Raw genomic sequence first — 57,671 nt, 5'->3', positions numbered from 1 at the left:
CTATAACATACAATGCTAATGTAGCAAATTTCAATTGCGGATCGTTATTAAACGTATCCATAGCGGCTGACAACCTGGAGCTTTTCTGAGCAATACCTGCAAATGAAATGCCCCAGAAACATAAAAACAACGCGACTGTTCTGATCATAATAGATCCTTGATTTTTTTATTAGGTAAAACACGTACTTTATACAGCTTTACGCCTGGTATTTCAATAATTTGATCCGGGTTCTTTTGATAAATATGATGTGCCCACCAGCTTTCTTCGGCCTGGGTGTATACCAGTCTATGAGTTTTGCTATTGTAAGTAACCGATTTAATATCCTTCTTTCCTGCAAGCATATCGAATACACGGAATGTGCCTGTTCTGGTATTGAAGACAAAAACATTATGATGGGTGCTTACCAGCAACTCGCCGTTATCAATAGCCGACAGATCATGACCACCCTCGTCCGGGAGTTTCCAGGACTGCACCAATTTCAATCCGGGCGATGCGGTATTCCAATCTTTCAGCTCGTACGCTCTCAATTGATCAAAGCCCAGTGCAAAAAGTTGATCAGCTGCTGTATCCCATACTACCCCATGTCCCGAATATAAAGAATCTTTAAACAGTAGCTGATCCGGCCTTGCAATATCATATAATTGGATACTATTGCCTGCCTTATGTGTAGATAATGCTACAACAATTCGCCCATGGGGCAATATTTCCGCAGAATGTGCCATAGGAACCTTTGCATAAAAAAGTACTTTTTTTGTTGGTACATCCAATAAAACAGCGCCTCCGCCTGAAGAGGTCAGTAATATTTTTTTGCCGTTATCCACAGGCTTGCATTCATCCAGCGGCACCATCAGTTTACGATATGGAAAAGGAAGATCAGCAGCTTCTGCCACGGTCCATGTCCAGGCAACAGCAGCCTGTTTTTTCACTGACTTCCTGCTATTGATAAGCATCACCTTGTCATCTCCGCAGGCCACAAGGTCCCACTGTGCTGCTGCATTAAAACAAAAACCCGCGAACAGGAAAAATATTAATAAGAAGACACCTCTCACTCTTAGTATTGTATTTGAATTTACTTTTTCTTTAGAACTATTTCAAAGATATTTGTTATTTAAATACCCCGGAAATGAATGAAACAAATGCTTCTATTATCACGATTGGCGATGAATTATTGATAGGACAAACCATTGATACCAACAGCGCGTTTATAGGCCAGGAACTGAATAAGATCGGTATATGGGTAAAACGGCGTGTGGCCGTGGGCGATGTGTATGATGATATATGGAAGGCGCTGGATGAAGAAAGAAAATATTCGAGGCTCATCATTATTACAGGCGGACTCGGTCCTACTGCCGACGATATTACCAAACCATTGCTGTGCGATTATTTTAAAACAAAACTGGTACGGAACGAAGCAGTGCTGGCGCATTTACATAACCTTTATGTAAATGTTTATAAAAGAAAGGCCTACTTAACCGAACAAAATATCAAACAGGCTGATTTACCCGAAAGCTGTACCTTATTGCATAATGCTCATGGCTCCGCCTCGGGCATGTGGTTCGAAGGTCAGAATAGGGACGGAGAAAAAATAATTTTTATATCTATGCCGGGCGTTCCCTATGAAATGAAAAAAATATTTACCGAAGAAGCTCTGCCAAAAATTATTGAAACATTTGGAGGATATACCGTAGCACATAAAGTATTATCCACGTTTGGTATGGGAGAATCGCTGGTTGCAGAAAAAATAGCAGAGATAGAACAGCACCTGCCGCCACATATCAGGCTGGCTTATTTGCCTGGTTACGGACAGGTAAAACTAAGGCTTACCGGCAGGGGTACCAATAAGGAATTACTGGAAAAGGAAATGGCAATGCCGTATGAACAAATATGTACCGCTTTAAAAGAAATTGCCATTGCAGACAATGATGATACACTGGAAACAATTATTGGCAAGCTGCTGCAGAAACAGAAAAAGACCCTGGCCACTGCAGAAAGCTGCACAGGAGGTTATATAGCACACTTGCTCACCAGCGTACCCAAATCCTCATCTCATTTTAACGGAGCTGCAGTTACTTACAATAACAATATCAAAGAAAAGATTTTAGGCATACGCCATGAGACGCTGGAAACCGAAGGCGCGGTTAGCGAGTCTACCGCAAAACAAATGGTTGCAGGCGCACTTGAACAATTTGATGCCGATTATGCAGTAGCTACCACCGGCATTATGGGGCCTCCTTCAGATAATGACGAAAAACCCGTAGGGACTGTTTGGATCGCGGCAGGAAATAAAAATAAAACGGTTACCAAACTTTTAAACCTTGGTTACGACAGGGATAGAAATATACAATCCACGGCACAACAGGCGTTGAATTTGCTAAGGAAGTTTATTATTGAAAATTCGCAATAAACTGCCATTAACGCAAGAATGAGTTGTTGGTTTACTGCTTCGTTCGCAATTTGTGCCAGCATAAAATGGCGTATTGACTGTCGCCCTGTTCCAATGGTTATCAGAAGAAGAAAGGTTACCGGAAGCGGCGCCGGCAAGCTCAGCCTGGCATAACTGGTATAAAAATATGGTTGGCATGAGATTAGGTTAATATTCGTGCATCTGTGGCATATTTCATAACCGGTCTGAAAGGTTAATTTCATTTCCCTACTTTTGTGAAGCTGCATTTTACTCGTATCAGCTATGCTGCCACTTATACAGCAGTTAAAGTGTGCGACGCAACATGGATGATAGTAGCAATGCAGCCGGGTAAAAAATTAAAAAACAATTATTACAATGGCAATAGTTGATCTGGTAATGCCTAAGCTGGGCGAAAGCGTAATGGAAGCAACCGTTCTGAAATGGTTAAAAAACGTAGGTGATACTGTGAAGATGGATGAAACCGTGCTGGAAATTGCCACCGATAAAGTGGATAGTGAAGTACCCAGCACTGCCGAAGGCATTATTACGGAGATACTGTACAAAGAAAATGATGTAGTGCCGGTAGACACCGTTATTGCTAAGATCCAGACCGAAGGAAGCTCCGAAAATATCATACCGGAAGCTGAGGCACAACCACCTGTTGCAGAAGAAAAAGCGGGTCATGCCGAAGATATAAAAGACACACCCGCCGAAGTAGTATCCTCTCAAATAAATAAGGAAACAGGTTTAAGAAACAGCAGCAGTGCGAAATTCTATTCGCCGCTGGTGCTCAATATTGCTGCAAGAGAAAGTATCCCGCTGAGTGAGCTGGAGCAGATAAATGGCAGCGGTAACGAAGGGCGTGTAACAAAAAATGATATCCTGGATTATATTGCCAGGCGTAGCCAAAGCGATGTGCCTGCAAAAGCAGTAAACCGGGAGCCTGCCACCGTAACTGCACTTGAAAGGCCGGCTACACAAGCCAGCGGTAACGTGGAAATCATTGAAATGGACCGTATGCGCAAGCTGATTGCAGAGCACATGGTACGCAGCGTACATACCAGCCCGCATGTAACCAGCTTTAGTGAGGCTGATGTTACGAATATAGTGCAGTGGCGGGATGCCATAAAAAATGAATTTGAGAAACGTGAAGGCACTAAGATCACGTTCACCCCCTTATTTATTGAAGCTATTGTAAAGTGCATTAAAAAATTCCCGTTAATAAACAGCTCGGTGGATGGAGACCGGATCATTATAAAGAAAGATATTAATATAGGCATGGCCGCGGCTTTGTCTAATGGCAACCTGATCGTGCCTGTGATTAAAAATGCAGATCAGCTGAACCTTGTGGGCCTGGCCAAACAGGTCAACCACCTGGCCAATGCAGCGCGTAGCTCCAAGCTAAAGCCAGATGATACACAAGGCGCTACTTTTACACTTTCCAATATAGGAACTTTCGGCAGCCTGATGGGTACACCCATTATCAACCAGCCGCAGGTAGCTATTATGGCTGTGGGCGCTATCAAAAAACGTCCGGTTGTTATAGAAACCCCGCATGGAGACAGTATTGCCATCCGCCACATGATGTATATCAGCATGAGCTACGATCATCGTATTATTGATGGTAGCCTGGGCGCTACTTTTGTAACAGCGGTAGCTAAGGAGCTGGAAAATTTTCAGCCCAGGGAATTCTAACTTTTCATGAGCTTTTTGGCTTTTGTTGGGGAATTCCTATTATACCCCCAGCCTTAAATTTATATTTGTCCATAACTACAAAAAAAATACACTTATGGACAATTATAAAAATTTATATTTGTCCACAACTATATAAAAAGTATGTTTATGGACAACTATATCAATACGCATACCGAGGCACAGGAAGTAATAGGAAGAACGGATGAAAAAACAATCCTCAAAGAGGCACTAAACTCTGGTGAGGCTGAACTTATTGCCCTGTACGGAAGGCGACGGGTAGGAAAAACCTTCCTGGTACGTAATTACTTTGCGTCGCAGATAGCCTTCGAATTTACCGGTATGCACGAAGCCGGCCTTCAGGATCAGTTGTTTAATTTTAGCCAGGCCTTACAAGCAGCCGCAACCATCGCGATTCCTCCTGCAATCCCTCAAAACTGGATCCAGGCGTTTACCATGCTTACCGACTTTTTAAAAACAAAGTTGGGAAAGAAACCAACAGTGGTACTCTTCGACGAATTTCCATGGATACATACACCTAAATCGAAGTTCCTGGAAGCCTTTGGTCATTGGTGGAATACCTGGGCTTCCCTGCAGCCACAGTTAAAAGTGATTATCTGCGGTTCGGCAGCTTCCTGGATGATAAAAAACATCATCAACAACCGGGGCGGCCTGCATAACCGGGTTAGCCGCACCATTCGTTTACTGCCCTTTTCCCTGGCTGAATGCGCGCGTTATCTCAAAAGCAGGCAAATCCGGCTGGATCAGTACCAGATCTTACAGCTTTATATGGCAATGGGCGGCATTCCGCTATACCTGAAACAGGTAAACAAAGGAGAAAGCGCCAGCCAGGCGATTGATAAGCTTTTTTTTGAAAAAAATGGTTTTTTAAAAAACGAATTTAATAACCTCTACCGCTCACTGTTTAATAACGCCGGTAACCACGAGGCCATTGTACGGGCATTGGCAAAAAAGCCTTCCGGCATGAGCCGATATGAACTGATAGAGGCCTGCGGATTTACCACAGGAGGAGGAACCACCCGGATATTCGATGAGCTGGAGCAATCGGGCTTCATTGCTCAATACATTCCGTTTGAAAAAACGTCCCGCGACAGTATCTATAAACTATCGGATGAATACAGTTTGTTCTTTATGAAGTTTGTAGCGCACGCCCGGGCTACCGGAACAGGTACCTGGCAAAAAACAGCAACAGGACAATCCTATAAAAGCTGGTGTGGCCTTGCTTTTGAAGCCATTTGTCAAAAACATCCCCTTCAAATAAAACGGGCTCTGGGGATTGCAGGGGTGCTTACAGAAAATTCGGCCTGGCGCTACCATCCTAAAGTACAAACCGCTGCCGGAGCACAAATAGACCTGTTGCTGGACCGGCAGGACCACTGCATGAATGTATGTGAAATAAAATTTGCTGCCGGGGAGTTTGTAATCGATAAGAAATACGCAGGTGAACTGGATCATAAAATTACCGTATTCCGGGAGCAAACACAAACGAGAAAAACTATTTTTCCTACATTTATTACTACATATGGAGTAAAAAAGAACGATTATTACATTGGCAGGGTACAGGCAGAAGTGACAATGAAAGACCTGTTTGCATAGCATACCGATCCAGGATAAGCGGTCATTAATATGGACCTTCCTACATTTTGCAATATTTTTTTAAATTACAGGAATTTACAATAAGAATCTCATGAGGCAACTGATCTTATATGCTTTTATAGCAGCCTTACACACCGCGGCTTTTGCACAGAAAAAGCCCTTGAACCACACGGTGTATGACGCATGGCAGTCTGTGGAAAAAATAAAGATCAGTAACAATGGGAACTGGATCGTGTATACTATCAAAGTGCAGGAAGGTGATGATGATTTGGTCATACAATCAAGAGTGAACACTTACAAAAAAATAATTCCCCGCGGGTATGATGCGAACATTACAGGAGATAACAGGCATGTGGTTTTTAAGATAAAGCCATTGTATAAGGATATAAGAGCGGCAAAGATCAGGAAGAAAAAAGCCGACGAAATGCCTAAGGACAGCTTCGCAATAATGGAATTAGGCAGCAACGACATTCAAAAGTACCCGAACCTGATTTCGTTTCAAATGCCAAAAGAAGAAAATGAATGGGTAGCATGCTTATTCCGAAACCAGCCTCAACCCAAACCAGGCTACAGATCAGATAAAAGTAAGGACAGCCTCAGACAGGTGATTGATTCTTTACAATATATTATCAGTACCATAACGCCTGCCGGGGAGGAAAAAGACAGTATTGCTGATCCGGGGAAGAACAATCGCCTGTTACTGATCAATACGGCGAACGGAGACAAACAATCATTCATTAATGTAAATGACTATGTCTTTAATACCAAGGGAACACATTTGTTGCTGGAACAAACGTTAAACCTGAAAGATACAGCTAAAACGGCCCGCATTGTGCTGTATCATTTAAACACGAAAAAAGCTGATACTTTAATACGGGGCGGCAACGACTTTAAGAATCTCACTATATCAGACAACGGAGATCAGGTTGCCTTTGTAGCAGAGCGGGATGCAAAACACAAAGCATTCAGCAGGTTTTATAAACTCTGGTATTATAAGCAGGCTATGGACAGCGCCATTATTTTAGTAGACACATTAACAAACCATTTTCCTAAAGGCAGCACTGTAAGTGAGTTTGCAAAAATCAGCTTCAGTAAATCAGGAGAAAGGCTCTTATTTGGCACATCGCCTGTACGGCCGCCAAAAGATACAAGTCTTGATATTGATAAAGTGAACGTGGATGTATGGAATTACAAGGATGATTATCTGCAACCTTACCAGTTAGAAAATCAAAAAAAAGACAGGGAAAAAAGTTACCTGGCGGTCTATGATTTTAACAACCGCAAAATGCTTCAGGTGGGAAGCAAATATTTACCCAATGTGTATGAAGGTACTAATGCTGATGCCCGTTATTTTGTAGCAGTAACAGATACCGGCCGGCGCGTGGCATCTCAGTGGACGGGAAGTACCCTTAAAGATGTATATCTTTTTGATGCGGCTAATGAAAGCTTCATCCCTGCTATAAAAAACCTGGATGGAGATATACGGCCAACCTGGATATCGCCGTCGGGCAAATATGTTTTATGGTATAATAACCAGACAAGGCATTATTACTCTTTCGATGGCATCAACGTAAAAAATATAACCGCAGCGATAAAAGCGCCATTGTATGATGAAGAGAACGATGTACCGGACAACCCTTCTCCGTACGGCATAATGGGATGGCAGGATGGAGATCAGCATATTTTAATTTATGACAGGTATGACATCTGGCTGGCAGACCCAGCAGGTAAAGCAGCGCCTGTAAATCTTACAGGTAATAGTAGAAAAGGCAAGACCACCTACCGCTATGTACAAACTGATGCAGACGAAAAATATATAAGGTCTGCCGATAAAAGCATTTTAAAAACATTTAATCATGTAACCAAAAAAAGCGGATTGAAGGTTCTGGAAAATAATAAGGTAAACAGCCTGCTATTTGATCGGGAAATCTTCAACGAACAACCTTTTTCCTATGACCAGGTAACGAAGGCCAGGGACACAGCCATATATGTGTATACCAAAGAAAGCTATACGCAATCTCCTGACATATATGTTTACCAGAACGGGAAAGAAAAAAAACTTTCAGCCATTAATCCTCAGCAACAAAAATATAACTGGGGTACGGCCTCTTTATATTATTGGAAAACATACTCGGGTAAAGCAGCCACAGGCATTTTATATAAACCGGAAAATTTTGACAGCACCCAAAAGTATCCTGTTATTTTATACTTTTATGAAAAGCTGTCGGACAACCTTTACAAATATATTCCGCCAGCGCCTACAGCCAGCCGCCTGAATATTTCTTTTTTTGTAAGCCGCGGGTATGTGGTGATGACTCCTGATATTTCCTATACCATCGGGCATCCTGCAAAAAGTGCATACGATTACATAGTAAGCGGCGCGAAGGCATTAACCCGGCATAGCTGGGTAGATGCCAATCGCATGGGGATCCAGGGACAAAGCTGGGGCGGCATACAGGTAGCGCAGCTAATAACCATGACGCCTATATTTGCAGCCGCATGGTCGGGCGCCCCTGTGGCCAATATGACCAGCGCCTATGGCGGCATCAGGTGGAGCAGCGGTATGAACCGCCAGTTTCAATACGAAAAAACACAAAGTCGTATCGGTGCCACGCTATGGGAAAAACCTGAATTATATATTGAGAACTCACCCCTGTTCCATCTGCCCAAAGTAACAACGCCCTTAGTTATTATGGCCAATGATAATGATGGCGCCGTTCCCTGGTATCAGGGAATTGAATTATTTACCGGGATGCGCCGATTAGGCAAACAGGTATGGATGCTAAACTATAACGGCGAAGAGCATAATCTTGTACAACGCAAAAACAGGAAGGATATACAGGTACGGGAACAACAATTTTTTGACTGGCTCTTAAAAGGCGACAAGCCTGCCAAATGGCTATTGGAAGGCGTTCCGGCAATTGATAAGGGTAATAATCGGGGCCTGGAATTAGCGCAATAAAATCACCATCACTTATTTTCCCAGGATCTCCTCAAGTTTGGCGTCAAGATCGTCTCCCCTCAGATCTTTTGCGATGATCTTCCCATCGGGGTCAACAAGCAGGTTTCTCGGAATAGATGTGATACGGTATTTCATAGCCACTTCGTTTTCCCAACCCTTAAGATCGCTTACCTGTGTCCATTTCAACTCGTCTTTGGCAATCGCCCTTAACCAGTCTTCCTTATCTTCATCCAGCGACACACCTAATACCGTAAAATTTTTGTCTTTATACCGGTTAAAAGTTTTTACAAGAAAATGATTCTCTTTACGACACGGGCCGCACCAGCTTGCCCAGAAATCTATCAGCACATATTTACCCCTGAACTGTGATAAAGAAACCTGCTGGCCCGAGGTATCTGCCTGCGAAAAATCGAGCGCGATGCTGCCTACTGCGTGGAACCGGGCATCCACAACCGCTTTTTTAAGCTGGCCGCCAAATACATTGCTCAAAGCAGCTGGTTTCAAACTGTTGGTGCGTTTTTCTAAAACATCTATATCATCTGTAATGCTGATGGTGGACAAAATAGCCAAAGCACTTACGGGGGAAGCAGGATTTTTAGCAATGAAATTGTCTACCGATTTTTGAATATCATCAATGGCATTTTGCAGCTTCTTATCGCCCGTTAAAGTACCATCGGCATATTGCATTTCCCGCACCATCTGGTTGAGCTGGGAGAACTTTGGTACAAATATATTCTGAAAATCTTTAAAGCTGTTTTGGATCACAGAACCGGTAAAGCTCCAATCGTCGGGTTTTTGATCAACAGCGCCGGATACATTGACTGTTTCGTTGCCCAAAAGCACTGCTGTTTTAATACTGTCTCCCACGCTCAAGCCCAGCAAAGAAGCCCCTTCCAGCTTTGCAGAAAGCCTGAAAGCGCCTGCTTTTGATGTAGTTTCGGCTAGCGGAGCGCCGGGGTTCTCAAGATCGGTAAGCGATACCGCAGTATTATCAGTCAATCCCGAAATAGTACCAGTTAATGTTAACTGCTGTGCAAATGAGCATAAAGGAAGAAAAAAAATAGTGAGGAACGATAAGAATTTCATTAAAGATATTTACAATTTAAAAAAGATTGCGTACAGCATAAAAGCCGGCAGCTTACTTGTTAATCGAAAAACAGATGGCCCATACACCGGGCTGGTTGCAAAATTATCCTGCTATAATTTAGCAATTTGTTAATTAAGGATACTTTGTATAAAGCATTTTGTCATTACCTCAGGTGATGGAGCCTGCTGGATGATCTTTATATATGCAGAACCAATAATTGCGCCATTTGTATACTTACAGGCATCATTAAAGGTTTTCTTATCCTTAATGCCAAAGCCTACCAGCACCGGATTCTTCAGCTGGTAGCTTTGTAACCGTTGCAGGTATTTTTCAACCTCATTAAAATCTTTTTCGCCGCCGGTTGTGGAAGAAGAAGATACGGCATACAAAAAACCGCTGCTCAGGCTATCAAGTTTTTTGACACGCTCTTCCGAAGTTTCGGGCGTTACCAGGAAAATAAGATGCAAATTATATTTTTCCAAAATAGCTCGGTACATTCTTTCAAATTCATGCTGGGGCAGATCGGGCAATATGAGCCCGTCAATACCCGCTTTGGCAGCATCTGCACAAAAATTCTCAAATCCATATTGTAGTACAGGATTCATATACCCCATTAATACTACCGGTATGGTGATCTGGTCACGCATATTTGCAAGCTGTTGAAACAACACCTGCATATTCATTCCATTGGCCAGTGCAACAGCGCTGCTTTTCTGGATGGTTTCTCCATCTGCCAGCGGATCACTGTAAGGCATTCCGAGCTCTATAATATCCGCTCCGCTTTCCTGTAATGCCTTCATTACCGGCAGCGTGCTGTCCAGCTTAGGAAACCCCGCTGTGCAATAAATATTTAAGATCTTTTTTCCTGATTTAAAAATTTCAGTTAATCTGCTCATTTTATTCTGATTTCAAGTTACTGGTTTCAGATCACCGGTCAACGTTGGCGAAAAAATATGTAAGGATGATACAGGGGCATTTGTTGAAGTAAGCAACGCTCTGAGGAGGTATTCGGAAGATTCCTCCGGACTTTTGGAGAACATTAACGCTATATCCTGTTGCAAGCAGGTATTCTGCTGCCGGGGGCAGCACTTTCAATTCATGTATTATAAGCACCTGCTCACTATTTATCATTGACTACTCAACTCACTTCTTATTCAACTCCTTCATATATGTTTCCATATCCTTATCACCGCGTCCGCTTAAACAAATCACGATATTATCATCTCTATCAAACCTGATTTGATCTAATGCAGCCAGCGCGTGCGCGCTTTCCAGTGCAGGAATAATGCCTTCCAGCCTGGCCAGCTCAAATGCAGCATCTAACGCCTCTTTATCCGTAGCGCTTAAAAATTTGCCGCGCCCGGTAGTAAACAAATTGGCGTGCATGGGCCCAATACCCGGGTAATCCAATCCCGCCGAAATACTGTGCGGTTCTACTACCTGGCCGTCTTCGGTTTGCATTACAAAACTTTTGCTGCCGTGCAAAATCCCCGGCTTGCCTAATTGTGTAGTAGCGGCGCTCATACCCGATGCTACACCGCAACCCGCTGCTTCCACAGCTATGATCTCAACAGAAGGCTCATCTAAAAAATGGTAAAAAGTACCTGCCGCATTGCTGCCACCACCCACACAGGCAATAACGGCTTTAGGTAATTCTGTACCTGTTTTTTCTTTTAGCTGTGCACGTATCTCCCGGCTGATCACACTTTGAAAACGGGCCACCATATCGGGGTAAGGATGCGGACCTACCACACTCCCGATAATGTAAAAGGTATTTTCAGGATGGTTGATCCAGTCACGGATCGCCTCGTTGGTAGCGTCTTTTAAAGTTCTGCTTCCGCTGGTGGCAGGAATAACTGTAGCGCCCAGCATTTTCATCCGTGCCACATTAGGTGCCTGGCGCTCAATATCTTTTTCTCCCATATATACGATACACTGCAACCCTTTGAGGGCACAGACAGTTGCAGTTGCCACCCCGTGTTGTCCCGCACCTGTTTCTGCAATGATGCGCTTTTTACCGAGACGCTCTGCAACCAATATTTGCCCGATCGTATTATTTACTTTGTGGGCGCCCGTATGGCAAAGATCTTCCCGCTTCAGGTAAATATTTGTATGATACTTTTGAGATAGTCTCCCTGCATAATATAAAGGAGTTTCGCGCCCTGCATAATCTTTTAATAAGAAACGGTATTCTTCCTGGAAAGGGGCGCTGTTGATAATATCTAAATAATTGGAACGAAGCTCGTCCACATTCCTGTACAACATTTCGGGGATATAAGCGCCACCAAATTCTCCATAGTAACCCTGCTTGTCGGGCTCTTTATAAGTCGCCTGCATGATAGTCAATAAATTTTAAGGGGATGTAAAGATAAGAAAACTGCACGCCATTAAAATGGCAAAGAATATTTAGCGGCGCCAACGCCAGCAAAAAGAAGAAGCAATAATATGTAATTTATCTATCGCCATTGTAACGCAAAGATAGTTATTAATAGTTCAATAAGTACAATGGTGCATAACATTTTTGCTGTCCGTCATAAGAGCGACAGCACCGAGCCGACATTGCTGACGTTTTTCACCAACAATTAGATATCGGATTTATTAAAAAACCTTGTACACCGTACAATTTGCCATTATGCGGTATAATACTTTCACCTGATTATCGCCGTTCCACAAGTAAAATTATTAGCCCGTATTGAAGACGCTACGTATACTTTTGAACAATCTGTTTTCAGCACATTAGAAGCGTTCCAACAATTATGATAAATGATACATGGCATAATAATCTATGAACTCCTTTCTAACAATGACGGCTTTTCTTCCAATAGCTACATTTCGTATAGATTTGAGCAGTTGAAATAAAACTACCTTAACTAAAAACAGTATATTCTTGGTTTTCATTTTATCTAGCTGTTAATATAAATATTAAAAAATGTTATTTCTAAACAGCGAATGTAAGATAACACTACCGCTAAATATCCGGGTATTTTTCCCATTTTTTTAAGGCAGATTTATATAAAATTCTTAACGCTTCACCCATCTGTTATTTATTTTTGAAGCTATGACGCAGCGTGTGACAATAAAACGGCTAAGCTGGGCAATATTACTGGTATTCGCTATTGGAATTAAAATCATATCGTTCCATTCTGCCTGGGTTGAGGAATATTATACGTATGGCATATACCCGTTTATTGCAATAGTGCTGAGGTATCTCTTTGGCTGGCTGCCTTTTAGTGCAGGAGACATACTTTATACAGCTCTTGTTATTTGGGCCATTCATCGCGTTTTGACAGTAATCAAACACGCTAAAATTCAAAGATATTCCCGGTCGTATATGCTACGCACACTCAGGAGAACAGTATTTGTATGGCTGCTTGTGTATGTGCTGTTTTACAGTTTGTGGGGATTGAATTATTCGCGGGCAGGCATAGCAAGCCAGCTGGGCCTTAAAGAGCAACAATACTCTGCCAAAGACCTGGATACACTGGTTCATTTATTAAGAGACCGTGTGAATGATTACGCCAAACAGCTTACACCCGCAACCAGAGATTCTTTTAAAACTAAAAAGAATTTATTTTCGAATGCTTCATTGTTGTATAACATAGCGGGAGAAAAGTATCCTTTTCTCGCTTACAAAGGTTATTCGGTAAAGCCATCCCTGTTTAGTTACCTGGGTAATTATATGGGTTTCCAGGGCTATTATAACCCTTTTACCGGGGAAGCACAGGTAAATACAACCATACCTCCATCTGTAGAACCTTTTGTAGCAGCTCATGAGATCGCCCACCAGTTGGGTTATGCCAAAGAAAGCGAAGCTAATTTTGTAGGATTCCTATCCTGCAGGTTACACCCTTCAGTTCATTTCAGGTATTCCGTTTATTTTGACATGTACCATTATGCCATCCGGGAACTGGCTTATATAGACTCTGCGAAGGCTAATGCTTACGACAGCACATTGCATATGCAGGTAAAAAAAGACAAGGCCGACTATATTGCTTTTTATAAGAAATACCAGAACCCGGCAGAGCCTTATATTGATAAATTTTATGGCTATTTTTTAAAAGCCAACAACCAGCCCAGGGGCAGGCAGTCCTATAACGACGTGGTCATTTGGCTGATCGCTTACTACAAAAAATTGGGTACGGAAGCTATTTAAGCTTATCAGGTTGCCTTATAATTCGCAAAAGTCTTTCCAATTTCCCAACCTTTGTCGAAAAATAATTTAAATTATTGATTATCAATTCGATAAATAACGTGCGCTTGATTAAACGAAACATGTTGATTCCAGAAATAATCCGTACCTTCGCCCTCCGAATTTTTAAACCCTTCGGATTTTTTTATGAATTTTTATTTTAAACAATTAAACGCTGATGCACAGGAGAACGCGGGCGCTGCCGAACAACCGGTGGAAGAAGCTTCTGCAGCGACAACAACAGCACCTGTGGAAGAAGCTCCTGTAGCAACTCCGGTGGCTGAAAAGGTGGAAACCCCGCCTGCCGAACAGGAGGGTGCGCACGACGATTTCGATTGGAGTGTAGACAAACGCAATGTTTCTTCTTACTCTAAAGAAGAAAAAGAAAAGTACGACAAAGTTTATGAAAACACTTTCATTCAGCTGAACGATGGTGAACTGGTAAACGGTACTGTTGTAGGCCTTACCAATACTGATGTGGTTTTGAACATTGGTTTCAAAAGTGATGGCCTTATTTCTTTAAACGAGTTTCGCGACATGGCCGGCCTTAAAATAGGCGATGAGGTAGAAGTGATGATCGTTGAAAAAGAAGACAGGGACGGACACCTGAACCTGAGCCGCAAACAAGCCCGCACCACACGTGCATGGGAAAAAATTGTTGAGGTTAACAAAACAGGCGAAGTGGTTACCGGCCTGGTTACTTCTAAAACCAAAGGCGGACTTATTGTTGATGTATTTGGCATGGAAACCTTCCTTCCCGGTTCTCAGATCGATGTTAAACCTGTTACAGATTACGATCAGTTCGTAGGTAAAACAATGGAGTTCAAAGTGGTTAAGATCAACGAAACCATTAAGAACGCTGTGGTGTCTCATAAAGCGCTTATCGAAAGCGATATGGAAGCACAACGTGCAGAAATTATTGGTAAGCTGGAAAAAGGCCAGGTATTGGAAGGTACCGTTAAGAATATCACCGATTTCGGTGCATTTATGGACCTGGGCGGCTTAGACGGCTTACTGTATATCACCGATATTTCATGGGGCCGTATTTCTCACCCGAACGAGGTGTTGAAAATGGATCAGAAACTGAACGTGGTGGTATTAGATTTCGACGACGAGAAAAAACGTATCAGCCTTGGCTTAAAACAATTAACACCGCACCCCTGGGATGTGCTGCCTGAAGATATTAAAGAAGGCAACACTGTAAAAGGTAAAGTAGTGAACATAGAAGATTACGGTGCGTTCTTAGAGATCTATCCTGGTGTTGAAGGTTTAGTTCACGTAAGTGAAATTACCTGGGCTAACACGCCGATCAATGCTAAAGACTTCTTCAAATTGGGCGATGAGCACGAAGCGAAGATCGTTACTTTAGATAAGGATACCCGCAAAATGAGCCTTTCTATCAAACAATTGACAGAAGATCCATGGAACGATATCGAAAGCAGGTTTGCTGAAGGTACCAAGCATGAAGGCGAAGTGAAAAACATTACCAACTATGGTGTGTTTGTTGAGCTGGCGCAAGGTATTGGTGGTATGATCCACATCAGCGACCTGAGCTGGCTAAAACGTTTCAACCACCCGGGTGAGTACACTAAAGTGGGTGAAAAAATCGATGTAATCATTTTAGGTATTGATAAAGAAAACCGCAAACTGCAGTTAGGACATAAACAACTGGAAGAAGATCCCTGGAATACCCTTCAGGATACCTTTGCTATCGGCAGCATCCACGAAGGAACCATCACCCGTAAAGACGACAAAGGTGCTACGATTCAGTTGCCTTACGGCCTCGAAGGATTTGCTCCCAACCGTCACCTGACTACCAAAGATGGTAAGTCTTTAGGTTTGGATGAAACTGCAGAATTTGTAGTAATCGAGTTTGACCGTAACGAGAAGCGTATCGTTGTTTCTCATGCCAGAGTTTGGGAACAGGAACAATACGCAGAACGTGAAGGCATCAAGAAAGCGGAACGCGCTGAAGCTGAGAAAACCAAGAAAGCGGTTAAATCTATTCAAAGCAAAGTAGAGAAAGCCACTTTAGGTGATTTGGGCGTACTGGCAGATCTGAAAAAGAAAATGGACCAGGAAGCATCAAACGCAGCCGCAGCTAAAAAAGATAGCGCAGCCGGCGAAGAAAAAGCCTAATTCATTTTTCCTGATATTTCAATGCCCCGGAATTGCCGGGGCATTTTTATTACCGTGCCAGACCGGAACGGTCAGACCTGTCAAGAAAAGCAGAATCATACGCCAGCGTATGAAGGAATTTGTCATCTTTTAAATAAGCGCTCATCCACACGCAGCATCCTCGAATAATGGATATTTACTTTTTCAAAATGAGGATGTTGGGGATTGAGCAATATATTGTACTCCTCGGGCATCACAGCCGATGGTACTTTCAATGCCAGGTGCTTTCTATTTTTAATGAACCGGTCGCCTGTTTGTTTTATATTGTCGGGTGGTGGATTTACAAACCAGTTATCTGGAAGTTGTTCTGCTGAAATCTCGGCAATGCTGTCATTAGGTATCTCCAGGCAAACCATGCAAAGGTTAAGCTGCACGATCGTGGTGATATGTACCACACTTTCCAGCATAGCCAGCGAAGGTGATTGCGCAGTATAAAGTATAAAAGTTCCTTTATGGTGCCATCGGCCTGAATACAGCGATGCACCCGTTCCGCTAAGATCATCAATGAATTTACATTTGCTGATTCGGTAAACTTTCATTTAGTTGCAGGTTACTGGTTCCATTAAGTTCCGTTTTTGGGTTTCCGGCTTCTTAAGCAAAAATTCCATGTTCGATACGGCCAAGCTCTTCAATAAGCAGGGCGATACCCATAGAGGTATCTAGAAAGCTCTTTGGTTTTTTATTACCCAGTGCACCTACCGGCGATTCCATCCATAGTTTAAACGACTCCATATTTTCAAAAACCTCAGCGCCTCTTGCATACAGGCGCGCCAGCTCCAATACCCGCTCAGATTGATCTGCATTTAATTTTTGAGAAGGGGTATAGCGACGTAATGTTCTTTCCGAAGTATGTATGATCGCAGCCACTTCTGCGGCAGAAAGATCTATTTCCCCGGCAAGGTGATCTAACGCCTTTTTGGGTACACCCGTCCGGATATAAGTAATAAAATCCGCTGTGTTATACAGCCCCTGGGAATTATTATGGATACCTAAAAGTGCCAAAGGCCCGGTTATATTTTTATTGGCAACATTGTAAGCTACAGCGGCCTCTTCCATAACAGGGAGTATTTCTTCTTCATTTGTATAATGATGTGTATTTTTTCGGCTTTTCATACTCTGCTTATATGTCCTAAAATTACGGACATTTGTCTGAAAATAAAAATTTTTCTTTAAACACTTCAGGTACAAAAAAACCGGGCTTGTGTCGGTTTTTAAAATTTGGGAAAAGCTATTTATCGGATTCGTACATACGTGCCCCTACCACCATCTTGCATGCAGGGTGGAGTGGAAATAGTCAGTGTATCTCCGTTTGTTTTTATTGCATCGAAGCTTCTATAAGTACCATTTTCATATTCGATAGCCCAGTATTCTTTTACATTGTTCCAATTACATTCAGTAATCTCCCTCCGGTAAATTCTATACTTTTGAGTAGATTCTACAATTCCGTCTGCATAATGTTTTAGTATTCCAGTTTTTGTTAGTTCAAGATAGTTTCCGTTTCCGGGTTGATACGTTGTATGAGACCAAGGATAAAAGGAGGTGGATGTACGCCGCTCCCACAATCCATAAAATTCATTTTTTTCTAATTTTTCTTTATTGCAGGAGGATACTGAAAGGACTACTGTGGCGATAAATAATAAATACAAGGATTTCATAATTTCTGTTTCTCTTCTTTAGAACGGATGTATTTATCGGAATGCAACAATTGTGAATAAAAAAAACCGGCACAAGGCCGGTTTTTTGTTAAATATATAATTGATTAAAAAATATAGCGAATACCTACCTGCATATTCCAGGTACTTGCTAAATTATAGTATTTACTGTACACGGTTTCTGCACCGGTTGGATTGAAAGTGTATTTACCACTACTAACACCAAGAATGCCCTGATCAGAGAAACCTCCGTAATTATAGGTATACCTGTTACCCCAGCCGCTGTTCAGCATATTTAATACGTTACGTATATCAACACTTAACTGTAATGTATGCTTTTTGTTACCAATTGTAGGAGCAATGTCCTGAAGTAACCTGAAATCTAATTGATTTACCCAGGGAAGCAGCGCATCATATCTATCCACATATTGCCCTTTCCGGTTTCTGAGATTTTTGTCCTTCTCAATAAATGCCCAAAAAGCATCCGCTTGCTGAACAGGTGTGTAAGTTGCTGTAACTGCCCCCGCAGCATTCTTTATTGTCAACGTTGTAAATTGATTTTCTAAGTCCGTTCTGCTTTCAGGTACAAAAAACAGGTCATTAGTGGCTCCGTCACCATTAATATTACCACCATACCGGTACAGGTATCTTTCCTGGGAAGAACCGGAATAGAACAGGCTAAGCGTTGTAGCTATGTTCTTGTTGGCATACTCAAACCTGTACGAAGCATAAGCATTTACTCTGTGTGGTATATTATACATAGAATAACCCAGCTCAGGATCATTAGGGTTATTTATAATAGCATTTTGGGTCCAGCTACTTTGAGACCGGTCACCATTATTAGGAGATATATCTTTTGCTTCTGCATAAGTGTATGCTACTGAAGCCTGCCAGTTTTTGGAAAACCTTTTAGCCAACTGAGCAGTAAGCGCATAGGAGTATCCTTTAGAAGTATTATCCATCACAAATACCTGTCCCACTTTCGAGCTATAGGAAGTTTTATAAATATTTCTGTTATCACCGCCAAATCCGGTACGGGGGCCGCTCACATCTCCCAAATTGGCATTATAGTGATACACCCCGTTAATTGTTTTAGAGTAAATACCTTCAACAGTCGCAACAAATCCATTCCCTAAATTTTTGTCAACAGCTAAGTTGCTTCTCCATACCTGGGGGATTTTAAAATCGGGAGCCGTAACGCTGTAATAAGACCCCGGTATGATTCCGATAGTAGAGGGCAGCGTAGCAGGTGCATGAGCGGTTCTGTCTGGATTAAACAGGTAGTCGTTCATGTTAGCATTAGCAGACGTATAAGTTACCTGTGTATTCAGAACACCATTGTCTGAGGACTGGTTTACCAGCCATACAAACGGAATTCTTCCTGTAAAAATACCGGTACCTCCTCTTACAGTCCAGCTCTTGTCTTCGCCTGCAATATAAGTAAAGCCTACCCTTGGAGATACTAACACCCTTGCTTTAGGCCATATACCCACATCCGCCCTGAATTCTTTACCTGACGGATCACGAAGTGGAATGGCATATAATGAATCATTCGATACTTTATCACCAGGATAAAACGGCAGATCAAATCTGGCACCAAAAGTAAGTTTAAGACGATCGTTTACAGCAAATTCGTCCTGCAGATAGAAACCAAACTGGGCAAAATTGGCTTTAGCCGCCTGAACAGCAGCCTTATCTTTATTACTATAGGTGAGCGCAAAAACAGTAGGAGCTTTATTATCAATAAAATCCTGCAATGAAGCATAACGATAATAGCTTTGGCCACCAAAATTAGCGAATGAGTTTTCAAAAGTCATATAATCTAAACTAACACCAGCCAGAATATTATGTCTGCCCAGGTTCCAGCTAACATTGTCTGCAATATTCAAAGTGTTATTCTTTACATAGTTGTTATAAGAATACAGCTCCGAACCAAAGCTGATCAGTACATTATCAGCATCACGCATAATATCAACAAACGGGAACTGATTACCAGGGGTTTCCCGGAAATCGTGAACTTTAGTATAAGAAGCTAAAAACTGATTTGATACGCTACTGTTGAATTTACTGTTCAATTCTCCAACTATAGAGTAAACATTATTGTTTTGCTTATAGTTCGCATTTGAAAATGCCAAACCACCTGACTTTCCTCCCCTTCGTCCATTATTAATCCTGGGATTAGGGCCACTGCTGGTATTGATCAGCACATCATCTGAAGTCTCGGCCTGGTTATACCGGATTGAAAAGCGGTTATTGTCATTGATATTCCAGTCTATACGGGCCAGAAATTTACTATTGATCGTTTTGAAATCGTACCCTGAAAAGGAACCTGCTTCATAGCCATATTTTGACTTTAAATGATCGCTGAGTTTTACCATATCAGACTCTAATACGTTCGGTACAGCGTTTGGATTTTTATCGCCTGCAGTCTTGGAGGGTACCCATGATTGGCCAGGACTGGTCCTGCGGTCTATCTCTCCGTTTAAAAAGAAGAACAGCTTGTTTTTAATAATCGGTCCGCCAACGCTGGCCCCAAAAATGTTCGATGATGATTTTAATGCATCATCCAGTTTTGTTCCGTCCACCTTTTTACCGTTAAAGCTCTGATTTTTGTAATAGTCATAAACAGTAGCATATAGTTCATTGGTACCACGGCGGGTAACTGCGTTAATTCCTGCGCCTGTAAATCCGGCCTGACGAACATCGTAAGGCGCCAGATTGACCTGGATCTGATCGATCGCATCAATAGAAATAGGCTGAGAAGCACCGCCCGGTAATGGATTTGATCCCAAACCAAAGTTGTTATTGAACACAGAACCATCTACTGTGATATTATTATAGCGGCCGCTCATACCCAAAAAATTTCCTCCGTTAGCTTGTGGGGTCAGCTTGGTAGCATCCATTAAGCTACGGTTAATGTTGGGTAAATTAATAATCTGTGTCCGTGATATATTAGTAGCTGCGCCTACTCTCCGGTTATTGCCCATAGCGGAAACAACTACTTCCGATAATTGCTGTGATGTATTGGTTAAAATTACAGAGGCCTGGTACACTTCTCCCAACGGAATGTTAATATCCGTCAGCTTATAGGTTTCATAACCTACATTGGATATTTCCAGAACATAAGGGCCTCCCGGGTTCATATTCTGAATATAGAAATTTCCTCCGGTTTTAGTAACAGTCCTGTATTTAACTCCTGTTGGAATGTGGGTCAACTCAACGTTTGCTCCTATGAGGGCCTCATCGCTGATTCCTTTTACAGTACCAGATGCACCACTGGTCGTCACCTGTGCATAAGTAATGCCCACAAACAGAAATGTGAGGGACATTAAAAACAGAATTTTTTTCACCATGTAAAATGATTTTAAGCCGCAAAGAAAAGCAATAAAATTTAACATTTACCCCTCTTGTGTTAACAAATTGTAACCATTTCTTAACATATAAATATCTTGATTAACATCAACTTTTAATCATTTTCTAAAGCTCACCAGATACATAATTCAAGATTATTCAACATTTCAAGCCTAGGCTTATCAAAAAAAGTAAAAAACCTGCCAGAATTTTTGACAGGTTTCGAATTAAGAATTGTTTATATGCAATATTTATAGATAGCTTAAATTGGTTTTAGGCGTCAGCTGGAGCAATGTTTCGTACATCAGGCGAATGGTGTTTTCTATATCTTCCTTGTGGATCATTTCTACCGTGGTATGCATATACCGCAAAGGCATAGAAATCAGGACAGAAGGGCATCCGTCATTGGCATAAGCAAAAGAATCGGTATCTGTTCCTGTACTTCGGCTTAATGCTCTCCATTGCACCGGTATTTGATGGTCTTCAGCCACTTTTTCTACAAAGGCCAGCAGCTTGTTATGAATTGCGGGTCCATAGGCTAAAGAAGGGCCTTTGCTGCAAGCTACATCACCTTCGATCTTCTTATTGATCATAAAATGGCCGGTATCGTGCGTTACATCGGTAATAATCGCTACATCGGGTTTTATACGGCGGGCGATCATTTCGGCGCCACGAAGTCCTATTTCTTCCTGAACAGCATTTACTATATACAGGCTGTACGGTAATTTCTTTTTACGTTCTTTCAATAAACGTGCTACTTCTGCAATCATAAAACCACCTATCCTGTTGTCAAAGGCACGACCTACATAAAAGTCATTTGCCAGCTCATCAAAACCGTCCTGGTAAGTGACTACGGCTCCAATATGTATACCTAATGCCTCCACTTCCTTTTTACTCCTTACACCACAGTCAACACAAATATTCTCTACCTTAGGTTGGGTTTCATTCTCCTTTCCAATACGTGTGTGTATAGCAGGCCATCCAAATACACCCTTTACCACTCCTTTTTTACCATGCACATTTACCCGCAGGCCGGGTGCTATCTGGTGGTCTACGCCTCCGTTCCTTTTGAGGAAAATGAGACCATTATCCGTGATATAATTCACGAACCAGCTGATCTCATCTGCATGAGCCTCGATCACTACTTTAAACGGCTGTCCCGGATTAATAACTCCCACAGCTGTACCATAAGGATCTACAAACTGCTCATCGATATAAGGAGCCAGGTATTTAAGCCAAAGCTTCTGCCCCCAGGTTTCAAAACCTACCGGAGATGCGTTATTAATATAATTCTTTAAAAACTCAAACGATGCCGAAGTGATTACAGGTGCTTTTTTTGTCTCTTTCTTGTTATTGCTCTTTTCTTTTGCCATAGTAAAACAGTATTAGCTTCAAACGTACATAACAATTTTCAATTTTACAGACTGCTGTATCAATTTTACATGTTTCATTCCCGGCAGCAGCATTTTTAACAAAAATGCAATTGGGCTGCGCATCCTTTTTACGAAGCAGATCGTCACATACATATATAAACGTACACAAATGAAGCGATTTATATTTACTATCATGCTCTTTGCTACCTTCCTCCTGGCTGAAATGGAGGCTAATGCCCAACGCGGGCATATTTACAGGGGGCGCCCCGTATATCGATCCCGGCCAATGGTTTCGATAGGTATTGGCGGTATGTGGGGTGGGTTGTATGGTCCCAGAGTGTGGGGTTATGGCTGGGGGCCTGGAGTTGGAGTGAATGTTGGCGTTGTAGTACCGCCCCCTGGTGCAATGGTAAGAAGTATGCCGCCGGGAGCCGTAAAGCTGGAGATTAATGGCATTACCTATTATCGAAAGGGCGATGCTTATTTTCGTGAAAGGCAGGACGGCGGTTTCGAAATAGTAGATATGCCTTTAGGAGCTGAAGTAAGCCGGCTACCATTAGGAGCAAAATTGCAGAAGATTGATGGTAAATATTATTATGAAAAAAATGGCACTTACTATTATAAAGATAGGGATGCAGATGGCAGGCCCACGTATATAATAGTCGGAAAGAACGGGGAGTTAAATACGGGGGAAAACGACTATAACTCATCTGATGAAAGTTATAATGCTGCCGATGATGGGCCTGTTACTGTAAATTAAGGCACTCATAATCCATCTGTTACCGGCAAAAATGAGGCTTATACTGTAAAACCACAAGTGGGAGACCGGTTGGATCAACTGCCACGCGATAGCAAACAGGTAGTTGTGAACGGCAAAAAATTGTTCCTTTCTCCCAATAATGTCTATTATAAAGAAGTAACCGAGTATGATAGAACCGTATATGAGGTCGTTGATGTAAAGTAAATTGTTGATTGTTTTTTTGTTTAAAGCTTAGGCCGCCCCTTTCCGGGCGGCTTCTTTATTTCAGTATGTTACCCCTATTAAAATAAACGTACTGCTTACCTCAAATTCATTCTTATACTAAGCAAAACCTGGGAAGGGCGCAAGCTAAATTGTGTGATATTGGTTTGAATATTATTAATAACAACCTGCTCATATGCTCTTGTATTTAAAACATTCATCCACTTTATCTCAAGGTCAACTTTCCGCTTGCCCAATGTATGCCTGTAAGATGCATCTACAAATTCATTAGTAAACTTTTGCCCCCCGATAGTATATTGGTTCCAATCTCCGGAAAAATTAACAGAACCATTTTTAAAAATATAAAAAGCCAAGCGGCCGGACTGGATTACTGAAGCGGAAGAATAGTTGCTGCCACGGTCTGTTCTTTTGGAATGGCCGTAAACAAAACTGTAGTTGCCTATCAGCCAGGTTAAATAACTGTTCTCCATTTTAAAGCTGGCAGTTTGACTGAGGTTTACTGAAGTAAACAAATTATCGTTAAGCAGGTTCATCGTTTCAAACCGGGCATAGCTGTATCCAAGACCAATATTCATAAGCGCTGCTTTCATGTATTTGCCAAAGTTGAAAAATATATTACTGCTGTTTCCCGAATTATCCCTGAGGATGCCTGTAGTTACCTGCTGGCCGTTACTAGCGATCTGTGTTGATAACATCATATTGGAACTATTATGGCTGTAGCTATAACCGGCATTTGCATCTATATTAGATAATAGATTTTTATACGCCACTCTTCCTCCGGCATTCATTATAGCTGCTTCTTCTATTGGCGATTGATACGCATTAAAATTTAAAGCGCTAAACACATAACCAGGATATATAGTGGTTAAAGTGCTGAACCTGTTGCTTCTTGATGCATTTACAGCAAAAGTGAACTTTTTAACTAATACTTCTCCAAAGAAAGAAGGTTGAAACAGCCATCTGTTCAGGTCTCTTGCAAATGCATTTTCGCTATCCTGTACATTGATACTGTTATTAGATAAAGGAAGGTTTAGTGAAAAACGGAACACCTCTTTTTTCATGTTAATGGCAACAGCTGCCTGTGCGTTATAATTCTCTAATTGTAGGCTGTTCAGCCAGGGTGGCTGCATCTGTAGAATATTTCTACCAGGTTGCTCTAATTCAAGATCAGTATTTAATAACTCATTGGCATACCTGAACCGAATAGCTGGCGCTATCGTAAAGTCTTTTATTGTAAACACCATCCCAGCAGAGTTATTTGTATTAAAAGTACCTGATCGTTTTAGTTGCTTTATAGATAAAGACGACTGCATATCTGCATCAGACAACTCCAGTGCGTTTAAAGAATCAACCTTGTACCATTCAGGATCATTTATATAATTGATATAAGATTGCAGGCTTATTAAATACTTCGATTTTTTATCTATCGGAAGAATAGTGCTCAAGGAATTTTGTATGGAAAAGCCGTTGGAGTATGTTTTCTGATAGGCTGGACGCCTGTCTAGCCAGATAGTAGCATCCGCAGCATTTCTATCCATAGCAAAAATCAGATCATTTTTAAAGTAGTTATTTTTTGCATTTCGGTTCAATGATAAAGTGGCCTTTAATCTTCTGGCAATATCGTTCAGTTCGCTGCTCCTCGCATAATTTACTGTATGCAACGCATTGCCGGAAGCATCCAGATTGGTAATAGTAGTTTGCACAGTACCTGCCAAATCCAACTCATGGTAGATATATTGTATATTGGCTTTAGTTTCCCAATCGTTTTTCAGGCTTTGCAGAAAATTTCCTGAAACTGCATGCGATATGTTAAACCAGTAACGGCTTTGCGGTATGGAAGCAGGAGGGCTTACCGATGATACGTTCAGAAAATTACCCGTACTGTTTTCCTGAGAAAAACCAGTAAACCCTGAAAGGCCAATGAAATTACCCGTTTCAGCAAGAATATTTTCTCCTGTATTGTTTGATTTAAAGTTGAACAATGCCTGCCTTTTTTTAGCAAACAGTAAGGGGGTAAGCTTAACACTCCACAAAAAAGGAGAAAAGCCAAGTCCAAGTCCACCGGTTCCCGTCCAGGTTGTTTCCCTTTTTAGCTTAAGATTAATACCTGCGTTTTCGGAAGGCACTTTATCTTTCAGCATCTTTACAGGTTGGTTGTTCGCTACCACTTCGAGCTTGCTTATATCCTGGTAGGGAATTGAATTAGGAATGACCCCGTACCGGCCCTGCATCAGGTCTTTTCCTTCTACGGTAAACTGATTGATATCTTTTCCCTGGTACGTTATTTTGCCGCCTTCATCTATTTCGAGGCCAGGCATTTTTTTGATCACATCAGCCAGCGTACGGTCGTTTTTGTTGGCAAACTGCTCTACATCGTGCACAATGGTATCGCCCCTTTTATATATCATTGCTTCTTTTACAACTACTTCTTCCAGAATAGTCGCTTTTTCCCTGGCAATGAAGTAAAGCTCCTGCGTTTTATTGGCTATGACTTTCGTTTCGGCCTCATGATTCATCAGGTTGAGTTTTACCTGTACAGAATCTAACGGGGTTTGAAGTGTTAAATTAAACTGGCCATTCGAATCTGTCATTTTAAAGGCCAGTACTTTGTTAGTATTAACCGGCCCTATAATAATGCTGGCATTGGCCAACGGTTTTCCCGACTGGCTTTTCACATTGCCGCTGATAGTAACCTGTGCACATAGTATTCCTGTTATGCCTGTGCACAGCAGCAGGGCAACCCCTTTCATCATAAACAAAATCTTGTATTGTTATAAAAGCTCGAGCCGGTTATTGTTTTTCTTTTCGGCTTCCATACGTCTGCGCTGCATTTCTTCAGCAGATATTTCATTTCCGTTCTGATCACGAATAACCCTCATGGTAATTGTGCCTCCACCAGGACTTGACATGCCAGAAGCAATGGACCGTGCCTGCGCCTGAGCGTTTTCTTCCACTTTTTTAAACTCGCCTTTCTTTACTATTTCAGCAGCCGGTATCTTATCATTACCGTCAGTTATATTTTTTATTTCAGCCAGCTCAAACAAGCATTGCTCTTTGTCGTCCCACATTTTTACGATCAGGCCCGGCAACCCCGAAAATTTGTAAGGCCCATTATTAACAGGGATCTCAGTTGTAAATAAAGCGTTCCAGTTCCTGCCCCCATAGTTTGTTGTAGCCAGCTGACAGTTATATTGTCCGTATTTGGCCGAGCTATCGGTTACATTCCAACTTAGCGCCGAGAGGTCTTCTTCATAGCCATAAATGTTTCTCATGAATTTTTGCTGAACTTTTATTTTACCATCGTTGAACTTATAGATCTCATAGCCTGCCCCACTTCCCATATTACTCTTGTTTATGTTAATTGATTTTACATTCTGGATGCCGCCCTGTGCTTCTATTGCCCTGGAAAGGCTGTCAATGTAAGCATCGCCTTTCAACTTCGTAACGCTCACGAATTTGCTATGGGTATCAAAAATATCCAAAACGTACTGGTCTTTTGTTTTTGAGCTGGCATCGTTAGTGTCCTTCTGAAAAATGAAGTCATACACTATTCTTTGCGTCCTGACGCTTTGTGTGCGGGCATTCAGAAATAATATGGAAGTAAAGAAAAACAAGCTTATGTAACGAAACATCTTAATCATTAATAAATATTTTAATTACGAAATTATCGTAATAATATTAAAATATCAAAAACATTTTAATACTGACTAATACTTCCGAAGTCCTCCGAAAGCAAAAAGTGTGGCCGGAGCCACACTTTTAAGACTTATAAAAACAATTTCTATTCTACTCGAACGACATCAGAATTGACTGCTCTTTACTTTCCAGCACAGAACTTCCCATCAGGTATTCATCTACTTTACGGGCGCATTCACGGCCTTCGCTAATAGCCCATACTACAAGGCTTTGGCCGCGGCGCATATCACCAGCGGTAAATACTTTGGATACATTGGTCCGATAGTCAAACTCAGCCGCTTTTACGTTGCCCCTGTTATCCAGTTCCACGCCCAATTCTTCCAGCATTCCTGTATGTAACGGATGAACAAAGCCCATTGCCAGCAAAGCTAATTCGCAAGGTAATGCTCGTTCGCTACCAGCTACTTCGGTAAATTTGGCAGGTTGCCCCGGTGCAGGAGTGGTCCATTGGAGATCCACCACTTTCAGGGCTTTAAGGTTGCCGTTTTCATCGCCGATAAACGCTTTCGTAGCAATACTCCAATGCCTTTGTGCCCCTTCTTCGTGGCTTGTGGTTGTTTTTAATAACATAGGATAAGTAGGCCAGGGCATTACATCTGTTCTCTCTTTGGGAGGCATAGGCAAAAGCTCAAATTGTGTTACTGATGCTGCTCTGTGGCGATTACTGGTACCTACACAGTCGCTGCCGGTATCACCACCACCTATTACTACCACATTTTTACCGGTTGCCAGAAGCTCTTCAGACAGTATATTGCTTTCTATATCCCGATTCGCTAAAAAGTCTTTACCCGCAACACGTTTATTGTTCTGCTTTAAAAAGTCCATTGCAAAATGAACACCCTTTAGTTCCCTGCCTGGCACCGGCAAATCACGTGGTACCGTACTGCCGCCGGCCAAAACAATGGCATCATACTGGCGCATCAGGTCATTTACTTTTACATTTTTACCTACATTAGCATGACATTTGAAGGTAACACCTTCTTCCTGCATTAAATTGATACGGCGGTCAATAACCCATTTTTCCAGTTTAAAATCGGGAATACCATAGCGCAATAAACCACCCGGTTGTTCATCCCGTTCAAATACTGTAACCGTATGACCGGCATAGTTTAACTGTGCAGCAGCAGCAAGGCCCGAAGGGCCACTGCCAATAACCGCAACTTTTTTGCCGGTTCTTACGTTAGGGGCCTTTTTTGTTACAAAGCCTTTTTCAAATGCTATCTCTATAATATGCTTTTCAATTTCTTCGATCGCTACCGGTGGCTGATTGATTCCCAGCACACAGCTCATTTCGCAGGGTGCCGGGCAGATACGTCCGGTAAACTCGGGAAAGTTATTGGTGGAAGATAATATTTCGTATGCCTCCCGATACTCTTTTCTATAAACGGCATCATTGAACTCAGGTATTACATTTCCTAAAGGACATCCGCTATGACAAAAAGGGATGCCACAATCCATACACCGTGCTGCCTGGTGATTGAGCTTTTCTTCGGGGAATAGTTCTACGAATTCGCGGTAGTTTTGGAGCCTTTCTTCCACCGGCTTTTTCGATGGAAGTTCTCTTGTAAATTCTAAAAATCCTGTTGGTTTACCCATTTGTTATTTAGTTAATAGTGCATAGTCTATAGTTCATGGTATAGTACGAACCCTATGCGCCATGAACTATTTTCTATGATCTGTTTTACGCTATTTGTTTTTGCTCTACTTTAGCCTGCATGATTTTTTTGTATTCGCTTGGATATACTTTTACGAAGTTTTTGAGCTGATTATCGAAATCATCCAGAACGAATTTGGCTACTGTACTATTGGTATAGTGGTAATGCTTTTCTATTTGGTTTTGCAGGAAAACAGCGTCTTCTGCATCTACCGGGTCCAGCTCAACCATTTCCATATTACAGTTACCTGCAAACTTTTGAGCAGCATCATAAATATATGCAATACCGCCGCTCATACCTGCTGCAAAGTTGCGGCCGGTAGGCCCAAGGATAATGGCACGCCCACCGGTCATGTATTCACAACCATGATCGCCCACTCCTTCTACAACCGTTGTAGCACCGGAATTACGTACCGCAAATCTTTCCCCCGCCTTACCCCGGATATAAGCTTCACCGCTTGTGGCACCATAGAAAGCCACATTACCTATAAGGCTGTTTTCTTCGGGAGTAAAGCCAGCATTTTTGTCCGGATATATAATAAGTTTGGCCCCGCTTAAACCTTTTCCGAAATAATCATTTGCATCACCTTCCAGTTCGAGTGTAATTCCTTTATTACAAAAAGCTCCAAAGCTTTGCCCGGCAGTACCTTTTAACTGAATGTGGATAGTATCTTCAGGTAGACCTGCATCCCGGTATTTTTTGGTAAGCTCGTGAGATAATACGGTACCAGCGGCACGATCCGTATTTACAATATCAAATGAAGCTTTTACCGGTGTACCATTTTCCAGGGCAGGTTTAGCAGCATCAATAAATTTCCAATCGATAATCGTATCCAGTCCGTGATCTTGTTCTTCGTAATTGTAGATGCCAACATTTTCTTCAGCCGGCTCTTTATAAAGAATAGGTGAAAGATCTAAGCCTTTATATTTCCAATGATCAATACCCTCTCTTATTTTTAATTCATCAACCTGACCTACCATTTCATTAACGGTTCTGAAGCCCAGTTCGGCCATCAGTTCCCGCATTTCCTGTGTGATAAATTTGAAGAAATGCACAACGGCATCCGCAGTACCTGAAAAACGTTTTCTCAGGTCAGGATCCTGTGTAGCTACGCCTACAGGACAGGTGTTCAGATGGCATTTACGCATCATGATACAGCCTTCTACCACAAGCGCCGCAGTAGCAATACCCCATTCTTCAGCACCCAATAAAGTAGCTATAACAATATCCCGGCCTGAACGCATCTGCCCATCGGTTTGTAAAACCACACGGCTGCGAAGTTTATTTTTAACGAGGGTTTGCTGCGCTTCTGCTACTCCCAGTTCCCAGGGTAATCCTGCATGGCGTATAGAACTTAGCGGCGATGCTCCGGTACCACCGTCATGTCCGGCGATCAACACTACATCGGCTTTTGCTTTTGTTACACCTGCCGCAATAGTACCTACCCCTGCCTTACTCACCAGCTTTACATTGATCCGTGCATGGCGATTGGCATGTTTAAGATCGAATATCAATTGAGCCAGATCTTCAATAGAATAAATATCGTGGTGCGGAGGTGGAGAAATAAGTCCTACACCCGGAGTGGAGTGCCTGGTACGGCCAATCCAGTCATCTACTTTATGACCGGGAAGCTGCCCCCCCTCTCCGGGCTTCGCACCCTGCGCCATCTTTATTTGTAGCTCATCGGCTTCAGTCAAATACAAACTCGTAACTCCAAAACGGCCGCTGGCTACCTGCTTGATCGCGCTGCGCATGCTATCGCCGTTTTGCAGCCGTGTATAGCGGGCTTCATCTTCACCACCTTCACCGGTATTGCTTTTACCACCCAGACGGTTCATTGCAATAGCCAGTGTAGTATGCGCTTCCCAGCTAATGGAGCCAAAGCTCATAGCGCCGGTTGCAAATCTTTTATAAATATTTTCTGCCGGTTCTACTTCATCAACAGATATAGAAGGACGGGAGCGTTTAAAATCGAACAGGCTGCGGATAGTGATGGCTTTTTTGCCCTGCTCGTCAATAAGTTTCGTATATTTTTTAAATGTATTGTAATCTCCCATCCTTGTTGAATACTGCAACAAATGAATGGTTTGCGGATTAAACATGTGGGCCTCTCCTTTGCGTTTCCATTGATAAAATCCCCCGGTGGGCAGCAAGTCAATAGGTAATTGTTTAGGAGTAAAGCTGAAATGATGCTTCGCCAGCGCTTCGCGGGCTATTTCATCGAGGCCCATGCCTTCAATACGGGAAGTAGCATTGGTAAAGTAGTTATTCACCACCTCTTTATTGATCCCGATGATCTCGAAAATCTGGGCGCCCTGGTAAGATTGAAGTGTAGAGATACCCATTTTGGAAAATACTTTCAGCAATCCATCGCTTATTGCTTTAATATAATTTTTATGAAGCTCCTCTACAGATTTGCTGGTATTTATTTTACCTGTTTCTTTTAATAGTTTAATAGTAGAGAAAGCCAGGTAAGGATTAATAGCAGTGGCACCAAAGCCTAACAAGCATGCAAAATGGTGCACTTCCCAAACATCGCCGGCTTCTACAACAATGCCTACTTTACCACGTAAACCTTTCCTTGTTAAATGGTGGTGAATAGCTGATACGGCCAGTAAAGACGGAATAGCTGCGTGGTTGCCATCAATGGCCCTGTCCTGCAGTACCAATACCTCAAAGCCGTCATTAACGGCATCTTCAGCATACCGGCAGAGCCTGTCTAATGCGCGTCGCATAGAGCCAGGTTTTCCGTCAGCCACAAAATAACATTGTATGGTTTTAGCCTGGAAGCTGCCGGTATCAATGCTTCTCAATTTCTCTAACTCGTAATTAGTAAGCACCGGCTGCTTTAACGCAACAACATGGCAGTCTTTTTCGTCTTCTATTAATAAGCTTCCGTTATTACCTACAAAAGTTGCCAGCGACATTACCATTCTTTCCCGTATAGGATCGATAGGCGGATTGGTTACCTGGGCAAATAGCTGTTTGAAATAATAGCTTAAATGCTGCGGCTGATCGCTTAAAATAGCAAGCGGTGTATCTACACCCATAGATCCGATGGGCTCTTTACCATCGGTAGCCATAGGCATAATAATATTTTCAACATCTTCCGAGGTGAAGCCGAAAGCTTTCTGGTATTTGAATATCTGGTCTGCGCCCAGGTCGCTGAACATGACACGAGGTTCCGGAAGTTCATTTAAACGGATCTTGTATTGATTCAACCAGTCGCCGTACGGTTTTTTTGAACAGATGTCCTGTTTCAGCTCTTCATCGCTAATAATACGGCCCTGCTCCATATCTACCAGGAACATCTTACCCGGCTGTAACCTGCCTTTTTCCTTAATGATACTTTGGTCAATAGGCAAAGCGCCGGTTTCAGATCCCATAATCACACGGCCATCTGTAGTAACGCAATAACGTGAAGGACGGAGGCCATTCCTGTCTAAGGTGGCGCCGATTATCTTTCCATCTGTAAATGAAATAGAAGCGGGGCCATCCCAGGGTTCCATTAAACATGCGTGGAACTCATAGAATGCTTTTTTAACCGGATCCATTTCTTCATTACCATCCCATGCCTCAGGAATCAGCATCATCATTACGTGTGGCAGGGGGCGGCCTGTTAAAGCCAGCAACTCTACCATATTATCCAGGCAGGCCGAGTCGCTCTGGTCATTGCTTACAATAGGCACCAGCATGTCCATTTCCTCGTCTGTAAATAACGGTGATTCGAAGCTGGATTCTGCCGAACGCAACCAGTTCAGGTTTCCCTGTAAAGTATTGATCTCGCCATTATGCGCTATAAAACGGAAGGGCTGAGCCAGCCTCCACGACGGGAAGGTGTTGGTAGCAAACCTTGAGTGTACCAATCCGAATGCGCTTACAGCACGTTTATCAGAAAGGTCTTTATAATATTCGCGCACCTGGTGGCTGGTAAGCTGGCCTTTATATATTAAGGTACGACAGGATAACGAGGAAATATAAAATCCCACCGGATCTTTTTTTACAGCATTACCTGTTATATGTGTGGCATATTTACGCAGAACGAAAAGTTTTCTTTCAAATTCGATCGCCGTTTCTACGCCGGCAGGGCGTTCAACAAAAACCTGTTCAATGGCGGGTTCCACGCTCAGAGCACTGGGGCCGATCCCGGAATTTATAACAGGCACTTTGCGCCAGTGGATAACGCGCATGCCCATTTTTTCTGCCGCACGGTTAAAGATGTCGCGACATTCTTCCCGAACCCTTGGCTCTTTAGGAAAGAAGACCATGCCCACCGCGTATTTTTCTATTGCCGGAAGCGTGATGCCCAGGTGCAACAATTCATCATAAAAAAGCTCATGGGGAATCTGGATCATAATTCCCGCGCCATCGCCAGTATTCGCCTCGCATCCACAGGCCCCCCGGTGCTCCATGTTCTCGAGAATGGTGAGCGCATCTGAAATAGTCTGATGATTTTTGTTTCCCTTAATATTGGCAACAAAACCAATTCCGCACGCATCACGCTCAAAAGATGGGTCATAAAGACCTTTGTTTTCTGTCATAGTTCCTTATAAAAGTTTTACACAAAAATTTTGGCTTTTCAATACGGAGAAGGCAATCGAGAGTTGTGTAAAATAATTCAAAAACTTGAATATTTGGCAAAATATTCACCCGCAATATGAAATATTTTAATATTTCTAAAATATTTCCAATTTATTTGAAAAATATCTTTCTATATAAGATATGCAGCAGGCTAGTTTTTTCTACCGGAAGAACGAACAGGCTAAATACACAGGCACATTTTATTGCGGATATCCGGTAATATTTACGGTATTCATTATTTCTCATCTCAGGTTTGAATGAAAAACAGCAAACTTATCTACCTATGACTTAATAATTCTTTTACGACCTTAAACAAGATAACTAAATAATGAATCGTCTTTGTTCAATTCTTTATATTGTATGCCTGAGCTTTCCATACGTTCCAGAAGTCCGTTATAGTCGTTTTTATTTTTCAACTCAATACCAATTAATGCCGGTCCGCTTTCTTTATTCGTTTTCTGCATATACTCAAAACGGGTGATATCATCATCGGTACTTAATATATTGTTTACAAACTGCTTTAAAGCTCCTGGCCGTTGTGCAAAATTGATCAGGAAATAATGCTTCAGCTTCTCATATTGCAGGCTGCGTTCTTTTATCTCCTGCATCCGATCAATATCGTTATTGCTGCCGCTTACTATACAAACCACATTTTTGCCTTTAATAGTATCTCCCAGAAAACTTAATGCCGCAATAGAGAGCGCCCCCGCAGGTTCTACCACTATAGCGTCTTTGTTATAAAGCTCCAGTATGGTGGTACATATTTTCCCTTCGGGAACCAATACCACTTTGTCCAAAATATCTTTGCAGATATCGAAGGTAATATTCCCTACGCGTTTTACTGCCGCGCCATCTACAAAACGGTCAATACTTCTTAGCTCAACAGGATGTCCTGCTTTCAGTGCTTCGGTCATAGAAGGTGCTCCTTCGGGTTCTGCCCCAATAATCTTCGTAGCGGCGCTAACAACTTTTATAAAGCTTCCAACACCAGCGCACAATCCACCACCGCCAATGGGCATAATTATATAGTCAATAGTTTCCAGTTGCCTGAAAATTTCGTAGCCAACGGTAGCCTGGCCCTCTATTACCTTTATATCATCAAAAGCATGCACGAAGGTCATACCATTTTCTGCAGTGAACTTTATCGCTTCATTGGCGCAGTCATCATAAGTATCGCCGGTGAGTATAATCTCTATATTCTCTCCGCCAAACATTTCTGTTTGGATTATTTTTTGCTTGGGAGTAATAGAAGGCATAAATATGGTACCTTTTATATTCAGCATTTTGCAGCTGAAAGCAAAGCCCTGCGCATGATTACCGGCGCTGGCACATACCACACCACTGTCCAGCTTCTCTTTTGGTAACGAGCTCATCATATTATAAGCGCCACGTAATTTATAAGAGCGAACCACCTGAAGGTCTTCTCTTTTTAAATAAATACTGGCTCCAAACTGGCGGCTTAAAGTAGCATTTAACTGTAAAGGCGTTTCTGTAACGATGGGCAGTAAACGTTGTGCTGCTGACTGAACACTTTCTTCTATTAAAAGTTGGTTGAATGACATAATTTATTCCTTATTTAATAAGGGCCGCAAAAATACGAACATAGAAGTTGTTTAAACTTTTGAAAAATTTAAAGAATATGCCTGATACAACTACAAAAACACCCGCGGCACGGCAAAAAGCACAATGTAGTATTTATAATGAATTGATAAGCAATCGTCATTTCGCAGCGACAGCGAAGAAATCTCAACATAAGACTACTCGTTGAGAGATCTCCCTTACGGTCGATGCGATGACAGTTATCTATGTCATTGCCCATTGATTTGGCGCCGCAAATCCTAGAGTCGTTAAGTCGTTGTGTTTTACAAGAAAAAAGAACGTTTTCATAAAAGTTTAAACAAGTTCATATAAGTATGATTAAGAGAGATTACCGAAGCATCCATATTTTTTCAAACGGCTTTGACGGGAAACCAAAAGTATATATCTTTGATTTTTATTGAAATAGATCTCACAGTCTCTTAACTGTAATAAACCGCAACGCTCTATGCCTGAAACTTTAAAGTATCACAGATGCTGCATTTGTTATGACATAAATGCCCTTTTGGCCAAAGCTTAATTCCTAACGCTTCTTCCACTTCTCTGTAAACTACTGCTCTGATAATAATTCCGGCACACACATAGCTGTAGCCGTTTAGCATACTGCAGAAATATTTATAAAATGAAAAATCAACTACTGAAATGCAAACAGCATATGGCTGTTATCAAACCGGCTTTATTAGCCACCATCTTATTTACTGCTTTGCCGGGAAACAGGGCCGAAGCGCAATGCACCACTCCTCCCGATCAGAATTTTGGGACTCATGTTGATGATAGCTATGCCCCTTCACTAACGTATGAATGCGTGACGTATACGGGAGGCAGTAATGTAGGTGTAGCAATTGGAGGGAGTACAATTATAGCTGTAGAAAGCCCGGCTTTCTCTGGAAGCGCAGTATTAATTAATAGTAATGATGCTTCGCCGGGAACTTATGCGGAAATTGGAACCGCAAACGGTTATGAATTTAAGCTGGTTTCAATGACGGCTGAGTTTTTTGGACATAGTGCTGGAGAAATGTCAGAAGTTTACAATATTGTAGGATACAGAGATAATGTGGAAGTGGTACGGGCCAACGGGCTAAATGTAACCACTTCAGGAACAGCCGGCAACAATGGGAACACGGTTACCTGGAGCCGGTTAAATTACAATGTAGATGGCAGTAATTCCGGTAACTTATCTTTTGGAGCGAACTGGAATAATATAGATAAAGTAAGATTTGTGGTGGCTGATGCAGCACCTAATACCTTTCTGTTCCTGGCTTCGGATAATATTGATTTCGGGCCGGCCGAAGTGCTGCCCGTACATTTTGGACCGCTTCACGCGGCTGTAACTGATGATAATCTTAATATAGAATGGAGCACGCTGTCTGAAACGAACAACGCCTACTTTGAGGTGCAGGTTTCTGATGATGGCAAAAAGTTTACTACATTGTCAAAAATAATGTCAAAAGCATTTAATGGAACTTCTTCTTCTCCAATCCAATACAGCCTGTCAGTAAACATAGCTGAAAAGGCAGCAGTTTTAGGCTTTACAGGATTATCATTGCTATTTTTAATATTGCCAGCCAGAAGAAAAAGAACAGCCGCTCTTATAGCAGTTTGCTTTCTTACGGCGGTGCTGTACAGTTGTTACAAAAATGACACGAATCCTATAGATCTTTCGGGGAATAAAATTTATCTGCGCATTGCCCAGGTTGATACAGATGGCACAAAATCTTACAGCAAGATAATCATTGTAAATGCACGCAACCATTAACAAATTGTATAACTGATATCAAAAGCATTGTTTCTGCACTTTAGAAACAATGCTTTTTACTTTTAACAGGGAAAATACCGGATCTTATTAGTTATTATTCTTTTCATAAACTTTATAGAAATGAGTTTGCTGCCCAAACATTCTGCCCCGCCACTTAATATTTTCACCCTAATGACCAATCTGGCCCGGCAGGAAAATGCTTATAACCTGTCGCAGGGGCTGCCTGATTATCCTATAGCGCCTGAGTTGAACGGGCTCTTACGGGAAGCTGTTACAGAAGGCTATAACCAGTACGCGCCTATGCAGGGGATAGTGGAGTTGCGTGAAAATATTGCAGTGGAGCTGAACGAGCGGTATGGCACTGATTATTGCTCACCCGAGGTAATAACTATTATACCAGGAGCTACATATGGTATTTATACCGCGCTTACTACTATTATTGAAAAAGGAGATGAAGTCATTTATTTAGAACCCGCTTTTGACTGTTATCTCCCTGCTATAGAAATAAACGGAGGCATACCGGTAAAAGTTACTTTAGCCGCCGCAAATAATTTTGCCATAGACTGGCAAAAAATAGAAAGCGCCATCAGCTCTAAAACAAAAGCTATATTGATTAATACGCCGCATAATCCCACGGGCTATGTATGGACGCAGGATGACTGGAACCAATTAGCTGCCATTATTGACGGGAGGGATATTTATGTAGTTTCTGACGAAGTGTATGACAGTATTGTTTATGCAGGAAGCAGCCATGTGCCAGGCTTTCTGCAAACGTTATTAAACAATAAGGTAATCTCCATATATTCTTTTGGCAAAACATTTCATATTACGGGATGGAAGATTGGTTATTGCGTGGCACCAAAAGAAATAACAGAGGCATTTAAGTCAATACATCAGTACCTGACTTTCAGCGTAAACAGCCCGGCGCAATATGCGTTAGCGAAGTATCTCGAAATAGATGGAAGAGATGCAGCAGCATGCTTGCTGCAACAAAAAAGAGACCTGTTAATTGACGGGCTGAAAGCCTCCCGGTTTAAAAAACTAAGCACCAGTGAAGGCACCTACTTTCAGCTATATGATTACAGCAATATAAGCAGTTTAAACGATGTGGAATTTGCCCGGTGGCTTACCACAGAGCATAAAGTAGCTACCATACCTTTAAGTGCCTTTTATAAAACACCCCAAAACGATAAGATAATAAGATTGTGCTTTGCAAAGAAGGACGAGGTACTGATTGAAGCGGCAAAATCCCTGAGCAATGTTTGATCTTTATCTGTATGGATCTTAAGATAGAGATGCCATAAAAAAATATAATGCGCAATTGTTGCCAACAGTGATAACTTTGCGTTATAGTTAATAGTGTGCTTCCTGTACAACGTTTATAGAACAAATTATAATGAAATGATCTTGTAAAATAAATTGATGATTATGAGAAAATTTTATTTTGTACTGATACTGATTGCCGGGTTTCTTGCCTGCTCTAAAAAGAACAATGTTGATAATAATATCCCCAGGGATATACCGGCCTGGTTACAAGCCAGGATTGAAAAAATGGTAAAAGAAGAGAACAAAAAATTATTTACAGTAACCGGGTACAAGATTGACGGAGTGGGATATTTTAATATATCAATGGCGCATCAGTCATGTATGCTTTGTGATATATATGATGAAAAGGGAAATTCAGCTAGCATCGTTATTGAAAAAAATACCCAAATCGAGAAAGTCAGAACCATCTGGCCGGTGATTCAGGAGTGATTGGTTATACCCTCCTGCCCGGGAACTACTTTCCCTTCCGATAATACTAATTTATGTGTGATGCATTTGGGCAACTGTGTTTCAAAGTGCCCTACGTAAATAATCGTAACACCGTTTTTACTTATTTCATTAACAAGGTCATTGAAGTATTGGGTTTGCTGCTGGTCTAATCCCTGGCAGGGCTCATCCAGCACTAATAGCTGCGGATTTTTGATAATGGTACGGCCCAGTAGTGCTAAACGCTGCTTACCCAAAGGTTGTGCTGCCAGCAGCTCATCCCTTACCCCGTACAGGTTAAAAAAATGCAGCAGCTCATCTAACTGTTGCTTTTGTGCATAGCGTAATCGCTGGTACTGCCCGTTGGCATCAAAAAAGCCGGAGGCAAGACTTTGGGAAACAGTGGCATTGGCATCAAAATACCAATGCAGCTCCGGTGATATTAAGCCGATGCGTTTTTTAATATCCCAGATGCTTTCCCCACCACCGCGCCTTACACCAAACAACCTGATATCATTGGCATAGGCCTGAGGATGGTCGGCGGTAATCAGGCTGAGCAAGGTAGATTTACCCGAGCCGTTATGCCCCTGCAGCAGCCACCTTTCACCGGCATTCACCTGCCAGTCTACACCTGTTAATACATACTTCCCGTCATAACGCACATGAACGTTTTTCATGTACACAAGTTCCTGCGATGTATATTCAGGTGATTTTGTAAGAAAAGATGGAAGCGATGAAAAAATATCATTTCCCGTATCTCTTGCATTTCCCTCAAATGAGGAAACGGGAAGCACATTTACATCGTAAGCGCTATTTACAATTTTTCCAGTCTTTATTTCTATAAAATGATGGATACATCCTGGTAGCTCAGCATCATTGCTGATAATAATAAGCGTTCCTCCTTTGGCAGTATATTCATCCAGTAATTGATTAAGATGGGCGCGTGAGCTTTTGTCCAATCCCGTATAAGGCTGGTCGATGATAAGCAGCTGCGGACTCAGCCACAACGCCTTAATCAATTGTAATTTCTTATGCTCACCGCTGGAAATTTCAAAGAGCTGCTCATCCAGAACTTTGTTGTATTGAAATGTTGCGAGCAGTTTATTGAGTGCATCAGGCCTCACCTCTAACCCTGAGAGTGAAGCATGAGTGCCGAACAGCTTATTTTCTTTTCCGTATAACTCCAGCTCGCGGCCTACGGTTACTGTATCCCTTTTTTGCTGATGATTGTAGCGCTGCTGGTAATAAAAATTCCTGTCACCTTCAAGATTGGTAAAGCAGTACCGGTTTTCTACCAAAAGTGTGCTGGCCGGTAACGGGCTTTGTTTGTTAAAATTTATTTCAATGTTGCCCGAATACTTTAACAGGCCCGCAACAGCCCTGGCTAAAGTAGTTTTACCACTTCCGCTTTCGCCGCGTATCAGCCAGCCTTCGTTCGTATTTACTGTCAGCGATAAATTATCTATAACGGTCTTGGGGCCGTAATGAACAGAAAGATGTTGTATGTTGAGGATTTGCATATTGTTAAAATAACAAGGGAACTTTATGAAGCCTTAAAAAATTGCGCGCCTTTGGCGCGCAATTTTTTTGTTTATATAGCATTTAATTCATCAACACAAGCCGCAATGCAAGGAAGATGACTTATGTTGTGCAGGCCAGCAATAAACGCAATAAAACGTTATCGCCCGGAGCCGATAACATAGTAAGTACGAGGCGTAAACGCCTCGCACAGCCACATTTAAGTCGTTTTAATCGCCTTCATCGCAGTCATAGCTTTACGTAATACGCGGCCTACTTCTTCCACAGGATGATTGCGGATGGCATCATTTACTTCTACCAATTGTTGGTTATCTACTGCATTATCTTTGCCCTCGTTGAAATTTTTGCCCACTAAATCGGTATCTACTGTTTTCATAAAATCGGCTAATAAAGGTTTACAAGCCTGATCAAACAAATAGCATCCATATTCAGCAGTATCGGAAATAACACGGTTCATTTCAAACAGCTTTTTACGCGCGATGGTATTAGCTATTAAAGGCGTTTCATGTAAAGACTCGTAGTAGGCAGACTCCGGCTTGATGCCTGCTTCTACCATTGTTTCAAAAGCCAGCTCTACACCTGCTTTTACAAAAGCCACCATTAAAGTATAATTATCAAAGTATTCCTGCTCGCTGATTGTCATATCTCCTGCAGGCGTTTTTTCAAAAGCGGTTTCGCCGGTTTCTGCTCTCCATTTCAACAAATTGGCATCGCCATTGGCCCAGTCTTCCATCATCACACGGCTGAACTCGCCGCTCATAATATCGTCCTGATGTTTCTGGAATAGCGGACGCATAATTTTTTTCAACTCTTCTGATACGCGGAATGCTTTTATTTTCGCAGGGTTGCTTAAACGATCCATCATACCGGTAACACCACCATGCTTCAGGGCCTCTGTAATTACTTCTACTCCATATTGTACCAGTTTGGAAGCATAAGCAGGATCAATGCCTTTTTCTATCATCTTATCAAACGAAAGAATAGACCCTGTTTGCAGCAAGCCGCAAAGAATGGTTTGCTCACCCATCAGGTCAGACTTTACTTCTGCTACGAAAGAAGATCTTAATACACCTGCGCGATGACCGCCGGTACCTACGCAGTAAGCTTTAGCCTGATCGAAACCTTTTCCTTCGGGGTCGTTCTCGGGGTGTACAGCAATCAGCGTAGGAACCCCAAAGCCACGTACATATTCGGCCCTTACTTCGCTGCCCGGGCATTTGGGGGCTACCATTATTACCGTAATGTCTTTGCGTATCTGCATGCCTTCCTCAACAATATTAAAACCGTGAGAGTATGAAAGTGTGGCGCCCTGCTTCATCAAAGGCATAACCGCATTTACAACGCTTGTATGTTGTTTATCGGGAGTAAGGTTGATCACCAAATCGGCAGATGGGATCAACTCCTCATAAGTACCGACTTTGAAGTTATTATCAGTAGCATTCTTCCAACTATCTCTTTTATTTTCGATAGCTTCCTTACGTAAAGCGTAAGAAACATCCAAACCACTATCTCTCAGGTTCAAACCCTGGTTAAGCCCTTGTGCACCGCAACCAACAATTACGATCTTTTTTCCTTTCAGCGCGTCAACGCCATCTGCAAACTCGTCATTGCTCATAAATTCGCAAACACCTAATTGATTTAATTGCTCTCTGAGAGGTAGTGTGTTAAAATAATTTGCCATTGTTTATTCGTGTTTTTAATTTTTGATTTTTTGTTGCCGAGATTTGATTTTTTATTGCTGAACAGATCTTCTCTGCGCCTGGGCATAGCCATAATGCAATGCATCATGCGATTGTACCATAGCTATGGCATCTTCAATATTATTTAATGTTACATTAAAACTGGTCATATATGAAGTAAAAGGCCGATTTTTAAATATACCGTTATTATAGTCTGCTTCCAACAGGTCAATACTGTTCAAAGATAACTGTTTAAAAAGATCCATCTCCTCCTGTGAAATAAATGCCTGGGGCCTTGATCCTTTTTTATAGCGTTCAACAAGACTATCATCTATATTAAGCGGCAGCCCAGACAAGCGATAACAAAGACCCTGGGTAGCTACAACAATATGGCCAAAATTCCATGCGATATTGTTATTAAAACCGGCAGGCATTTTATTTAATTGCTCAATGTTTAAGCCATTTAGCAGTTCAATAAAATTATTCCGTGTAATACGTATGAGTTCAAAATGCTTATTCATAAAACCACCCGGGTAAAATTACATGGTAAAAATCTTTTCTCCCTGTTCCAGAAACTCATTTTCTATTACTTCCTCGCCCGGCTCTTTGTATTCAAATTCTTTCAACCTCTTGTGGAAGCCTTCACTCTCTTTCATAATGGCTACCCGCGCGCCGCGTACAAATTCTACGAGATTGTACTCACTGAGCTTTTTCACCAGCTCTTCTGTATCTTCTGTATGACCTGTAGATTCAAATACGGTAAAGTCAGGCCTTACACAAACTACACGCGCGCCATATTTTCTCAATATCCTTTCTACTACCATTTTTTCGGCCACCTCTTTAGTAGGCACTTTATACAAAGCAAGTTCCTGCCAAACAATTTCATTGTTAGTATTGTAAAAAGCTCTTAAAACTTCTACCTGTTTTTCTATTTGCTTGCATAATTTCTTTACCACTTCTTCTGTTTCATCAATGAGTATATTAAACCGGTGGATGCCGTCCACTTCTGAGGAAGAAGTGTTAAGACTGTCTATATTGATTTTTCTTCTGGAAAAAATGATGCAGATGCGGGACAGTAAACCAATATGGTCTTCTGCATAAACGGTGATTGTATATTGTTGTTTCATCTTGAGTTGTTGTTTGAAGTTTGAAATCGGGTTATCCGGGCATGAATTATTTTCTTATTTCAGCCTTATTTCGCTTACGCTGCAACCTTGTGGTACCATGGGGAAAACATTATTCTCTTTGCCTACCATTATTTCAAGCAGATAGCTGCTTTTGTGATCCAGCATTGTCTTTAAAGCATTTCTCAGATCTTCCCTTTTGTCAATTTTATTACCTTCTATACCATAAGCCTTTGCAAGCGTTACATAATCGGGGCTGGTGATGTTCACAAATGAATAACGTTTATCGTGGAAGAGCTGCTGCCACTGGCGTACCATTCCTAAAAATTCATTATTAAGGATCAGAATTTTTACCGCAGCGCCAAACTGCATGATGGTACCAAGTTCCTGCAGGGTCATTTGAAAACCACCATCGCCGATAATAGCAATCACTTCCCTGTCAGGTACCCCGTACTTGGCCCCGATTGCCGCTGGTAAGCCAAAGCCCATCGTTCCCAGACCGCCGGAAGTAACATTACTTCTTGTTTTATTAAATTTGGCATAGCGGCAGGCTACCATCTGGTGCTGGCCCACATCCGTTACAATTACAGCATCACCATTTGTCAGCTCATTCAATATATTTATTACTTCAGCCATGCTCATTATATCACCCTGTGGATTCATTTCAGGCTCTATACATTCTTTCAGTTCTTCCTGCTCATACTCTTTAAATTTACCGAGCCATGCCGTATGCTCTTTCTTTTCAATTAAAGCAGTAAGTACAGGAAGTGTTTCTTTACAGTCTCCCCATACGGGTACAGTAGCTTTTACATTTTTATCAATTTCAGCAGGGTCTATATCCAGGTGGATTACCTTAGCCTGCTTTGCATATTTATCCAGGCGCCCGGTTACACGGTCATCAAAGCGCATACCTACCGCAATCAATACATCACATTCGTTGGTTAATACATTAGGCCCGTAATTACCGTGCATTCCCAACATGCCTACGCCCAACGGGTGGCCAGATGGAAGGGCGCTTTCGCCCAGTATGGTCCAGGCAGCGGGCAGATTTCCTTTTTCAATAAATGTTTTAAATTCTTCTTCAGCCTGGCCCAGTATGACTCCCTGTCCAAAAATCACAAAGGGCTTTTCTGCATTATTGATCAACGCAGCAGCCTCCTCTATATATTCTTTACGAACAATAGGTTTAGGGCGATAGCTGCGTACATGATTACATTTTTCATACCCCGGAAATTCAAACTGCTGGATCTGTGCATTTTTGGTAATGTCAATCAACACCGGTCCTGGACGCCCGCTACGCGCGATATAGAAAGCCTTTGCCAGCACACCCGGTATTTCGTTGGCATCTGTAACCTGGTAGTTCCATTTGGTTACGGGAGTTGTGATGTTGATCACATCCGTTTCCTGGAAAGCATCAGTACCCAGCAGGTGGGCAAATACCTGGCCGGTAATGCATACCAGCGGGGTAGAATCAATCTGCGCGTCTGCCAGGCCTGTCACAAGGTTCGTAGCGCCGGGTCCGCTTGTAGCGAACACCACCCCTGTTTTACCACTGGTACGGGCATATCCCTGACCTGCATGGATGCCTCCTTGTTCATGTCGAACAAGAACATGTTTTACTTTATCTGTATAATCATATAACGCATCATAAATGGGCATGATGGCGCCGCCCGGATAACCAAAAATCACTTCAGTGTTTTCGGCCAGTAAACATTCAATTACTGCCCGGCTACCAGACATAGTTTGGATTTTATCTGTTTGCGTTGCAATTGTTTCTTTTTGTATTTCAAGAGTATTCATAACTCATATTTTTATATGACCGATGTGTATCGGTAAATGATTAGATTATTGTATAGTTCTATCTATAATAAGCCAGTAAATCGGTGGAACTGACATTTGTGTATTCTGCCTGCCGCAACATAGTAACCAGTTGTCCCCGGTGATATGTTGCATGATTGACGACATGAGCGAATAATTGGTAATAAGGCATTGAATAGGCATCACCATTGAATCTTTTAAAATCAAGCCTTGCATTTAATTCCTTTTCATCAAATGCATCAATGAAATCTTTTATCCCCATTGATGTTTGTTTCCAAAGCGCTATATGGTCATCTTTTGTTCCCATAAATGTTGATTGTATCCATTCGACATTTACCTTTTTATGAAATCTTTGCAACCAGGCATTTTCAGCACTTATGATATGCAATACAGTTTCCCTGATACTGCTAAAGCTGCTGGCAATCATCTTGTTCCATTGTGAGTCATGAATCTGTTCAATCCATTCACAGGCAATTGAGTTCGCCCAAATATTATACGCCGCCAGTTCTTTAAAATATTCCTTGGTCATTTTTATTTTTTAAAGCCGATCCTTTCTCTTTTATTTCTTTTGCGTTGTGCTGCTTTTCATCTAACATATTTCCCACCGCATCGTAAACCTGGTTAAGCTGCACATCATGCCCACTGACTCGTTCTTTTAATTTTCCTGGTGATCTGAATAACACAATACTATCGATTGATAATCAAATAATTGATTCAACAACATCACAAATCAAGTCAAAGTCAAGCATTACGCGTTCGCCCATGATTCCGTAAATCCAGTTTTGTATGGATTGAATTACCTGCATTTTAATCTTCGTCTGTTACACATCCCTGTGAAGCATCTTTAACCAGCTTCGCATATTTATACAGTACACCATTCTTTGCTTTCAATTCAGGTTGTCTCCAATTGGCCTTACGCCTTGCTATTTCTTCTTCCGAAACTTTTAAAATGAGTTTATTGCTTACTGCATCTATTTCAATAATATCATCATCCTGAACAAAGCCTATCAATCCACCCTCAAAAGCTTCAGGGGTAACGTGCCCCACTACAAAACCATGTGTGCCGCCACTGAATCTTCCGTCAGTGATCAGCGCAACTGATTTACCTAAACCTGCGCCAATAATAGCACCTGTGGGTTTCAGCATTTCCGGCATGCCGGGTGCGCCCTTCGGCCCTTCATTTTTAATCACTACTACATCTCCGGCCTTTACCTTACCACTCGCCAGACCTTCTATCAATTTTTTTTCTCCGTCAAACACACGGGCAGTACCTTCAAACCTTTCTCCTTCCTTACCGCTGATCTTTGCAACGCTTCCTTTTTCGGCAAGGTTGCCATATAATATTTGTAAATGACCTGTTTTTTTAATCGGTGTATCCAAAGGCATTACAATATCCTGCGTTTCAAAATCCAGGTCGGGTACATTTTCTAAATTCTCTGCAATGGTTTTGCCGGTTACCGTTAAACAGCTTCCATCAATCAGACCATTTTTTAATAAATATTTCATTACAGCAGGAACGCCGCCTTTTTCGTGCAGATCCTGCATCAGGTATTTACCACTGGGTTTAAAATCGGCTAATACAGGTACCCTGTCGCTTATGACCTGGAAATCATCTTGCGTTAAAGGAACACCTACACTCCTTGCCATAGCCAGTAAATGTAATACGGCATTCGTACTGCCACCTAATACCATAATAACGGTAATGGCATTTTCAAAAGCCTTGCGGGTCATAATATCGCGTGGCTTAATATCTTTTTCTAATAAAAGGCGGATGTATTCCCCGGCTTCTGCGCATTCTTTCTTTTTATCTTCGCTTAAAGCAGGATTACTGCTGGAATAGGGCAAGCTCATTCCCATAGCTTCAATAGCGGATGCCATGGTATTTGCTGTATACATGCCGCCGCAGGCGCCTGCACCAGGGCAGCTTCTTTTTACAATCTCTTTAAAATCGCCTTCATCGAGCTTCCCTGCAATTTTTTGCCCTAAAGCCTCGAACGCGGAAACGATATTCAAGTCCTGTCCTTTATAATGACCCGGTGCAATTGTACCTCCATATACCATTATAGCCGGACGATTTAAACGTCCCATTGCCATTAAAGAGCCCGGCATATTTTTATCGCAACCGGGAATAGCGATCAATGCATCATAATATTGCGCACCGCAAACGGTCTCTATAGAATCAGCAATTACATCACGGCTTACCAGCGAATAACGCATGCCGTCTGTACCATTGCTCATGCCATCACTTACACCAATCGTATTAAAAATCAAACCTACCAGGTCATTTTCCCATACTCCCTTTTTTACATCTACCGCCAGCCCGTTGAGGTGCATATTACATGGATTGCCGTCATACCCCATGCTTACGATGCCTACCTGCGCCTTTTTCAGATCGTCTTCTGTTAATCCCAAAGCATACAATTGTGCCTGGGCTGCAGGCTGCGTGGGATCTTGTGTTATTGTTTTCGAGTATTTGTTTAATTCGCTCATACAAAATAGTTATTCAGGTTTCCTTATAGTTTAATCTTTCAATAGTTGTAATAATCAATATTCATGTTCAATAATCAATGTTCATATGTGAAGCGGTACTGACTTTCACCGCTTTCTTTCGCAGCGTTTATAGTTTTACGCTAAATCTGTGCAGTGCCAAACTCTGTCGTCAGACATCATTAAAAATGGGTTAACTATTGGTGGTTGAATATTCCTTAACCTTCTCCGCCATTTCTTTCAGATCGCTGTCTTCTACCTCTTTTTTAGCATCCGCTACGTTTAAAAACTGCTGGTACAGTTCATCCACCTGGTTGCGGTCAAATTCATACCCTAAATTCTTAAAACGGTAAGCCAGCGCGCTCCGGCCACTACGGGCGGTAAGCACAATGCGGCTTGTATCTGCGCCTACTTCTTCAGGGGCGATGATTTCGTAAGTGCTGGCTTCTTTCAGAAATCCATCCTGGTGAATGCCCGATGAGTGAGAGAATGCATTGTCACCGACGACGGCTTTATTAGGTTGCACTACCATGCGCATAGTGTCCGATACCAAACGGCTCACGGGCAGCAGCTTACTGGTATCAATACTGGTATACAAATTCAGCTCCGGATGTTTTTTGATAATCATTACCACCTCTTCAAGAGAAGTGTTACCTGCTCTTTCCCCAATGCCGTTAATGGTGCATTCAATTTGCCTGGCGCCGCCCATTACTCCTGCGATGGAGTTTGCTGTAGCCAGGCCCAAATCGTTATGGCAGTGGCAGGACAAAATAGCTTTATCGATATTAGGTACATGATTTCTTAAGTAGGCCATTTTTTCCTGGTACTGGTGGGGCAGGCAAAAACCTGTTGTATCAGGAACATTTACAACCGTAGCGCCTGCTGCTATTACAGCTTCTGTTAATTGCGCCAGAAACTGAAGATCGGCCCGGCCTGCGTCCTCTGCATAAAATTCAACATCAGGAACCAGATTCCGCGCCAGCTTTACGGCTGCCACTGCACGCTCTATAATATTTTCCCTTGTAGTATTGAATTTGTATTTGATATGATTATCAGAAGAGCCAATACCTGTATGAATGCGGGGCCTAACGGCAGGCTTTAAAGCTTCAGCAGCCACTTCAATATCTTTTTGTACAGCACGGGTAAGACCCGTAACAGTAGCGTTTTTAATTGCCCTGGAAATTTCGTTTACAGATGTAAAATCCCCGGGGCTTGAAACGGGAAAGCCGGCCTCAATGATATCCACACCTAATGTTTCAAGCTCAAGAGCCAGTTTTATTTTTTCTTCCGTGTTGAGCTTACAACCCGGGACCTGCTCTCCGTCCCTCAGCGTAGTGTCGAAAATGAAAACTTTGTCTTGTGCCATAAATTTTGAATCGTTATGATGAATAAATTGCGGCCAGATTTTTAAACAGAAAATCAAGCCGATAAAATATGTCTATAAAAATAACAATTACTATCTTGTGTAAGAAACCATATTGTAAGCCGATTTACATCATATAAGTTTTGATTTTTTTTCTTATTTTATTGAAAATCAATTATTAGAAGGTATATAAATTACAATGCCCAGTAGAAGTACAGATGCCCTGTTTCAGTTGATCAAATCTCTTGAAAAATCGGAAAAGAGGAACCTGAAACTGTTTGTGAACCGTAATTCCGGTTCAGAAAGCCTCAAAAGCCTGCAGGTTTTTGATGCGCTGGATAAAATGAATGAGTACGATGACGCGCTCTTGCTGAAAAAAGTGCCCAGTGTCAAGAAGCAGCAACTTTCCAATACCAAAGCATTGCTATACCGCCAGATATTGAGTAGTCTCCGGGTACTGAAGGATGAAAGAAATACGGATCTGCAGCTGCACGAAATGCTGGACAGTGCACGTATTCTTTATAATAAAGGGCTATACCATCAAACCTTAAAGATATTAGAACGGATCAAAGAGTTTGCCAGAGCGCATCATCAGCTCACGTACCTGCAGCAGGCTTTGTTTTTTGAAAAGAAAATTGAGGCGTTGTACATCACCCGGAGCCTGCAAACACGAGCCGACGAACTTTCTGCCGAAGCTAATGCAGTAAATAAAACTATTGCAAATATCAACGCATTATCTAATCTTACGTTGCTCTTATACGGCTGGTATATTCAAAATGGTCATGCCCGTAATGAAAAGGACCTGAAAATAACGCAGCAATTTATTGAGCTTAACCTGCCTGCTAATATCGGGGATTCTTTTTACGAAAAAGTGTATATGTACCAGTCTTATGTATGGTATGCTTATATTAAGCTCGACTTTTTGATGTATTACAGATATTGCCAGAAATGGGTGGATGTATTTGAGCAAAACCCAAAGATGATAGAAACCGAAACGGCTATGTACGTAAAAGGGATGCATAACCTGATGAGTGCGCATTTTAACCTGCTGAACCATGATAAACTGGCTTTATGTATTAAAAAGTTTAAGCATTTCGCACAATTACCGCTGATTCAGGATACGGACAATAACCGCATTGTAACCTACGTTTATTTGTACACAGCAGTAATCAATCTTCATTTTTTGGAAGGTACCTTTCACAAAGGAATAAAAATGGTTCCCTTCCTGGAAAAAATGTTAGTAGCATATGGCCGGTATTTAGACAGGCACCGGGTAATGGTATTTTATTATAAAATTGCCTGCCTGTATTTTGGCAGCGGCGACAATGGCAAGGCTATCGATTATCTGAACCGGATCATTCATCAGAAAGACGATCTGCGTACCGATCTGCAATGCTATTCCAGGCTCTTGCACCTGATCGCTCATTACGAACTGGGCAATTATAATTTACTGGAATATCTTATCAAATCGGTATACAGGTATATGGCTAAGATGGAGAACCTGAGTAAGGTAGAAGAAGAGATGTTCCGGTTTCTGCGGCATGCTTTTAAGTTCAACGAAAAAACAATTAAACCCGAATTTGAAAAACTACTGGAAAAACTTAAAAAATATCAAAGCCACCGGCTTGAATCCAGGGCATTTGCCTACCTGGATGTAATCAGCTGGCTGGAAAGTAAAATATCGGGGATCAATGTGCAGGATGTGATCCGAAAAAAATATTTAAAGGAGCGAAAGAACCAATAGGGCCGTTTCTTTTAAGTATGTGCGTTTGTAAATAGCGCTAAGAAAGCGCAACTGTATTTTTCCCCATACATAATATTAAAGCGATATGCACAAAGCTAAAGATGGTGATATCATCCGCTGTAACGGTTAAAGGCAAAAACAGCCGATCCTTCAACCGGGGTTCGGGCGCCTGTTGAATGTATTAAAAGATAAAGCCGCTGCAAGAGATTGTTGCAGCGGTCTTCTTGTTTCATTATGATATTTTCAAGTTTACTTCAGCTTCATATCGCTGATAATGCCTTGAATTTTATCAGCTGCCTTTGCACTCACTTCATCGAACTGATCCGCATTTTCCAGCTTTTCTTTTACACTAAAGTAGAATTTGATCTTAGGCTCTGTGCCGCTTGGCCTTGCTGATATCAGGGACCCATCTTCCGTTATAAACTGCAAAACATTTGATTGTGGCAGGCTGATAGCCGATGTTTCTCCTGTTTGAACATTCGTAGCCGTACTGTTGTCATAGTCTAATACGCTTACCACTTTAGCCCCATTGATCTCTTTAGGCGGATTTTCTCTAAAGCCCTGCATCATGGCTGCGATCTGCTGCTGGCCATCCATTCCCTTTTTAGTGATAGAGATCAGGTCTTCTTTATAAAATCCGTATTTAATATACAACTCAAGCAACTTGTCAAACAGGGTTTTCCCCTTATCTTTTTCATAGGCGGCCATTTCGCATAATAAGGCTACTGCGCTTACAGCATCCTTATCCCTGATCTTATCGCCTATCATCAGTCCAAAGCTTTCTTCACCGCCAATTACGTAGTTCTCTTTTCCTTCCTTAAGTCTTATCATTTCGGCAATCCACTTAAAGCCGGTGAGCACCCGGTAGCAGGTTACTCCATTTCCTTTTGCAAGATCATCTGCCATTCCTGTGGTTACAATAGTAGTAATGATCATATCATTAGGTTGGGCAATTCCTTTTTCTTTCCGGGCTTCAAGCAAATAATTAAAGGCCAGTACAGCCGTCTGGTTACCATTCATGAGTACCCATTCGCCTTTATTATTTTTAATACCAATACCCACACGATCCGCATCGGGATCGGTTCCGAGCAAAATATCGGCATCCAGCTCCTTTGCCTTTTGCAAACCAATGCTCATAGTATCTTTCTCCTCAGGATTGGGATAAGCCACCGTAGGAAAGTTCCCATCGGGCGTTTTTTGTTCCTCCACAATGTGTACATTTTTAAACCCAAACCTTTCCAGTACCTGCGGTACCAGAGTAATGCCTGTTCCGTGGATGGGTGTATAAACAATTTTAAGGTCGCTGTGCTTTTCAATCACTTCAGGATACACACTGAGGCCTTTCACCATTTCGATATACTTTTCATCCATATCCTTTCCTATAATGGTAATATTGGCTTCTCCACCGCTCCATTTTACATCGTCAACAGACTGTATCTTTTCCACCTCCCGGATCACATTTTTATCATGAGGAGGAACTAACTGTCCTCCATCATTCCAGTACGCCTTGTAACCGTTATACTCTTTAGGATTGTGTGAGGCGGTACACACCACACCCCCTTGACAACCTAAGGTCCTTATTGCAAAAGAAAGCTCCGGCGTAGGACGAAGGCTTTCAAATAAAAAGACCTTAATATCATTGGCAGCAAAAACATTGGCAGTAGTCTCTGCAAAAAAACGACTGTTATTACGGCTATCATGAGCAATAGCTACTTTAACGCCGCCATCGGTCGACTGCTTCAAATAATTGGCATAACCCTGTGTGGCCATCCCTACCGTGTATTTGTTCATCCGGTTGGTGCCCACGCCCATAATTCCCCGGAGGCCCCCTGTTCCAAACTCAAGATTCTGATAAAAAGAATCAGCAAGTTCGTTCGGGTTTTCAGTTTGTAATTTTCTGATATCGTTTTTAGTATCTTCATCATAATTGCCCTGCAACCATTGATCTACTTTTTGTTGAATTGCGCTATCCATAAAAGTTTATTTTGGTGCTGAAGATACTAATGTTACACCTTAATGCAAAGTAAAGATCTATTCATTTTTCGCGAACTGGCAAGAACTAATATCAGCTAAATTACCTGCAGGGCAGACGGGGAATCATACCCTGCAGCCATATATTTACGGCATCCCGCATAAACATCAGTAATCATTACATTTGCCAGCACATTTTATACTGTTATGCTATCAATCGCTTCCTTAAATAACCGGAAAGAATGCTCCTTCTTTTGCTGATCAAATATCTGCGAGGCGATCATTATTTCCTGTACCCCTGTCGCTTTTAAAAATTCAGAGACACTTGTAGTAATGGTACGCTTATCTCCAATAAAGGAATAAGCGAGCATATGCTTAACGCCATATTCCTGCTCTGGCGTCCACAAAGATGTCAGTTCATTCGGATCAAAGGGTGGTTGCAGCGGAGAACGAGCATTCGTAAAAATGCCCATGAACATACGGTATAACGACGTGGAAAGGAATGCAGCTTCTTCATTTGTTGCTGCTGCAATTACATTTACACAGGCCATCGCATAAGGTACCTGCAGCACTGCCGACGGTTGAAAATATTCTTTGTAAATAGAAAGCGCCTGCATTAACTGTGCCGGGGCAAAATGCGCTGCAAAGGCATAAGGCAAACCCAATTGTGCCGCCAGGTAAGCGCTATCCGTACTGGAGCCTAAAATCCAGAGCGGCACATCTACCCCTTCGCCCGGCAAGGCACGCACTTTCGCCCCGGCATTTTCGGGGCTAAAGTAAGTTTGAAGCTGTTTAATATGCGCCTTAAAATCATACGGCGCATTAACAGGACTACTGCGAATGGTCATAGCAGTTAAACCATCAGTACCAGGGGCGCGGCCCAGGCCGAGATCAATCCTGCCGGGATATAACGAGCCCAAAGTACCAAACTGCTCCGCAATAATTAGTGGGGAATGATTCGGTAACATAATGCCCCCGGAACCTACACGAATGGCAGAGGTACCACCGGCTACATAGCCAATTAAAACAGATGTAGCCGCACTGGCCACACTTTCCATATTATGATGTTCTGAAAACCAGTAACGCGTATAACCCTCACTTTCTGCAAAGCGGGCAGTTTGTAAGCTTCTTGAAAAAGTCTGCTGAAGGGTATCGCCCTCGCAAACCGTTGCCAGGTCTAATACCGAATATCGTACAGGGTTTCGTACAGAATGAGTCATAAATCTTATTGTTAAGAGGCTGCCTCCGCCTTTATGGCTTCGCTCTTCTTAGCCCGTTCCTTTTTCGCAAGGTTAATAAAAAAAACACTGCATAAAATAATCGCCAGCCCTGATAGCTGTATAGGCGTTAAGCGATCGCGGTTGATCCATACACCTAACAGAACGGCCACTAAGGGATTTACATAAGCATAGGTGCTTACCTGTGCCGGGCTTCTTACACTCAGTAAAAATACATAGGCACTATACCCAATGATAGAACCAAAGATAACCAGGTATGCCGTTGCCATCCATGCCTGAAGCGGGATCTGCGACCATTGAACAGCCGAAAAGTCTTTGTTCAACAGGCCTACCAGTAAAAAAGCAAACCCTGCTGAAAACATCTGCCATGCAGCGTTTACCGATTGAGATATATTACGCACTTTATACTTTGAATATAACGAGCCCAGGGACCAGCTGATATTTGCCACACAAAGCACTAATAAAGAAACTAAAGTTCCACTGTGCCCGGCAACCGCAATTTTTTCATAAAATAACGCTATAACACCTAACAGCCCGATAGCTACGCCCAGGAGCGTAAATTTGCTGCTGAAGTTCTGCTTCCAGTTTATTTTATCCAGCAACAGAAACCATAAGGGTGCCGAAGCCAGGAAAATGGCCACAAATGAGCTGGGCAAAAACTGTTCCGCCCATATTACCGCGCCGTTCCCCAAAAAAAGCATCAGCACACCACTTATAGCAGAAGGGAGTACGGCGGCCTTGTTCCATATCTTTTCCCGGCGAAAAGCTACCCATATCAGCATTACTGTACCCGCTATAAAAAAACGCACAGCGCCTAATATGGCGGGCGGTATACTTCTGACAGCCATTTCTATAAAAAAATAGGTAGATCCCCAAATAATGTAAACAGCGGCGAAAGCCAGTATAATCAATAAAAATGATGGTTCTTTTCGGTTCATAACAAGTATAAGCAGAGGCTTATTATACTCTATCCTAACAAATGCAAAGTAAAATGGTTTACAAATATTCCTCCATTCCTTTTTTATGATTTTCTCAATATATCCTACCCTACATTTCCCATGAAAATTTATTATTGCTTTTGACCATGGGGAAATCTCATAAAATTTTTTATTCATCTTGTGTGTATTTTATGAATAAAAAATTTCATGTACGTTTGTAGCCAATTATTTGTAAAGCATGAAGAATCGTGTATTTTTTTATATAGCATTTGCATTTGCAGCCGGCATCTTGAGCTGTAATGACAATAAAAATAGTAATACAACCGCCAGTAAAACTACGGCGGATAATACTATTCCACCTATACGTTTATCGCTTATTAAAACCTATCCGCATGACACGGCTTCATTTACGCAGGGACTGGTTGTTTATAAAGGTCAATTATATGAAGGAACAGGAGGCGCGGCGTATGATGTAGTGGGCAGCAAATTCTCTCGGTTAATGAAGATCAACCTGGAAACGGGTAAAGCTGAAAAATCAATTGACCTCGACCCAAAATATTTTGGAGAAGGTATTACCATTTTAAACGATACCGTTTACCAGCTTACCTGGCGTGAAGGTAAAGCTTTTGCCTATACACTTCCTGATTTTAAAAAAGTGAAAGAATTTGATATCACCACTGAAGGTTGGGGCATTACTACTAATGGCAAAGAATTAATTGTAACAGATGGTACCGGGAACTTATATTTTTATGAACCTTCCACTTTCAAACTGCTGCATACACAATCCGTAACATTCAATGGTGAATTAGCCTATAACCTTAATGAACTTGAGTATATTGATGGTTTTATTTACGCAAATGTCTGGCAACAGCCATATATTTTAAAAATAGATCCTGATAACGGACTGATAACAGGAAGGATAGATATTTCAGATATCTGGGAACGCGTAAACAGTAAAGAACCTAATAACGTACCCAACGGTATTGCCTATGATGCTGATACCAAAAAGATGTACATCACCGGGAAAAAATGGCCTGAGCTATATGAAGTAAAGTTAGGACAGTAATACCTCTCGCAGCAAGTGCATGAAAACGCAGGTTTAAGCGTCAGCCCGGACAATATAAATAACCGAGCAACATTCTTCAACATTACCAATAGCATTAATATTGGACGCAAGGCCATGCAAAACAGCGCTCGCATAGTTGATCTTTCCAGTTTTGTATTTGCTGCTCAGCATATCCACATAAAAACTATCGAACCACATTGGCAGCATTTTGACAACCTTTAATCCATGCTGTGCCATTAAGATCTGCATCGCTTTTGGAGAGAAATGATACAGGTGCCTTGGTACATCATAGCCAGCCCAATATTTTCCGTATACCCCGGCATCCTTCGTAGTGTAATTGGGCACTGCAATAAATAATACCCCGTTCGGAGCCAACAGCTTTTTCATTTGTGCCACATACTCATGTAAAGCATGAACGTGCTCCAGCACATGCCAAAGGGTAACCGCATTAAAACTGCCGGGATCTAAAGAAAATAAAAGATGCGATGGATTAGCCTCTATACCATATTCCCTTTTTGCCAATTCCCTCGCATCAGCATCTGGCTCAAGACCCGAAACCCGCCAGCCCTGCCGCCTCATTGTGTGTAAAAAGGTTCCTGTTCCACTGCCAATATCTAATAAATTACCTGCGTTCAGCCCTGTGAATTTTTTCACTGCATCAGCTTTTTGCTTCATGGTACGAACCCTTACCCTTTGGTATAACCGGTTGATGAGCCCTTTGCTCGTATTGGTATGAGAAATGTAGTCTTCAGACTTGTAGTATGGGCCAATTTCCTCCAATACCGGCACGTCCTGTGTAAATCTCAGGGTACAATTATTGCAATGCATCACTTCAAACTCCTTACCGCTAACGGTGTGATCTTTTACTTTGAAAACAGGCTGCAATTTGTCTGACGTACAAACAGGGCAGTGCGTATAATGAATCACTGGCATTAAAAAATTTATAGTTTCTCCTTTCCTCCCGTATCAGGAAGGTTTAATAAAATTATACGGCAAAACTGGTTCCGCAGCCGCAGGTGCTGCTTGCATTGGGATTGGAGAATGTAAAACCACGGTTATCCAAACCTTCGCTCCAGTCTATTTCCATGCCGGCCAAATATAATTCATGAGATTTGTTGATAATACAAGGAATACCTTCTACTTCAAACTCCTTATCATTGCCCTCCTTAGCATCAAAACCTAAAACATAGCTCATGCCGCTGCATCCGCCGCCCTTCACTCCCACGCGCAGGTACTGGGCCTTATCGAAGCCAGGCTCATTCATCAATCTTTTTATTTCTTTTACAGCACCGGCAGTTAACTGAACCGGGCTGCTGATAGTTGTTGCCTCCATACTGCAAAATTAACCAAAAGCAACTTATTATTATGTCATCGCTCCGTTATAATGATATCAGGATTCTCCAACCCGGATGAAATCCGTTCGGACAGGCGATGCTCTCTGACATCAACAACGAGACCTACGCCTGCCAACCATACAGTCAGACCGGGACGGTCAGACTGTGGTACATGGTCTGACCGTCCCGGTCTGACCAGCAACGAGAGATTTGTATATTTGTAAAAACCGCTATATGAAATTTCTGCCAAAAAACGCGTACCATATTTTTAACCAGGGGAATAACCAAGCCACTATCTTTCATGATGATGAAGATTACACTACGTTTCTGAATCTCATAAGACAACTAATGCTACCCAATTGTGAAATACTTGCATGGTGCCTGATGCCTAATCATTTTCATTTAATGATTTATGCCACAGAAAAGAGTTGCAATAAAATAAAACAAGGAGGTATAGAAATTGAGCAACTTGCAAATGGGATACGAAAAATGCTAAGCGGATATGCAAGAATATATAATCAGAAATACAACAGGACCGGATCTTTATTCAGACAAAAAACAAAATCAAAGGCTTTATCTGAGGCAGACGCAAATGCAAACAGATACAACCTAGCTGATTACATCTACAACTGCTTTAACTATATACATCAAAACCCGGTAGAGGCAGAGCTGGTATCTTCTGCTGAACAATGGAAGTTCTCCTCCTACCTGGATTACTGCTGCAAAAGAAAGGGCACTTTATGCAGGGTCTTCCTGAAAATATGTAATGCAGTGTAGGCTTGTATTTTATTAGCAAAAGAATATAAAAAATGCCTCATTTGGAGCAAAAATTGCTTTAAGTGAGGC

General features: G+C 41.9%; 42 protein-coding genes and 1 pseudogene (1 of these 43 running past the window's edge). 14 read left to right on the top strand and 29 right to left on the bottom strand.

Annotation, left to right across the window (positions count from 1 at the left end):
- Positions 1–148 carry the beginning of a D-alanyl-D-alanine carboxypeptidase/D-alanyl-D-alanine endopeptidase gene (gene dacB, locus ACYVBM_RS17710; RefSeq protein WP_460687033.1) on the bottom strand. It extends 1,235 nt beyond the left edge of the window, so only the first 148 of its 1,383 coding nucleotides appear in the window; it begins with the start codon at positions 146–148; its stop codon lies off the left edge, out of view.
- Positions 145–1,050, bottom strand: a complete 906-nt coding sequence (locus ACYVBM_RS17705) for a DUF6528 family protein (protein WP_460687032.1) — start codon at positions 1,048–1,050, stop codon at positions 145–147. Before ACYVBM_RS17705 ends, dacB begins: the two co-directional genes overlap by 4 nt.
- Before the next feature lie 74 nt (positions 1,051–1,124).
- On the opposite strand from ACYVBM_RS17705, the gene ACYVBM_RS17700 reads away from it, so the two are divergent.
- The 4 genes from ACYVBM_RS17700 to ACYVBM_RS17685 all read left to right on the top strand — a co-directional run bounded on the left by ACYVBM_RS17700 (position 1,125) and on the right by ACYVBM_RS17685 (position 8,676).
- A complete protein-coding gene (locus tag ACYVBM_RS17700; protein WP_460687031.1) occupies positions 1,125–2,405 on the top strand; it encodes a CinA family nicotinamide mononucleotide deamidase-related protein in 1,281 nt (426 codons plus the stop codon).
- Between the two features lie 375 nt (positions 2,406–2,780).
- Positions 2,781–4,100 (top strand): dihydrolipoamide acetyltransferase family protein, encoded by a 1,320-nt coding sequence (locus ACYVBM_RS17695; RefSeq protein ID WP_460687030.1) that lies wholly within the window; start codon positions 2,781–2,783, stop codon positions 4,098–4,100.
- Positions 4,101–4,247: 147 nt separating this feature from the next.
- Positions 4,248–5,714: an AAA family ATPase gene (locus tag ACYVBM_RS17690; protein WP_460687029.1), complete on the top strand. Its 1,467-nt coding sequence runs from the start codon at positions 4,248–4,250 to the stop codon at positions 5,712–5,714.
- Between the two features lie 91 nt (positions 5,715–5,805).
- On the top strand, positions 5,806–8,676 hold the full coding sequence (locus ACYVBM_RS17685) for an alpha/beta hydrolase family protein (RefSeq protein ID WP_460687028.1): 2,871 nt from the start codon (positions 5,806–5,808) through the stop codon (positions 8,674–8,676).
- Between the two features lie 12 nt (positions 8,677–8,688).
- Here the strand turns inward: ACYVBM_RS17685 and ACYVBM_RS17680 are convergent, their stop codons facing one another.
- The 3 genes from ACYVBM_RS17680 to trpB form a co-directional block, all read right to left on the bottom strand.
- Complete coding sequence (locus tag ACYVBM_RS17680; RefSeq protein WP_460687027.1) at positions 8,689–9,762, bottom strand: redoxin domain-containing protein; 1,074 nt, start codon at positions 9,760–9,762, stop codon at positions 8,689–8,691.
- Between the two features lie 129 nt (positions 9,763–9,891).
- Entirely contained in the window at positions 9,892–10,659 is a 768-nt protein-coding gene (gene trpA / locus ACYVBM_RS17675) for a tryptophan synthase subunit alpha (protein ID WP_460687026.1), read from the bottom strand.
- A gap of 247 nt (positions 10,660–10,906) precedes the next feature.
- Positions 10,907–12,100, bottom strand: coding sequence for a tryptophan synthase subunit beta (gene trpB, locus ACYVBM_RS17670; RefSeq protein WP_460687025.1), 1,194 nt, complete (start codon positions 12,098–12,100; stop codon positions 10,907–10,909).
- Positions 12,101–12,821: 721 nt separating this feature from the next.
- On the opposite strand from trpB, the gene ACYVBM_RS17665 reads away from it, so the two are divergent.
- Positions 12,822–13,916: a DUF3810 domain-containing protein gene (locus ACYVBM_RS17665; protein ID WP_460687024.1), complete on the top strand. Its 1,095-nt coding sequence runs from the start codon at positions 12,822–12,824 to the stop codon at positions 13,914–13,916.
- Positions 13,917–14,099: 183 nt separating this feature from the next.
- The gene (gene rpsA, locus ACYVBM_RS17660) at positions 14,100–16,091 is read left to right on the top strand and encodes a 30S ribosomal protein S1 (protein WP_460687023.1); all 1,992 of its coding nucleotides are present in this window, start codon (positions 14,100–14,102) and stop codon (positions 16,089–16,091) included.
- A 122-nt stretch (positions 16,092–16,213) separates the two neighbouring features.
- On the opposite strand, the gene ACYVBM_RS17655 is transcribed toward rpsA, so the two are convergent.
- From ACYVBM_RS17655 to ACYVBM_RS17635, 5 genes are all read right to left on the bottom strand, one after another.
- On the bottom strand, positions 16,214–16,669 hold the full coding sequence (locus ACYVBM_RS17655) for an RES family NAD+ phosphorylase (protein WP_460687022.1): 456 nt from the start codon (positions 16,667–16,669) through the stop codon (positions 16,214–16,216).
- Between the two features lie 52 nt (positions 16,670–16,721).
- Positions 16,722–17,243, bottom strand: coding sequence for a type II RES/Xre toxin-antitoxin system antitoxin (parS, locus tag ACYVBM_RS17650; RefSeq protein ID WP_460687021.1), 522 nt, complete (start codon positions 17,241–17,243; stop codon positions 16,722–16,724).
- A 119-nt stretch (positions 17,244–17,362) separates the two neighbouring features.
- Entirely contained in the window at positions 17,363–17,785 is a 423-nt protein-coding gene (locus tag ACYVBM_RS17645; protein ID WP_460687020.1) for a hypothetical protein, read from the bottom strand.
- 104 nt (positions 17,786–17,889) lie between these two features.
- Complete coding sequence (locus ACYVBM_RS17640) at positions 17,890–21,135, bottom strand: TonB-dependent receptor (RefSeq protein WP_460687019.1); 3,246 nt, start codon at positions 21,133–21,135, stop codon at positions 17,890–17,892.
- A gap of 249 nt (positions 21,136–21,384) precedes the next feature.
- Positions 21,385–22,506 carry a M42 family metallopeptidase gene (locus ACYVBM_RS17635; protein WP_460687018.1) on the bottom strand — a complete coding sequence of 374 codons (1,122 nt, stop codon included), beginning with the start codon at positions 22,504–22,506 and terminating at the stop codon, positions 21,385–21,387.
- A gap of 169 nt (positions 22,507–22,675) precedes the next feature.
- Between ACYVBM_RS17635 and ACYVBM_RS17630 the strand changes: the two genes are divergently transcribed.
- Complete coding sequence (locus ACYVBM_RS17630) at positions 22,676–23,266, top strand: DUF6515 family protein (protein WP_460687017.1); 591 nt, start codon at positions 22,676–22,678, stop codon at positions 23,264–23,266.
- 45 nt (positions 23,267–23,311) lie between these two features.
- A pseudogene (locus ACYVBM_RS17625) lies at positions 23,312–23,470 on the top strand (DUF6515 family protein); the annotation flags it as partial.
- A gap of 95 nt (positions 23,471–23,565) precedes the next feature.
- On the opposite strand, the gene ACYVBM_RS17620 reads toward ACYVBM_RS17625, so the two are convergent.
- The 5 genes from ACYVBM_RS17620 to ilvA all read right to left on the bottom strand — a co-directional run bounded on the left by ACYVBM_RS17620 (position 23,566) and on the right by ilvA (position 34,982).
- Positions 23,566–26,241 carry a peptidase associated/transthyretin-like domain-containing protein gene (locus tag ACYVBM_RS17620; protein WP_460687016.1) on the bottom strand — a complete coding sequence of 892 codons (2,676 nt, stop codon included), beginning with the start codon at positions 26,239–26,241 and terminating at the stop codon, positions 23,566–23,568.
- 18 nt (positions 26,242–26,259) lie between these two features.
- Positions 26,260–27,129, bottom strand: a complete 870-nt coding sequence (locus tag ACYVBM_RS17615) for a GLPGLI family protein (protein WP_460687015.1) — start codon at positions 27,127–27,129, stop codon at positions 26,260–26,262.
- A 145-nt stretch (positions 27,130–27,274) separates the two neighbouring features.
- A complete protein-coding gene (locus tag ACYVBM_RS17610) occupies positions 27,275–28,780 on the bottom strand; it encodes a glutamate synthase subunit beta (protein ID WP_460687014.1) in 1,506 nt (501 codons plus the stop codon).
- A gap of 85 nt (positions 28,781–28,865) precedes the next feature.
- Positions 28,866–33,380 carry a glutamate synthase large subunit gene (gltB, locus tag ACYVBM_RS17605; RefSeq protein WP_460687013.1) on the bottom strand — a complete coding sequence of 1,505 codons (4,515 nt, stop codon included), beginning with the start codon at positions 33,378–33,380 and terminating at the stop codon, positions 28,866–28,868.
- A 348-nt stretch (positions 33,381–33,728) separates the two neighbouring features.
- The gene (gene ilvA, locus ACYVBM_RS17600; RefSeq protein WP_460687012.1) at positions 33,729–34,982 is read right to left on the bottom strand and encodes a threonine ammonia-lyase IlvA; all 1,254 of its coding nucleotides are present in this window, start codon (positions 34,980–34,982) and stop codon (positions 33,729–33,731) included.
- A 656-nt stretch (positions 34,983–35,638) separates the two neighbouring features.
- On the opposite strand from ilvA, the gene ACYVBM_RS17595 reads away from it, so the two are divergent.
- The 3 genes from ACYVBM_RS17595 to ACYVBM_RS17585 all read left to right on the top strand — a co-directional run bounded on the left by ACYVBM_RS17595 (position 35,639) and on the right by ACYVBM_RS17585 (position 38,527).
- Positions 35,639–36,772 carry a hypothetical protein gene (locus tag ACYVBM_RS17595; protein ID WP_460687011.1) on the top strand — a complete coding sequence of 378 codons (1,134 nt, stop codon included), beginning with the start codon at positions 35,639–35,641 and terminating at the stop codon, positions 36,770–36,772.
- Between the two features lie 120 nt (positions 36,773–36,892).
- Positions 36,893–38,038: a methionine aminotransferase gene (locus tag ACYVBM_RS17590; protein WP_460687010.1), complete on the top strand. Its 1,146-nt coding sequence runs from the start codon at positions 36,893–36,895 to the stop codon at positions 38,036–38,038.
- A gap of 162 nt (positions 38,039–38,200) precedes the next feature.
- Complete coding sequence (locus ACYVBM_RS17585) at positions 38,201–38,527, top strand: hypothetical protein (RefSeq protein WP_460687009.1); 327 nt, start codon at positions 38,201–38,203, stop codon at positions 38,525–38,527.
- On the opposite strand, the gene ACYVBM_RS17580 is transcribed toward ACYVBM_RS17585, so the two are convergent.
- From ACYVBM_RS17580 to ACYVBM_RS17540, 9 genes are all read right to left on the bottom strand, one after another.
- Positions 38,518–40,044, bottom strand: a complete 1,527-nt coding sequence (locus tag ACYVBM_RS17580) for an ATP-binding cassette domain-containing protein (RefSeq protein ID WP_460687008.1) — start codon at positions 40,042–40,044, stop codon at positions 38,518–38,520. The two genes, ACYVBM_RS17585 and ACYVBM_RS17580, sit on opposite strands and share 10 nt — an antisense overlap.
- Before the next feature lie 218 nt (positions 40,045–40,262).
- The gene (gene ilvC, locus ACYVBM_RS17575; protein WP_460687007.1) at positions 40,263–41,744 is read right to left on the bottom strand and encodes a ketol-acid reductoisomerase; all 1,482 of its coding nucleotides are present in this window, start codon (positions 41,742–41,744) and stop codon (positions 40,263–40,265) included.
- A 51-nt stretch (positions 41,745–41,795) separates the two neighbouring features.
- On the bottom strand, positions 41,796–42,263 hold the full coding sequence (locus ACYVBM_RS17570) for a DinB family protein (protein ID WP_460687006.1): 468 nt from the start codon (positions 42,261–42,263) through the stop codon (positions 41,796–41,798).
- Between the two features lie 18 nt (positions 42,264–42,281).
- Complete coding sequence (ilvN, locus tag ACYVBM_RS17565) at positions 42,282–42,869, bottom strand: acetolactate synthase small subunit (RefSeq protein WP_460687005.1); 588 nt, start codon at positions 42,867–42,869, stop codon at positions 42,282–42,284.
- A 54-nt stretch (positions 42,870–42,923) separates the two neighbouring features.
- On the bottom strand, positions 42,924–44,666 hold the full coding sequence (ilvB, locus tag ACYVBM_RS17560) for a biosynthetic-type acetolactate synthase large subunit (RefSeq protein WP_460687004.1): 1,743 nt from the start codon (positions 44,664–44,666) through the stop codon (positions 42,924–42,926).
- A 58-nt stretch (positions 44,667–44,724) separates the two neighbouring features.
- Positions 44,725–45,213, bottom strand: coding sequence for a DinB family protein (locus ACYVBM_RS17555; protein ID WP_460687003.1), 489 nt, complete (start codon positions 45,211–45,213; stop codon positions 44,725–44,727).
- Positions 45,194–45,367: a hypothetical protein gene (locus ACYVBM_RS17550; RefSeq protein WP_460687002.1), complete on the bottom strand. Its 174-nt coding sequence runs from the start codon at positions 45,365–45,367 to the stop codon at positions 45,194–45,196. The genes ACYVBM_RS17555 and ACYVBM_RS17550 overlap by 20 nt, the downstream gene beginning before the upstream one ends.
- A 124-nt stretch (positions 45,368–45,491) precedes the next feature.
- Complete coding sequence (ilvD, locus tag ACYVBM_RS17545) at positions 45,492–47,174, bottom strand: dihydroxy-acid dehydratase (protein ID WP_460687001.1); 1,683 nt, start codon at positions 47,172–47,174, stop codon at positions 45,492–45,494.
- A 190-nt stretch (positions 47,175–47,364) separates the two neighbouring features.
- The gene (locus tag ACYVBM_RS17540) at positions 47,365–48,537 is read right to left on the bottom strand and encodes a 2-isopropylmalate synthase (protein ID WP_460687000.1); all 1,173 of its coding nucleotides are present in this window, start codon (positions 48,535–48,537) and stop codon (positions 47,365–47,367) included.
- A gap of 196 nt (positions 48,538–48,733) precedes the next feature.
- Here ACYVBM_RS17540 and ACYVBM_RS17535 point away from each other — a divergent pair, with 196 nt between their 5' ends.
- Positions 48,734–50,278 (top strand): hypothetical protein, encoded by a 1,545-nt coding sequence (locus ACYVBM_RS17535; RefSeq protein WP_460686999.1) that lies wholly within the window; start codon positions 48,734–48,736, stop codon positions 50,276–50,278.
- 249 nt (positions 50,279–50,527) lie between these two features.
- Here the strand turns inward: ACYVBM_RS17535 and ACYVBM_RS17530 are convergent, their stop codons facing one another.
- From ACYVBM_RS17530 to ACYVBM_RS17520, 3 genes are all read right to left on the bottom strand, one after another.
- Positions 50,528–52,252 (bottom strand): phospho-sugar mutase, encoded by a 1,725-nt coding sequence (locus ACYVBM_RS17530; protein WP_460686998.1) that lies wholly within the window; start codon positions 52,250–52,252, stop codon positions 50,528–50,530.
- Between the two features lie 194 nt (positions 52,253–52,446).
- Positions 52,447–53,469: an LLM class flavin-dependent oxidoreductase gene (locus ACYVBM_RS17525; RefSeq protein ID WP_460686997.1), complete on the bottom strand. Its 1,023-nt coding sequence runs from the start codon at positions 53,467–53,469 to the stop codon at positions 52,447–52,449.
- 11 nt (positions 53,470–53,480) lie between these two features.
- The gene (locus ACYVBM_RS17520) at positions 53,481–54,425 is read right to left on the bottom strand and encodes an EamA family transporter (protein WP_460686996.1); all 945 of its coding nucleotides are present in this window, start codon (positions 54,423–54,425) and stop codon (positions 53,481–53,483) included.
- A 238-nt stretch (positions 54,426–54,663) separates the two neighbouring features.
- Between ACYVBM_RS17520 and ACYVBM_RS17515 the strand changes: the two genes are divergently transcribed.
- Positions 54,664–55,491 carry a glutaminyl-peptide cyclotransferase gene (locus ACYVBM_RS17515; protein ID WP_460686995.1) on the top strand — a complete coding sequence of 276 codons (828 nt, stop codon included), beginning with the start codon at positions 54,664–54,666 and terminating at the stop codon, positions 55,489–55,491.
- A 33-nt stretch (positions 55,492–55,524) separates the two neighbouring features.
- On the opposite strand, the gene ACYVBM_RS17510 is transcribed toward ACYVBM_RS17515, so the two are convergent.
- Positions 55,525–56,424 (bottom strand): class I SAM-dependent methyltransferase, encoded by a 900-nt coding sequence (locus tag ACYVBM_RS17510; RefSeq protein WP_460686994.1) that lies wholly within the window; start codon positions 56,422–56,424, stop codon positions 55,525–55,527.
- Positions 56,425–56,476: 52 nt separating this feature from the next.
- The gene (locus tag ACYVBM_RS17505) at positions 56,477–56,824 is read right to left on the bottom strand and encodes a HesB/IscA family protein (RefSeq protein WP_460686993.1); all 348 of its coding nucleotides are present in this window, start codon (positions 56,822–56,824) and stop codon (positions 56,477–56,479) included.
- A 235-nt stretch (positions 56,825–57,059) separates the two neighbouring features.
- Here ACYVBM_RS17505 and ACYVBM_RS17500 point away from each other — a divergent pair, with 235 nt between their 5' ends.
- A complete protein-coding gene (locus ACYVBM_RS17500) occupies positions 57,060–57,602 on the top strand; it encodes a transposase (protein ID WP_460686992.1) in 543 nt (180 codons plus the stop codon).
- The last annotated feature ends 69 nt before the right edge of the window (positions 57,603–57,671 follow it).

This window comes from Niabella aquatica (assembly GCF_054779315.1).
This window is presented reverse-complemented; position numbering and strand designations above follow the sequence as displayed.

Excerpts from the sequence above, each read along its gene's own strand:
- ACYVBM_RS17700 (WP_460687031.1), top strand. The coding sequence starts at position 1,125 with ATGAATGAAACAAATGCTTCTATTATCACGATTGGCGATGAATTATTG.
- ACYVBM_RS17695 (WP_460687030.1), top strand. The coding sequence starts at position 2,781 with ATGGCAATAGTTGATCTGGTAATGCCTAAGCTGGGCGAAAGCGTAATG.
- ACYVBM_RS17690 (WP_460687029.1), top strand. The coding sequence starts at position 4,248 with ATGGACAACTATATCAATACGCATACCGAGGCACAGGAAGTAATAGGA.
- ACYVBM_RS17685 (WP_460687028.1), top strand. The coding sequence starts at position 5,806 with ATGAGGCAACTGATCTTATATGCTTTTATAGCAGCCTTACACACCGCG.
- ACYVBM_RS17680 (WP_460687027.1), bottom strand. The coding sequence starts at position 9,762 with ATGAAATTCTTATCGTTCCTCACTATTTTTTTTCTTCCTTTATGCTCA.
- trpA (WP_460687026.1), bottom strand. The coding sequence starts at position 10,659 with ATGAGCAGATTAACTGAAATTTTTAAATCAGGAAAAAAGATCTTAAAT.
- trpB (WP_460687025.1), bottom strand. The coding sequence starts at position 12,100 with ATGCAGGCGACTTATAAAGAGCCCGACAAGCAGGGTTACTATGGAGAA.
- ACYVBM_RS17665 (WP_460687024.1), top strand. The coding sequence starts at position 12,822 with ATGACGCAGCGTGTGACAATAAAACGGCTAAGCTGGGCAATATTACTG.
- rpsA (WP_460687023.1), top strand. The coding sequence starts at position 14,100 with ATGAATTTTTATTTTAAACAATTAAACGCTGATGCACAGGAGAACGCG.
- ACYVBM_RS17655 (WP_460687022.1), bottom strand. The coding sequence starts at position 16,669 with ATGAAAGTTTACCGAATCAGCAAATGTAAATTCATTGATGATCTTAGC.
- parS (WP_460687021.1), bottom strand. The coding sequence starts at position 17,243 with ATGAAAAGCCGAAAAAATACACATCATTATACAAATGAAGAAGAAATA.
- ACYVBM_RS17645 (WP_460687020.1), bottom strand. The coding sequence starts at position 17,785 with ATGAAATCCTTGTATTTATTATTTATCGCCACAGTAGTCCTTTCAGTA.
- ACYVBM_RS17640 (WP_460687019.1), bottom strand. The coding sequence starts at position 21,135 with ATGGTGAAAAAAATTCTGTTTTTAATGTCCCTCACATTTCTGTTTGTG.
- ACYVBM_RS17635 (WP_460687018.1), bottom strand. The coding sequence starts at position 22,506 with ATGGCAAAAGAAAAGAGCAATAACAAGAAAGAGACAAAAAAAGCACCT.
- ACYVBM_RS17630 (WP_460687017.1), top strand. The coding sequence starts at position 22,676 with ATGAAGCGATTTATATTTACTATCATGCTCTTTGCTACCTTCCTCCTG.
- ACYVBM_RS17620 (WP_460687016.1), bottom strand. The coding sequence starts at position 26,241 with ATGATGAAAGGGGTTGCCCTGCTGCTGTGCACAGGCATAACAGGAATA.
- ACYVBM_RS17615 (WP_460687015.1), bottom strand. The coding sequence starts at position 27,129 with ATGATTAAGATGTTTCGTTACATAAGCTTGTTTTTCTTTACTTCCATA.
- ACYVBM_RS17610 (WP_460687014.1), bottom strand. The coding sequence starts at position 28,780 with ATGGGTAAACCAACAGGATTTTTAGAATTTACAAGAGAACTTCCATCG.
- gltB (WP_460687013.1), bottom strand. The coding sequence starts at position 33,380 with ATGACAGAAAACAAAGGTCTTTATGACCCATCTTTTGAGCGTGATGCG.
- ilvA (WP_460687012.1), bottom strand. The coding sequence starts at position 34,982 with ATGTCATTCAACCAACTTTTAATAGAAGAAAGTGTTCAGTCAGCAGCA.
- ACYVBM_RS17595 (WP_460687011.1), top strand. The coding sequence starts at position 35,639 with ATGAAAAATCAACTACTGAAATGCAAACAGCATATGGCTGTTATCAAA.
- ACYVBM_RS17590 (WP_460687010.1), top strand. The coding sequence starts at position 36,893 with ATGAGTTTGCTGCCCAAACATTCTGCCCCGCCACTTAATATTTTCACC.
- ACYVBM_RS17585 (WP_460687009.1), top strand. The coding sequence starts at position 38,201 with ATGAGAAAATTTTATTTTGTACTGATACTGATTGCCGGGTTTCTTGCC.
- ACYVBM_RS17580 (WP_460687008.1), bottom strand. The coding sequence starts at position 40,044 with ATGCAAATCCTCAACATACAACATCTTTCTGTTCATTACGGCCCCAAG.
- ilvC (WP_460687007.1), bottom strand. The coding sequence starts at position 41,744 with ATGGCAAATTATTTTAACACACTACCTCTCAGAGAGCAATTAAATCAA.
- ACYVBM_RS17570 (WP_460687006.1), bottom strand. The coding sequence starts at position 42,263 with ATGAATAAGCATTTTGAACTCATACGTATTACACGGAATAATTTTATT.
- ilvN (WP_460687005.1), bottom strand. The coding sequence starts at position 42,869 with ATGAAACAACAATATACAATCACCGTTTATGCAGAAGACCATATTGGT.
- ilvB (WP_460687004.1), bottom strand. The coding sequence starts at position 44,666 with ATGAATACTCTTGAAATACAAAAAGAAACAATTGCAACGCAAACAGAT.
- ACYVBM_RS17555 (WP_460687003.1), bottom strand. The coding sequence starts at position 45,213 with ATGACCAAGGAATATTTTAAAGAACTGGCGGCGTATAATATTTGGGCG.
- ilvD (WP_460687001.1), bottom strand. The coding sequence starts at position 47,174 with ATGAGCGAATTAAACAAATACTCGAAAACAATAACACAAGATCCCACG.
- ACYVBM_RS17540 (WP_460687000.1), bottom strand. The coding sequence starts at position 48,537 with ATGGCACAAGACAAAGTTTTCATTTTCGACACTACGCTGAGGGACGGA.
- ACYVBM_RS17535 (WP_460686999.1), top strand. The coding sequence starts at position 48,734 with ATGCCCAGTAGAAGTACAGATGCCCTGTTTCAGTTGATCAAATCTCTT.
- ACYVBM_RS17530 (WP_460686998.1), bottom strand. The coding sequence starts at position 52,252 with ATGGATAGCGCAATTCAACAAAAAGTAGATCAATGGTTGCAGGGCAAT.
- ACYVBM_RS17525 (WP_460686997.1), bottom strand. The coding sequence starts at position 53,469 with ATGACTCATTCTGTACGAAACCCTGTACGATATTCGGTATTAGACCTG.
- ACYVBM_RS17520 (WP_460686996.1), bottom strand. The coding sequence starts at position 54,425 with ATGAACCGAAAAGAACCATCATTTTTATTGATTATACTGGCTTTCGCC.
- ACYVBM_RS17515 (WP_460686995.1), top strand. The coding sequence starts at position 54,664 with ATGAAGAATCGTGTATTTTTTTATATAGCATTTGCATTTGCAGCCGGC.
- ACYVBM_RS17510 (WP_460686994.1), bottom strand. The coding sequence starts at position 56,424 with ATGCCAGTGATTCATTATACGCACTGCCCTGTTTGTACGTCAGACAAA.
- ACYVBM_RS17505 (WP_460686993.1), bottom strand. The coding sequence starts at position 56,824 with ATGGAGGCAACAACTATCAGCAGCCCGGTTCAGTTAACTGCCGGTGCT.
- ACYVBM_RS17500 (WP_460686992.1), top strand. The coding sequence starts at position 57,060 with ATGAAATTTCTGCCAAAAAACGCGTACCATATTTTTAACCAGGGGAAT.